Annotated in this window: 41 protein-coding genes and 1 pseudogene (2 of these 42 only partly in view); 27 read left to right on the top strand and 15 right to left on the bottom strand. The window is 64.8% G+C overall.

Annotated features, from left to right (window positions below; genetic code table 11):
- From xdhB to JJB74_RS00765, 3 genes are all read right to left on the bottom strand, one after another.
- Positions 1-1,076: the 5' end (the start) of a xanthine dehydrogenase molybdopterin binding subunit gene (xdhB, locus tag JJB74_RS00775; RefSeq protein ID WP_200589683.1), read on the bottom strand. It extends 1,267 nt beyond the left edge of the window; the window shows 1,076 of its 2,343 coding nt (coding positions 1-1,076); its start codon is at positions 1,074-1,076; its stop codon lies off the left edge, out of view.
- Positions 1,073-2,569, bottom strand: coding sequence for a xanthine dehydrogenase small subunit (gene xdhA, locus JJB74_RS00770; protein WP_200589680.1), 1,497 nt, complete (start codon positions 2,567-2,569; stop codon positions 1,073-1,075). The genes xdhB and xdhA overlap by 4 nt, the downstream gene beginning before the upstream one ends.
- 276 nt (positions 2,570-2,845) lie before the next feature.
- Entirely contained in the window at positions 2,846-3,871 is a 1,026-nt protein-coding gene (locus tag JJB74_RS00765) for a DUF6352 family protein (protein WP_200589677.1), read from the bottom strand.
- 327 nt (positions 3,872-4,198) lie between these two features.
- On the opposite strand from JJB74_RS00765, the gene JJB74_RS00760 reads away from it, so the two are divergent.
- From JJB74_RS00760 to JJB74_RS00735, 6 genes are all read left to right on the top strand, one after another.
- Positions 4,199-5,737, top strand: a complete 1,539-nt coding sequence (locus JJB74_RS00760) for an ABC transporter ATP-binding protein (RefSeq protein ID WP_200589675.1) — start codon at positions 4,199-4,201, stop codon at positions 5,735-5,737.
- Positions 5,730-6,791: an ABC transporter permease gene (locus tag JJB74_RS00755; RefSeq protein ID WP_200589673.1), complete on the top strand. Its 1,062-nt coding sequence runs from the start codon at positions 5,730-5,732 to the stop codon at positions 6,789-6,791. The genes JJB74_RS00760 and JJB74_RS00755 overlap by 8 nt, the downstream gene beginning before the upstream one ends.
- Before the next feature lie 2 nt (positions 6,792-6,793).
- Entirely contained in the window at positions 6,794-7,726 is a 933-nt protein-coding gene (locus JJB74_RS00750; RefSeq protein ID WP_200589671.1) for an ABC transporter permease, read from the top strand.
- Positions 7,727-7,809: 83 nt separating this feature from the next.
- The gene (locus JJB74_RS00745; RefSeq protein ID WP_200589669.1) at positions 7,810-8,961 is read left to right on the top strand and encodes a BMP family ABC transporter substrate-binding protein; all 1,152 of its coding nucleotides are present in this window, start codon (positions 7,810-7,812) and stop codon (positions 8,959-8,961) included.
- Positions 8,962-9,030: 69 nt separating this feature from the next.
- A complete protein-coding gene (locus JJB74_RS00740) occupies positions 9,031-9,534 on the top strand; it encodes a nucleoside deaminase (protein ID WP_200589667.1) in 504 nt (167 codons plus the stop codon).
- A complete protein-coding gene (locus JJB74_RS00735) occupies positions 9,531-10,553 on the top strand; it encodes an aromatic ring-hydroxylating oxygenase subunit alpha (RefSeq protein ID WP_234483443.1) in 1,023 nt (340 codons plus the stop codon). Before JJB74_RS00740 ends, JJB74_RS00735 begins: the two co-directional genes overlap by 4 nt.
- A 27-nt stretch (positions 10,554-10,580) precedes the next feature.
- On the opposite strand, the gene JJB74_RS00730 is transcribed toward JJB74_RS00735, so the two are convergent.
- Together JJB74_RS00730 and JJB74_RS00725 are read right to left on the bottom strand one after the other, a co-directional pair.
- Positions 10,581-10,730 (bottom strand): hypothetical protein, encoded by a 150-nt coding sequence (locus tag JJB74_RS00730; protein WP_200589663.1) that lies wholly within the window; start codon positions 10,728-10,730, stop codon positions 10,581-10,583.
- A gap of 13 nt (positions 10,731-10,743) precedes the next feature.
- Entirely contained in the window at positions 10,744-10,971 is a 228-nt protein-coding gene (locus JJB74_RS00725; RefSeq protein ID WP_200589661.1) for a hypothetical protein, read from the bottom strand.
- A gap of 616 nt (positions 10,972-11,587) precedes the next feature.
- Between JJB74_RS00725 and JJB74_RS00720 the strand changes: the two genes are divergently transcribed.
- Complete coding sequence (locus JJB74_RS00720) at positions 11,588-13,129, top strand: glucan biosynthesis protein G (RefSeq protein ID WP_200589658.1); 1,542 nt, start codon at positions 11,588-11,590, stop codon at positions 13,127-13,129.
- Positions 13,126-15,711, top strand: a complete 2,586-nt coding sequence (gene mdoH, locus JJB74_RS00715) for a glucans biosynthesis glucosyltransferase MdoH (RefSeq protein WP_200589655.1) — start codon at positions 13,126-13,128, stop codon at positions 15,709-15,711. Before JJB74_RS00720 ends, mdoH begins: the two co-directional genes overlap by 4 nt.
- 153 nt (positions 15,712-15,864) lie before the next feature.
- Here the strand turns inward: mdoH and JJB74_RS00710 are convergent, their stop codons facing one another.
- Genes JJB74_RS00710 through JJB74_RS00695 form a run of 4 tightly spaced genes read right to left on the bottom strand, consistent with a single transcriptional unit; the run spans position 15,865 to position 19,869 of the window.
- Complete coding sequence (locus JJB74_RS00710) at positions 15,865-16,914, bottom strand: VWA domain-containing protein (protein ID WP_200590706.1); 1,050 nt, start codon at positions 16,912-16,914, stop codon at positions 15,865-15,867.
- Positions 16,914-17,843: a DUF58 domain-containing protein gene (locus JJB74_RS00705; protein WP_200589653.1), complete on the bottom strand. Its 930-nt coding sequence runs from the start codon at positions 17,841-17,843 to the stop codon at positions 16,914-16,916. Before JJB74_RS00705 ends, JJB74_RS00710 begins: the two co-directional genes overlap by 1 nt.
- Positions 17,818-18,834 carry an AAA family ATPase gene (locus tag JJB74_RS00700; RefSeq protein ID WP_234483441.1) on the bottom strand — a complete coding sequence of 339 codons (1,017 nt, stop codon included), beginning with the start codon at positions 18,832-18,834 and terminating at the stop codon, positions 17,818-17,820. The genes JJB74_RS00705 and JJB74_RS00700 overlap by 26 nt, the downstream gene beginning before the upstream one ends.
- A gap of 33 nt (positions 18,835-18,867) precedes the next feature.
- Positions 18,868-19,869, bottom strand: coding sequence for a S1C family serine protease (locus JJB74_RS00695; protein ID WP_200589651.1), 1,002 nt, complete (start codon positions 19,867-19,869; stop codon positions 18,868-18,870).
- Positions 19,870-20,100: 231 nt separating this feature from the next.
- Between JJB74_RS00695 and JJB74_RS00690 the strand changes: the two genes are divergently transcribed.
- The 7 genes from JJB74_RS00690 (at position 20,101) to JJB74_RS00660 (ending at position 27,680) form a co-directional block, all read left to right on the top strand.
- Positions 20,101-20,487 (top strand): hypothetical protein, encoded by a 387-nt coding sequence (locus JJB74_RS00690; RefSeq protein ID WP_200589649.1) that lies wholly within the window; start codon positions 20,101-20,103, stop codon positions 20,485-20,487.
- A 233-nt stretch (positions 20,488-20,720) separates the two neighbouring features.
- A complete protein-coding gene (locus tag JJB74_RS00685; protein WP_234483439.1) occupies positions 20,721-21,386 on the top strand; it encodes a hypothetical protein in 666 nt (221 codons plus the stop codon).
- A gap of 155 nt (positions 21,387-21,541) precedes the next feature.
- Positions 21,542-22,039 carry a MarR family winged helix-turn-helix transcriptional regulator gene (locus JJB74_RS00680; RefSeq protein ID WP_200589647.1) on the top strand — a complete coding sequence of 166 codons (498 nt, stop codon included), beginning with the start codon at positions 21,542-21,544 and terminating at the stop codon, positions 22,037-22,039.
- Between the two features lie 6 nt (positions 22,040-22,045).
- On the top strand, positions 22,046-23,587 hold the full coding sequence (locus JJB74_RS00675) for an efflux transporter outer membrane subunit (protein ID WP_200589645.1): 1,542 nt from the start codon (positions 22,046-22,048) through the stop codon (positions 23,585-23,587).
- The gene (locus JJB74_RS00670) at positions 23,584-24,837 is read left to right on the top strand and encodes an EmrA/EmrK family multidrug efflux transporter periplasmic adaptor subunit (RefSeq protein ID WP_200589643.1); all 1,254 of its coding nucleotides are present in this window, start codon (positions 23,584-23,586) and stop codon (positions 24,835-24,837) included. Before JJB74_RS00675 ends, JJB74_RS00670 begins: the two co-directional genes overlap by 4 nt.
- Before the next feature lie 2 nt (positions 24,838-24,839).
- A complete protein-coding gene (locus JJB74_RS00665; protein ID WP_200589640.1) occupies positions 24,840-26,399 on the top strand; it encodes a DHA2 family efflux MFS transporter permease subunit in 1,560 nt (519 codons plus the stop codon).
- 57 nt (positions 26,400-26,456) lie between these two features.
- Entirely contained in the window at positions 26,457-27,680 is a 1,224-nt protein-coding gene (locus tag JJB74_RS00660; protein WP_200589637.1) for an acetate and sugar kinases/Hsc70/actin family protein, read from the top strand.
- Between the two features lie 246 nt (positions 27,681-27,926).
- Here the strand turns inward: JJB74_RS00660 and JJB74_RS00655 are convergent, their stop codons facing one another.
- The 3 genes from JJB74_RS00655 to JJB74_RS00645 form a co-directional block, all read right to left on the bottom strand.
- Complete coding sequence (locus tag JJB74_RS00655) at positions 27,927-30,176, bottom strand: arginine/lysine/ornithine decarboxylase (RefSeq protein WP_200589634.1); 2,250 nt, start codon at positions 30,174-30,176, stop codon at positions 27,927-27,929.
- A gap of 251 nt (positions 30,177-30,427) precedes the next feature.
- On the bottom strand, positions 30,428-31,000 hold the full coding sequence (locus JJB74_RS00650; protein WP_200589631.1) for a DUF4337 domain-containing protein: 573 nt from the start codon (positions 30,998-31,000) through the stop codon (positions 30,428-30,430).
- 31 nt (positions 31,001-31,031) lie between these two features.
- Positions 31,032-31,526: a dihydrofolate reductase gene (locus tag JJB74_RS00645; protein ID WP_200589628.1), complete on the bottom strand. Its 495-nt coding sequence runs from the start codon at positions 31,524-31,526 to the stop codon at positions 31,032-31,034.
- A 221-nt stretch (positions 31,527-31,747) separates the two neighbouring features.
- Between JJB74_RS00645 and JJB74_RS00640 the strand changes: the two genes are divergently transcribed.
- From JJB74_RS00640 to JJB74_RS00625, 4 genes are all read left to right on the top strand, one after another.
- Positions 31,748-33,877, top strand: coding sequence for a putative bifunctional diguanylate cyclase/phosphodiesterase (locus JJB74_RS00640; protein ID WP_200589626.1), 2,130 nt, complete (start codon positions 31,748-31,750; stop codon positions 33,875-33,877).
- A gap of 351 nt (positions 33,878-34,228) precedes the next feature.
- The gene (locus JJB74_RS00635) at positions 34,229-34,561 is read left to right on the top strand and encodes a hypothetical protein (RefSeq protein WP_200589623.1); all 333 of its coding nucleotides are present in this window, start codon (positions 34,229-34,231) and stop codon (positions 34,559-34,561) included.
- Between the two features lie 42 nt (positions 34,562-34,603).
- Positions 34,604-35,911 (top strand): oxalate/formate MFS antiporter, encoded by a 1,308-nt coding sequence (gene oxlT, locus JJB74_RS00630; RefSeq protein WP_200589620.1) that lies wholly within the window; start codon positions 34,604-34,606, stop codon positions 35,909-35,911.
- 70 nt (positions 35,912-35,981) lie between these two features.
- Complete coding sequence (locus JJB74_RS00625; RefSeq protein WP_200589617.1) at positions 35,982-36,452, top strand: IS1 family transposase; 471 nt, start codon at positions 35,982-35,984, stop codon at positions 36,450-36,452.
- Positions 36,453-36,662: 210 nt separating this feature from the next.
- Here the strand turns inward: JJB74_RS00625 and JJB74_RS00620 are convergent, their stop codons facing one another.
- Complete coding sequence (locus JJB74_RS00620) at positions 36,663-38,864, bottom strand: YgiQ family radical SAM protein (protein WP_200589614.1); 2,202 nt, start codon at positions 38,862-38,864, stop codon at positions 36,663-36,665.
- Between the two features lie 391 nt (positions 38,865-39,255).
- Entirely contained in the window at positions 39,256-39,588 is a 333-nt protein-coding gene (locus JJB74_RS00615) for a hypothetical protein (RefSeq protein WP_200589611.1), read from the bottom strand.
- On the opposite strand from JJB74_RS00615, the gene JJB74_RS00610 reads away from it, so the two are divergent.
- The 8 genes and pseudogenes from JJB74_RS00610 to JJB74_RS00580 all read left to right on the top strand — a co-directional run bounded on the left by JJB74_RS00610 (position 39,575) and on the right by JJB74_RS00580 (position 55,748).
- Complete coding sequence (locus JJB74_RS00610; RefSeq protein ID WP_200589608.1) at positions 39,575-40,216, top strand: hypothetical protein; 642 nt, start codon at positions 39,575-39,577, stop codon at positions 40,214-40,216. The two genes, JJB74_RS00615 and JJB74_RS00610, sit on opposite strands and share 14 nt — an antisense overlap.
- Positions 40,217-40,442: 226 nt before the next feature.
- On the top strand, positions 40,443-42,458 hold the full coding sequence (locus tag JJB74_RS00605) for an acetoacetate--CoA ligase (protein WP_200589605.1): 2,016 nt from the start codon (positions 40,443-40,445) through the stop codon (positions 42,456-42,458).
- Positions 42,459-43,000: 542 nt separating this feature from the next.
- Positions 43,001-44,545, top strand: coding sequence for a ShlB/FhaC/HecB family hemolysin secretion/activation protein (locus JJB74_RS00600; RefSeq protein ID WP_200589602.1), 1,545 nt, complete (start codon positions 43,001-43,003; stop codon positions 44,543-44,545).
- An 11-nt stretch (positions 44,546-44,556) separates the two neighbouring features.
- Positions 44,557-45,288 (top strand): annotated as a pseudogene (locus JJB74_RS34130) (two-partner secretion domain-containing protein); the annotation flags it as partial.
- A gap of 3,966 nt (positions 45,289-49,254) precedes the next feature.
- The gene (locus tag JJB74_RS34125) at positions 49,255-52,887 is read left to right on the top strand and encodes a caspase family protein (RefSeq protein WP_407672269.1); all 3,633 of its coding nucleotides are present in this window, start codon (positions 49,255-49,257) and stop codon (positions 52,885-52,887) included.
- A gap of 58 nt (positions 52,888-52,945) precedes the next feature.
- On the top strand, positions 52,946-53,692 hold the full coding sequence (locus JJB74_RS00590) for a hypothetical protein (RefSeq protein WP_200589598.1): 747 nt from the start codon (positions 52,946-52,948) through the stop codon (positions 53,690-53,692).
- A gap of 4 nt (positions 53,693-53,696) precedes the next feature.
- Positions 53,697-55,133, top strand: coding sequence for a CHASE2 domain-containing protein (locus tag JJB74_RS00585; protein WP_200589596.1), 1,437 nt, complete (start codon positions 53,697-53,699; stop codon positions 55,131-55,133).
- A gap of 147 nt (positions 55,134-55,280) precedes the next feature.
- Entirely contained in the window at positions 55,281-55,748 is a 468-nt protein-coding gene (locus JJB74_RS00580) for a ComEA family DNA-binding protein (protein WP_325170067.1), read from the top strand.
- A gap of 91 nt (positions 55,749-55,839) precedes the next feature.
- Here the strand turns inward: JJB74_RS00580 and JJB74_RS00575 are convergent, their stop codons facing one another.
- On the bottom strand, positions 55,840-57,671 hold the 3' portion of the coding sequence (locus tag JJB74_RS00575; RefSeq protein ID WP_200589594.1) for an AsmA family protein. It continues 133 nt past the right edge of the window; 1,832 of the gene's 1,965 nt are visible here — the last part of the coding sequence; the start codon falls outside the window, past its right edge; its stop codon occupies positions 55,840-55,842.

Below are 57,671 nucleotides of genomic sequence, written 5' to 3'. Positions count from 1 at the left end.
CCGCGGAAGGCGGTGTTGGACTGGGTATTGGTTTTGCCGCACATGGCGCGGATATCCACGTCCGACAGGTAGTACGCATTGTCGAAGTGGCAGACGGCGCGGGTAGCCACGGGCCCGGACAGATCGGCCGAGTAGCCGGCGCGGCTGACCATCTCGATCTTCGCGCCGAGGATGCGGCCTTCGTCGTCATGGCCGAGTTCGTATTCGTAGTGGAAGCAGTGGCGCTTGCCGGTGACCATCATGTCGTCGTCGCGGTCGGCGCGCAGCTTCACCGGGCGGCCGGTGCGCTTTGCGGCGATCGCCGCGGCCGCGGCCCACAGCGCCGATTGCGATTCCTTGCCGCCGAAGCCGCCGCCCATGCGCCGGCATTCCACCCGCACATGGTGCGAGGACAGTCCAAGCGCATGCGCGACCACGTGCATCATCTCGGACGGATGCTGCGTCGAGCATTGCACCAGCATGCCGTGGTTTTCCTGCGGCACGGCGTAGGAGATCTGGCCTTCCAGGTAGAACTGCTCCTGGCCGCCCACGTACAGTTCACCGCGGATGATGTGCGGCGCGCGCTCCAGCGCCTCTTGCGCGTCGCCGCGCTTGAGCTGCATCGGCGGCAGCACGAAGGATTGCGCCGCCTTTGCCGCCTGCGGCGTGAGGATCGCTGGCAGGTCTTCGTAATCGACCTTCGCCAGGCGCGCGGCACGGCGCGCGGCATCGTGGCTGTCGGCAATCACGATGAACATCGGCTGGCCGATGTATTGCACCAGGCCATCGGCCAGGATCGGATCGTCGTGGATGATCGGCCCGCAATCGTTGACGCCGGGGATGTCGGCCGCGGTCAGCACCGCGACCACGCCGTACGCAGCGCGCACCGCGTCCAGGTCCATGGCGCGCACCCGTGCATGCGCGCGCTGCGACAGGCCAAGCGCGCCGTGCAGCGTGCCGCGCAGCTCGGGCAGGTCGTCGGTATAGGTCGCGCTGCCGCAGACATGGGCGACGGCGGATTCATGCGGATGCTCGCGGCCGACTTCGGCCCAGTCGGCGGGGGTTTCGGCGAGAAAGGATTCGGTCTGCGTGTTCATGCTTGTGTCTCCGCTGGGGTCTGCGTTTGTGCCCAGGCATTGAGCTGCGTCGGGGAAAGCGGCGCATCGGGCCGGGTTTCCATCCAGTAGCGGCGCAGCAGGTTCTTTGCGGTGCGCATGCGGTAGCTGCTCGAGGCGCGCATGTCGGAAAGCGGTGCGTAATCCTGTTCCAGCGCGGCGCAGGCGGCATTGAGCGCGGTCTCGTCCCAGTCTTGTCCGACGAGCGCGGCTTCGGCATGGCTGGCGCGCTTGGGCGTGGCCGCCATGCCGCCGTAGGCGATGCGCGCTGCCTTCACCCGACCATCCTCGATGGTCAGCGCAAAGGCGGCGCAGACCGCGGAAATGTCCTGGTCGAAGCGCTTGGCCAGCTTGTAGGTGCGCAGCGGCGTGTTCTCGCGCGGCAGCGGCAGGCGCACTGCAGCCACGAACTCATCACTGCACAGATCCTTCTTCTGGTAGCCGAGATAGAAATCTTCCAGCGCCAGATCGCGCTCGCCCGCCTCGGAGCGCAGCACGACGCGTGCGCCGGCGGCGATCAGCCACGGCATCGAGTCGCCGATCGGCGAGCCGTTGGCGACATTGCCGCCCAGGGTGCCGGCCTGGCGGATCGGCAGCGATGCAAAACGCTGGCGCAGTTCGGCCAGCTGCGGAAAGCGCGCGCAGATGACGTTGTAGGCGTCTTCGAGCGAAACGCCGGCGCCGATCTCCAGCATGCCGTCCGCGTCGCGCAGCGCGCGCAATTCCTCCACCGCGCCGAGATAAATGATGTGCGGCAGATCGCGCAGCCCCTTGGTCACCCACAGTCCGACATCGGTGGAGCCGGCCAGCAGATAGGCTTGCGGAAACTCGGCGCGCAGCCGCGCCAGTTGCTTGATCGTGCGCGGCGCATCGAAGCGGCGGCCGGCATATTCATAGCTCAGCGGCTCGGCGTTGGCGATGCCGGCCAGTGCGGTCTTCACGGCGTCGCGGTCGAAATGCGCGGCCGGCAATTCGGTCATCCGGCGCGCAGCATCGATGATCGGGCGGTAGCCAGTGCAGCGGCACAGGTTGCCGGACAGCGTGTCGTCGATCTCGCGGCGGCAGGGCGCGCCGCTCTCGCCCGCATCCTCGCGCTTCAGGTACAGCCCCCACAGCGACATCACGAAACCTGGCGTGCAGAAGCCGCATTGCGAGCCGTGGCATTCCACCATCGCCTGCTGCACCGGATGCAGTCCGTCGTCGTCCGCCTGCAGGTCTTCCACGGTGAACAAGGCTTTGCCGTCGAGCGTGGGCGTGAACTGTATGCAGGAATTGACGGCCTTCAGCTGCAGCGCGTCGCCGTGCAGCTCGCCGACGATCACGGTGCAGGCGCCGCAGTCGCCCTCGGCGCAGCCTTCCTTGGTGCCGGTGCAGTGGAGGTCCTCGCGCAGATGCTGCAGCACGGTCTGGGTCGGGGACACATCGTCGACGGTGTGAACAGCGCCACGGTAATGAAAACGGATCGGACGGGACATGGGAGTAGGCGGTGAAGGAATTGCAGAAAGGTTAGCACCGGCCGGCGCCGCAATTATAAGAACGCCGGCATGTGCGATATATGAACATCGTTATCGATGATCGTATCCGTAGGGTGGGCAAAGCCCACGCGTGCACCCGGGTAAACCCGCGCTGCGCCGATCCAGCAGGAAACATGCCAGAGATGCGCGACCAGTGAACGCGGCACAGTGCGCGGCTAAGAGTGTGCCGGCATGGCGAGCGACGCACCGCGTGGGCTCGCGCCCACCCTACGCGCGCTATGCGAGCCGCGCCAGCGGCAGATTCACCAGCAAGTTCTGCGGCTTGATGCGCAACTGCCCGTCTTCATCCATGGCCGCAGCCAGATAAATCGGCCGGCTGGCGACCGAGGGCAGCAGCAGCGATGCATCGGCAACGTCCATCCGGAACAGCGCCAGGATGCGGCGCTGGCGCTCGGCTTCCAGGCTGGCGCCGCGCCACAGATCGTTCAGGATGGCGCTGGCCTGCGCATCCAGTCCGATATGCCAGGCCCAGTTCGGCTCTTCAATCTTCGCCAGCGGCGTTACCGTTACCCCGATATCGAAAAAGCGTGCGATCCACGCTTCCATCAGCCGGCAGAACGCCGCCTGCCCGGCGCTGCCCCAGGAAAAATTCAGCACCAGGTCATGCCGGTCGCTGCGCTGCCAGTAGCGCTGTGCATTGTCCGCTTCCAGCACCTCGAGTTCGACACGGCGCGCGCGGATGCGCGCTTCCGCCAGCAGCCGGCCCAGGTCGCCATAACTGCCGCCGGACTCATGCATCGCCACGGTGGCGGCGTCGGCCAGCAGCACCGCGCCATCCTGCAGCGACGCCTTCTGCGGCCGGAAAAACAGTTCAGCGGCGCGCACCCGTTGCGCATCGTCACAGCCGTCGAGCATGACGCGCAGGATGATTTGCGTGATCTGACGCACGAAGACCGGCGGCACGTCGACCTCGCCGCGAAACAGTTCCAGATAGGCCGCTTCCAGGTTCGCGCTGGCCTGCAGCCGCGCGCGCAGCGCCAGCAGCCAGCCATAGTTTTCGATCGCATCCGCATCGCCGATGGCCGCCAGTTCGGCATCGCTCACCGGCCGCAGCGGGTCGTCCAGCAATGCCGCATGCAGCGCACGCTCGGCTGGTCCGGATTCGGGCACCGGCGCCGCCTCGGGCCGTTGCCACCAGATGCGCATCAGCGCAGCGGAAAACGTCGGGCGCCCGGCGTCGTCGCGGCCGGCGAGAGCAGCGCCGCAATCGGGCCAGAAATCGGGAAAGTGCGTATGGGACAAGGAAAACTCCGCCGGAAAGAGCCCGGAAAATGTCGGTGTGGCAAGAAAGCTGCGCTGGCGCGGCCCGGTAGTGTATCTCGGCAACCGTTGGTCGATATACAATCTGGCGCTTATCGCACACTTATTATGGATATGGTTGAACGGCGGAGTGCGGTATTCGAAACAACAGCGCATCATCACGGTGCATCTGTGCACCAGTGTGCAACTGATTCGATCATCGTCATGGTAATGGCGCCAGAATCGGCTGGCCTGTCTCTTGCTTGATGGAATTGCCAACAACCTGTGGCGTAATTTGGGAACAATCGGCACAGCCGAAAGAAAACATTGATGAATGCGCGTTTAACGCTTGAAGGCATCACCAAGGCGTATCCGGCCGTGGTGGCCAACGACCAGGTCAGCCTGACCGTGCAACCAGGCGAGATCCATGCGGTGCTCGGAGAAAATGGCGCCGGCAAATCGACGCTGATGAAGATCATCTACGGCGCGGTCAAACCCGACGCCGGCACGGTGCGCTGGAACGGCAAGGACATCAGCGTGGCCAGCCCGGCGCAGGCGCGCGCGCTCGGCATTGCAATGGTGTTCCAGCATTTCTCGCTGTTCGACACGCTGACCGTGGTGGAGAACATCGCCCTGGGCCTGCCGCCGGACACCAGGCTCGACAGCCTGGCCGCACGCATCACCGCCACCGCTGCCCAGTACGGCCTCGAACTCGAGCCGCAGCGCCATGTGCATACGCTGTCGGTGGGCGAGAGGCAGCGCGTGGAAATCGTGCGCGCGCTGCTGACCAATCCGCAACTCCTGATCCTGGACGAACCGACCTCGGTGCTCACGCCGCAGGCGGTGGAAAAACTGTTCGAAACCCTGCGCCGATTGGCCGCAGAGGGCTGCAGCATCCTGTACATCAGCCACAAGCTCGACGAGATTCGCGCGCTCTGCCACACCTGCACCGTGATGCGCGGCGGCAAGGTGACCGGCGTGTGCGATCCGCGCCAGGAAACCGCGGCCAGTCTGTCGCGCATGATGATCGGCTCGGAATTGCCGCAGTTGCATCCGCGTCCGCATCAGCCGGGCGCGCCGCGTTTGACGGTATCCGGACTGTCCTTGCCAAAGGCGCATGCCTTCGCCACCGAGCTGACTGATATCGCTTTCGAAGTGCGCGCCGGTGAAATCCTCGGTGTGGCCGGCGTGTCCGGCAACGGCCAGCAGGAATTGCTGGCGGCGCTGTCCGGGGAAGATACCCGTGCGCCGGCAGAGGCGATCAGGATCGATGACCGCCCGGCGGGCCGGCTTAATGCGGCCAAGCGCCGCCTGCTCGGCCTGGGTTTCGTGCCGGAAGAACGGCTCGGCCGCGGCGCGGTGCCGGCGATGTCGCTGGCCGACAATGTGCTGCTGTCGCACCAGGGTCCGGAGACCGTTTCGTCCGGGATGATCCGGCGCGGCGCGATCACGGCCATCGCCGCCGGCATCATCGAACGCTTCCGCGTCAAGGCCGGCGGTCCGCAGGCGGCGGCGCGCAGCCTGTCCGGCGGCAACCTGCAGAAATTCATCGTCGGGCGCGAAGTGCTGCGCAATCCGAAGGTGCTGATCGTCGCCCAGCCGACCTGGGGCGTGGACGTGGGCGCGGCGGCGCAGATCCGCGCCGAATTGCTGGCGCTGCGCGATGCCGGCTGCGCGTTGCTGGTGGTATCGGAAGAGCTGGATGAATTGTTTGAAATTTCGGATCGATTGATGGTGATAGCGAAGGGCAGGGTACGGCCGGCAGTGCCGACGGCGCAGGCAACGGTCGAGCAGATCGGCCTGTGGATGAGCGGCATGGGCGAGGCTCAAACGCCGGCGTCGACCGAATTGGAGCGTGGTCATGCTTAGGCTGCAGCCGCGTTCGGCGCCATCGAAAACCATGTCCTGGGCGTCGCCGCTGGTGGCGGTGCTGTTGACCACGCTGTCGGGCGCCTTGCTGTTCGCCATGCTTGGCAAGAATCCGATCGCAGGCCTCTCGGTGTTTTTCTGGGAGCCGCTGCGCAATCTGCGCGGCTGGACCGAGATCGGCGTCAAATGCACGCCGCTGATCCTGTGCGCGGTCGGTTATGCGATCTGCTATCGCTCGTCGGTGATGTCCATCGGCGCGGAAGGCATGCTGGTGGCCGGCGCGATCGGCGGCGGCGGCGTGGTGCTGGCGCTCGATCATGGCAGCGGCGGCGGCGCGGTGGCGATCGCGATCGCGCTCATCGGCGGCATGCTGGCCGGCATGGTTTGGGCCGGCATCACCGCCTTGCTCAAGGATCGCTTCAACACCAATGAAATCCTGGTGTCGCTGATGCTGGTGTACATCGCGCAATTGCTGCTGTCCTACCTGGTCACCGGGCCATGGAAGGATCCGATGGGCTTCAACTTCCCCCAATCGCGCATGTTCTCGCCGGGCTATCTGCTGCCCATCCTGGTGCCGACGACGCGATTGAACCTCGGTTTCGTGCTGGCGGTAGTCGCTGCCATCGGCGGCTGGATTTTCCTCGCGCGCAGCTTCCCGGGTTTCCGGCTGCAAGTCGGCGGCATGGCGCCGCTGGCCGCGCGCTATGCCGGTTTTTCGCAGCGCGGCGCGCTATGGACGACGCTGCTGATCAGCGGCGCGCTCGCCGGGCTGGCCGGCGCGATCGAAGCAATGGGCCCGGTCGGGCAGCTGATTCCATCGATGTCGCCCGGCTATGGTTTCGCCGCGATCATCGTCGCCTATGTCGGTCGGCTGCATCCGATCGGCATCCTGTTTTCGAGCTTCATCATGGCCTTGTTCTATATCGGCGGCGAACTGGCGCAGTCGCGCCTGGGCCTGCCGAGCGCGATTACCGGCGTGTTCCAGGGCATGCTGCTGTTCTTCCTGCTTGCCGCTGACATCCTGATCGCTTACCGCATCCGCTGGGGGAAATAACGATGGAAACCTTTGCACTGCTGCTGGCCCCGGCGCTGGCGGCAACGATCAACGCCGGCACGCCGCTGATGCTGGCTGCCTTTGGCCTGCTGGTAAACGAGAAGTCTGGTGTGCTGAACCTCGGCGCGGAAGGCATGATGCTGCTGGCCGCGATTGCCGGTTTCGCCACCACGATCGCCACCGGCAGCGTTACGCTCGGTTTTCTCGCGGGAGCCGCGGCGGGCGGCGCGGCGGCGGCCTTCTTCGGCTGGATGGTGCTGTGGCTGAACACCAATCAATATGCGACCGGCCTGGCGCTGTCGATCTTCGGCGCCGGTCTGTCGGCCTTCCTCGGCATTCCGTACACCGGCATGAGCCTGAAGGCATCCAGCGTGGCAATCCCGGGCCTGTCCAAGATTCCGTTCTTCGGGCCGGTGCTGTTCAACCAGCATCCGATGGTCTACATCGCGCTCCTGCTGTGCGCCTTCCTGGCCTGGTTCCTGAACCATAGCCGCACTGGCCTGGTGCTGCGCGCGACCGGCGAATCGCCCGAGTCCGCCCATGCGCTCGGCTACAGCGTGCGCGGCATCCGCATGGCGGCGGTGATCTTCGGCGGCGCCTGCTGCGGCCTGGCCGGTGCCTATCTGGCGCTGGTCTACACGCCCTTGTGGCAGGAAGGCATGACTGCCGGCAAGGGCTGGATCGCTCTGGCGCTGACCACCTTCGCCTGCTGGAAACCGTGGCGCGTGGTCGGCGGCGCCTGGCTGTTCGGCGGCGTCACCATCCTGCAGCTCAACCTGCAGGGCTTGGGCGTGGCGGTGCCGGCGCAGATCATGGCAATGCTGCCGTATGCGGCGACCGTGCTGGTGCTGGTGCTGATCTCGCGCAATCCGGACTGGATACGCCTGAACATTCCGGCGTCGCTGGGCAAGAATTTCAATCCGAATTCCGCTTGAAACCACTCGTTGCTGAATTAGAATTTACTTTCGGTCAACATTACGTTTTTTTGTTCAACCTTTGTTCCATTCTGGGGAAATCCATGCCTGACATGAAGAAGCGCAGCACGCTGAAAGCCGGTCTGCTGGTTGCCGCATCCACGATGATGCTGGTCGCCTGCGGCGAGAAAACTGAAAACAAGACGGCTGCTGCGCCCGCTGCGGCTCCTGCTCCGGCTGCTGCGGCAGCCAGCGGTCCGCTGAAAGTGGCCTACGTCTACGTCGGCCCGGTCGGCGACGCCGGCTGGACCTTCGCGCACGATGCCGCGCGCAAGGCGGTCGAAGCCGACTTCGGCGACAAGATCCAGACCACCTATGTCGAAAAGGTGGCCGAGGGCGCCGACGCCGAACGCGTGTTCCGCGACCTGGCCAGCCAGGGCAACAAGCTGATCTTCGGCACCAGCTTCGGCTACATGGAGCAGATGCTGAAGGTGGCCAAGGATTTCCCGGACGTGAAGTTCGAACACGCCACCGGCTACAAGACCGCGCCTAACCTGGCCGTGTATGAAACCCGCACCTACCAGGGCGCCTACCTGGCCGGCGTGCTGGCCGGCAAGATGACCAAGTCGAACAAGCTCGGCGTGGTGGCTTCCTTCCCGATTCCTGAAGTGATCCGCAACATCAATGCCTTCACCCGCGGCGCGCAATCGGTCAACCCGAACATTTCCACCCGCGCGGTCTGGGTATCGTCCTGGTTCGATCCGGCCAAGGAACGCGATGCCGCAATGACGATGATCGGCCAAGGCGTCGACGTGCTGATCCAGAACACCGACTCCCCGGCCACGCTGCAAGCGGCTGAAGAGAAGGGCGTGTATGCATTCGGCTGGGATTCGGATATGTCCAGCTTCGGTCCCAAGGCGCACTTGGCGTCGGCCGTCATCAACTGGGAGCCGTATTACAAGCAGACCATCCAGTCGGTGCTGAATGGCTCCTGGAAGAACGGCACCACCTGGTGGGGCGTGAAGGAAAACTCGATCGACCTGGTCAACGTCAATCCGGTGGTACCGGATGAGGCGAAGAAGGCGATGCAGGATGCGAAGGCAACCATGGCTTCGGGCAAGGACATCGCGTTCGCTGGACCGATCGTCGATCAGTCCGGCAAGGAAGTCCTGGCTGCCGGCAAGGATCCGGACGAAGGCATGCTCAAGGGCATGAACTTCTACGTGAAGGGCGTGGAAGGCTCGATTCCGAAGTAATCGCAAGTCATGCAGAAACAGGGGCTGTCCGTCGTCGCGGGCGGCCCTTTTCGTATCCGGAGCAAAAACATGAATGCTGAGAACCCCACGCTGTCCGAGCGCGACCGTGCGCTGATGCGCGCCGCGCTGGCGGTGGCCGAGCGGGCCAAGACCGCCGGTCGTCATCCGTTCGGCGCCATCGTCGTCGACGAGCATGGCGCCATCGTCGCCGAAGCCGGCAACAATTCGATGCCGCCCGAAGGCGATCCGACCCAGCATGCCGAACTGCGCGCCGCTGCCGAGGCCGCGCGCAAGCTGCAACCGGCGGCGCTCGCGCGCGCCACGCTCTATACCAGCGCCGAACCCTGTGCGATGTGCGCCGGTGCGATCTACTGGTGCGGCATCGGCCGGGTGGTGTATGCGATGTCGGAAGAAGCGCTGCTCGGCCTGACCGGCAACCATCCGGAAAATCCGACGCTGTCGCTGCCTTGCCGCGACGTGTTCGCGCGCGGCCAGCGCCCGGTCGAAGTCGTCGGACCGTTGCCGGAAATGGAAGCCGAGGCGGCGGCGCCGCATATCGGTTTCTGGAAATGAGCGCGGCCATGGATCCGGTGCTGTGGAACGACTGGCATCCGGTGGCGGCGAGTGCGGCGTTGGCGCCGGGCGCGCTGCTGCCGGTGCGGCTGCTGGAGGAGGAGATGCTTGTCTGGCGGGATGCGTCCGGTGTGGTGCATGCCTGGAACGATCGCTGTCCGCATCGCGGCGCGCGGCTGTCGCTGGGCTGGGTGCAGGAAGACCGGGTGGTATGCGCCTATCACGGCTGGCAATTCGATGCCGCAGGCGCTTGCCGACTGCAGCCGGCGCAGCCGCATGACACGCCGCCAAAGACGGCCTGCGCGCGGCGTTTTGCTGCGCGCGAGGCCTATGGATTGGTCTGGGTCTGCCTGGGCGAGCCGGCGCTGGAATTGCCGCCGTTTCCCGAGCATGCGGATGCGCGCCTGCGCAAGGTGTTGTGCGGGCCGTATCCGGTGCATGCCTGTGGTCCGCGCGTCATCGAAAACTTCCTCGACATGGCGCATTTCCCGTTCATCCACGAAGGCATTCTCGGCGCGCGGGAATTCACCGAGGTGCCGGACTACCGGGTCGATCCTTATGACGATGGCCTGGGTGAGCGCGGCATGACCGGCGTGATCGCCACCGAATGCCATGCCTGGCAGCCGCAAGCCAATCTGCTGGCCGCAGGCGGCTCGATGGTGGAATACACGTATCGGGTAGTGCGTCCGCTCACCGCGATTCTGACCAAACTGCCCGCGCAGCAGGGCGGCCTGGCCGAAGCGATCAGCCTGCATGTGCAGCCGGAGGACGAGGAGCATTGCCGCGCCTGGATTGTGCTGGCGATGAGCAACGACAGTTCGAGCGACGAGGAATCGCGCGCATTCCAGGACCGGATCTTTCTGCAGGATCTGGCGATCCTGGAATCGCAGCGGCCGAAAGCGATTCCGCTCGAGCCAGGTATGGAAGTGCCGCAGCGTGCTGATCGGCTGTCCGCCGCGTATCGGCGCATGCTCAAGGCGCTGGACTTGCGCTATGGCGTCTTGCCGCAGGAGAGATGAACGTAAAGCGGAATCCGGATCGTACCGTCAGAAGGAGCTGCGGTAACTGCGTGCCGCCGTCGGCAAAGGCGGGCGCGACCCGGACTTCTTCATGTTTCGCACCATGGTCAGCCCGGTGCCGAGCGTGGTCAGCGCCAGCAGGGCAGCCAGGCAGACTTCCAGGGTGAGAATGGACATCGAAGCCGACAACTCAGTCGCGGCAGGCAACCGAACGCAGTTCGGCGGCGAGGTTCGGCGACAGCGCTTCGTATTGCCTGGCTGCACGCAGTATCGCGAGCTGGTTGCGCACGGTGCTGCTTTGGCCAGACGACGGCACGGTGACCAGCGCGGCAATCAGTTCACGGAAGGCGCGAAGCACGTTCTGTCCATAGCTCGGGGCAGCGTTGGTGCGCGCGGAAGACATGACAAAACTGGACATGATGGACTCCTGAGATAGTGAGGTTACGAGTTGATTATAGGAACGGGTACAGGCAGTTTCCAATTTCAGTTGACCATACCTTGTATTTGGATCGTGAATATCAGAAACACGCAACAGCCCTTAAACGGACTGTCTGTGCGGTTTTGTACGATGCTTAAATACGTTTATTGCATATCATGCACCGCACCATTGCTTAGTCCGCAATGATCCGGCGCAATCGCTTCCTGCCTTCCATTCATAGTCTGAAATCGCCAGATACGATCGGGAAACCTATTCGGCGCGCAAAACGATGCAACATGGAAACGCCCGGTCATAGGTATGCTTTCCGTGAGGATGGGATCACGGCGCATTACACTTTCTTACATAAAAGCCACGTTTCACCGGACTGGCGACGCTACATAGGAAAAGCAGGCTGCATGCCGCGAAAACGCGATGCCTGCGTGTCGAAAAGCGTGGATCGCTGATTTTTTCTTCCATCAGCATGCATTTGCGGAAGGTCGTAGCGGAGCGCTGGATGCCTCGACAAACGGGGACCATGTTGGCAAAGTAGGGCCCGTTCTTGAAATTCTGCAATTGCCTTTCGCTGTTTCCAGGCGCTTCCCCCACATGGAGTTACATGGCTGAACCGAGCTTGAAGTCACCGCTTTGCCTGCGCCATGCCGCGGCTCTCGCCCTTGCATGCGGCACGCTGTTTGCCGCGCCCGCGGCGCTGGCGCTGAGCTTCAATGACGTCGCGATGCAGGCCAAGACCCTGTCCGCGTCGCCGTACAAGGAGCCACGCACCAACCTGCCGAAATCGCTGCAGGAGCTCTCTTACGACCAGTACCGCGATATCCGCTTCGACATGGACCACGCGCTGTGGCGCGATGCGAAACTGCCTTTCGAAGTGGCCTTCTATCACGAGGGTCGCAACTTCAATCTGCCGGTGCGCATCAATGAAGTGGTCGGCAAATCGGTGCGGCCGGTGCGCTTCGATCCGAAGCTGTTTCATTACGGCGCGAACCGGATCAATCCCAAGGAACTCGCCGGTCTCGATTTCGCCGGCTTCCGCGTGCATTACCCGATCAACACGCCGAAATACAAGGACGAGGTGCTGGTCTTCCTCGGCGCCAGCTATTTCCGCGCGGTCGGCAAGGAACAGCGCTATGGCTTGTCCGCGCGCGGCCTGGCGCTCGATACCGCGCTCAATTCCGGCGAGGAATTCCCCCGCTTCACCGAATTCTGGATCGAACGTCCGCAGCCGAAATCGCGTGAACTGACGATCTATGCTCTGCTCGATTCGCGCCGCATGACCGGCGCCTACCGCTTCGTGCTCAAGCCCGGCAATGACACCGCCATCGATGTCACCGCGCGCCTGTTTCCGCGCGAGCATGTGACCAAGGTCGGCATTGCGCCCTTGACCTCGATGTTCTTCTCCGGCGAAAACCAGCGCGGTGGCGCCGATGACTATCGCCCGGAAGTCCATGATTCGGATGGTCTGTCGATCGAGTCCGGCACCGGCGAATGGATCTGGCGGCCGCTTGTAAATCCTAAGAAGCTGCTGGTGACCTCCTATTCGCTGTCCAATCCTTCCGGCTTTGGTCTGATGCAGCGCGACCGGCAATTCAGCAGCTACGAGGACCTCGAGTCGCGCTTTGAACTGCGACCCAGCGCATGGGTCGAACCGCTGAACAAGTGGGGCGCCGGGCGGGTCGAGCTGGTGCAGATTCCGACGCCCGACGAAACCAATGACAACATCGTCGCCTACTGGGTGCCCGATGCGTCGCCAACGCCCGGCCATCCATACGACCTGGAATACCGGCTCTTGTGGCAGATGAACCGGGAAAAGCGTCCGCCCCTGGCCTGGGTCACGCAAACTCGCCGCGGCCACGGCTACGTCAGGAAAGCCGATGACAGCATTTTCTTCAATGTCGATTTCGAAGGGCCGGCGCTGTCGAAGCTGCCCGACAACATCAAGCCGCAGGCCGTCGTCAGCGTCGACGGCAATGGCAAGCTGCTAGAGACCAATACCATGCGCAACGACGTGACCGGCGGCTGGCGCATGACGGTAAAGATGCAGCGGGCGGACGCCGGCAAGCCGGTCGAGCTGCGCGGTTTCCTGCGCAATGACAACCAGACTCTCTCGGAAACGTGGAGCTACATACTGAGCCCGGAATGAGGCGCGCAGACGCAGCAGCGCTGCGTGTGGCGCGCTATCTCGACCGGCTTGGCCTGTCGCCGCAGGCGCGCGCGGCGATCGAGGCGAAGCTGGCGATCGGCGCGCAGACCACGCCGGCGCAGGCGATGGCCGATCTGCATCGGCTGCTTGCCGAGCTGCAGCCCGATGCGCCCGGCGCCGATGCCGTCGATCCGGCGGCGGCGTCGATTGCGGCGCGCATCGGCTTGTCGCATGCGGCGCCGAGCGTGGAAGAAGATGCCCATGGCCAGGCGCGCCTGTGCGCCGCGCGGCCGCTGCATCGCGCCTCGATGACGCCGCATCCATGGGGACCGCTCAATCCGCTGGTGCGCTGGAGCGAGTCGGTGCTGCGTCGCCAGCGCGAATGGAAGGCGCGCGGCGCGACACGTCAGCGCGAACCCTGGCCCGCCGATGCGCCGCAGGCCGGCGGCAACCATCCGAACGCCTCGCCGCGCCGCCAGCCGGACGGCGGCCTGCGCCGCGGCATCCTGCTGCTCCTGATGCTGGGGCAGACCGCGCTGGCGACCTGGTTCATGGCGCAGGTGTTGCCTTACCAGGGCACGCAGCCGATCGAATGGGTCACGATGGCGTTTTTCGCCGTGCTGTTCTGCTGGGTCTCGGCCGGTTTCTGGACCGCGATGGCCGGCTTCTGGGTGCTGCTGCGCGGCACCGACCGTTACCTGATTTCGCGCAACGCCCATGAAGGCGCGGCGATACCCGAAAACGCGCGTACAGCGATCGTCATGCCGATCTGCAACGAGGATGTGACCGCGGTATTCGCCGGATTGCGCGCGACCTATGAATCGGTGGCGCGCAGCGGCGTGCTGGACCGCTTCGATTTTTTTGTGCTGTCCGACAGTTACCAGAGCGACACCTGTGCCGCCGAGGTCGCCGCCTGGTCGCGGCTGTGCCAGGCCGTGGAGGGCTTCGGCCGCATCTTCTACCGGCGCCGCCATCGCCGGGTCAAGCGCAAGAGCGGCAACATCGACGACTTCTGCCGGCGCTGGGCCAAGGATTACCGCTACATGATCGTGCTCGACGCCGACAGCGTGATGAGCGGCGATTGCCTGGCCACGCTGGTGCGGCTGATGGAAGCCAATCCGAACGCCGGCATCATCCAGACCGCGCCGCGCGCCGCCGGTCGCGACACGCTGTATGCGCGCATCCAGCAATTCTCGACCCGGGTGTATGGCCCGCTGTTCACCGCCGGCCTGCATTTCTGGCAGCTTGGGGAATCGCATTACTGGGGCCACAACGCCATCATCCGGCTCGACCCCTTCGTGCGCCATTGCGCGCTGGCGCCGCTGCCGGGCGAGGGCTCGCTGTCCGGCGAGATCTTGTCGCATGATTTCGTCGAAGCCGCGCTGATGCGTCGCGCCGGCTGGGGCGTGTGGATCGCCTATGACCTCGACGGCAGCTTCGAGGAAATGCCGCCCAACCTGCTGGATGAACTGAAGCGTGATCGTCGCTGGTGCCATGGCAACCTGATGAACTTCAAGCTCTTCGCTGCGCGCGGCATGCACCCGGTGCATCGCGCCGTGTTCGCCACCGGCGTGATGGCCTACCTGTCGGCGCCGCTGTGGTTCCTGTTCCTGGTGCTGTCCACCGGTCTCCTGGCCTACAACACGCTGAAGGAGCCGACGTATTTCGTCGAGCCGCGCCAGCTGTTTCCGATCTGGCCGCAATGGCATCCCGAGCAGGCGCTGGCGCTGTTCGGCGCGACCGCGACGCTGTTGTTCCTGCCGAAGATTCTGAGCGTGCTGTTGATCTGGATACGCGGGGCGAAAGGCTATGGCGGCCGGATGCAGGTAGCGGCGAGCATGCTCATCGAACTGCTGTTCTCGATGCTGCTGGCGCCGGTGCGCATGCTGTTCCATACGCGCTTCGTCAGCGCTGCCTACTTCGGCCTGGAAATGACGTGGAAATCGCCGCCGCGTGAGGACTCGGAAACCGCGTGGAGCGAGGCCGTCAGAAAGCATGGTTCGCACACGGTGCTCGGTTTCGCCTGGGGCGGCACGGTGTACTGGCTCAATCCTTCCTATCTGCCGTGGCTGATGCCCATCGCCGGCGCCCTGGTGCTGTCGATACCGATCTCGGTACTGTCTTCACGGGTATCACTGGGCCGGGCGTTTCGGCGCGCGCAACTGTTCCTGATCCCCGAGGAAGCCGAGCCGCCGCGCGAATTGCGCGAGCAGCGTAGCCACATCGCGGAAGCGCCGTCGCAGCCGGGCTTTGCCGAGGCGGCGGTCGACCCGGTGGTGAATGCGCTGCTGTGCGCCAGCGGGCGGGCGCGCAAGCGTTCGGCCTCGCTGCAGGCGGCGCGCGAGGCGTTGCTGCAGCAGGTCTGGCGCGCCGATCCCGAAAGCCTGACCGAGGCGCAGAAGTGGCCGCTGCTGAATGATCCGCTGCTGCTGTCGCGGCTGCACCTGGCCTTGTGGAGCGAGGAAGAAGTGCATCCGAACTGGCGCGCGATGATGGATAGGCCGGGCCAGGAAGGACATTGGCCTGGCGCGGCCGCAGCGACAGACCCTTTGTCGGATCCGGTAGCGTCGGTGGCCGATTAGCCTGGCGCTTGTGGTGTGTAGAGTGGGTGCGTAGGGTGGGCACAGCCCACGCGTACCTCCGAAGACCGCGTGGGCTGCGCCCACCCTACGGGATCTGACCAGCCTGAAAACATCGTAGTCCGGAAAAATCCGATGTGGCTTCGCTGGCGGTGATCACACGATCCGGTTAAACCACAACATCGACAGCAACGCCGACACGATCGCCAACAGCGCCGCCACGCCGGCAAACAGCGCCGTGATCTCGGTCGATTTCTTTTCCATCACGAAGCGCGAATTCAGCGACTTGTAGATCTCGTTCAAATCCTTCGCGGTGCCGGCGTAGAAGTAGCGGGCGTCGGTGGTCTTCGAGATTTCCTTCAGCGCATCCTCATCCAGCTTCACCCGCATCGACCAGCCTTCCTCGCCGAGGATTTCGCCATTGACCGTGCCCACGCCGACGGTGAACACGCGCACGCCGCGCTCGGCGGCCATGCGCGCCGATTCCAACGGGTCAGGGCCCGTCGTGGTCTGGCCGTCGGTGAGCAGGATGATCACGCCCGACGTATAGGAGCCGGGCTTGACCGGCTTGAACGGCGCCGCCGGCTTGGCTGCCGCCTGCTGGTCCAGCGAGCGCGGGCCATCCTTTTTGACCGCGCGCGGATTTTCCGCCTGCAAGTCGAATTCCACTTCCGGGATCAACGCCTTCAGCGACACCAGGATGCCGCTGCCGACCGCGGTGCCGCGCTGCAATTGAAAGCGGTCGATTGCGGCGATCAGGTCTTCGTGGTTGCGCGTCGGCGGCTGCACCACGGCCGCGGTGCCGGCGAAGGAGACGATGCCGATGCGCGTGGTCGGCGGCTGTTCCTCGATGAAGGTCTTTGCCGCCGCCTGCGCTGCCGCCAGCCGGTTCGGCTGCACATCGTTGGCGCGCATGCTGCCCGAGACATCGATGGCCAGGATCACGGTCTGGTCCAGCGAGGGCAGGGTGATCACCGCTGCCGGACGCGCCACCGCCAGCAGCATCGCCACCATCGCCAGGAAGAACAGCAGCGGCGGCAAATGGCGACGCATGCCGCCGCGCGCGCCCACCGCGCCCTTGACCATGGCCAGGTTCGCGTACTGCAGCGCCATGCGTTTCCTGCGCCGCTGCAGCCACAGATACAACAGCGCCAGCAGCGGCGCGGCCAGCAGCAGCCACAGCATCTCGGGCCACAGGAAAGTCATCATGTCCCCCGGTATCGCGACAGCGGCGCGCCGGCGGCCATGCGGCTGCGCTGGCGGCGCAGGTCGGCAAAGCGCATCACCGCGTCCATCAGGTCGTCGTCGGTCGACAGCTCCAGCACATCGACGCCGGCCTGCGCAAATGACTGGCGCAGCGCTTCTTCGCGACGCAGCGCGGCCTCGGCGAAGCGGCGGCGGAAGGCGCGGTCATGGGTGTCGACCACGAGCTGCTCGCCGCTTTCCGCATCCTGCATCGTCACGATGCCCAGATCCGGCAATTGCTGCTCGAGCGGATCGAACAGCCGCACCGCCAGAGTTTCATGGCGCTCGGCAACCTGGGCCAGCGGCCGCTCCCAGCCGGGCGCGCTGATGAAGTCGGAAATGATGAACACCACCGAGCGGCGCGGTATCGCATGCATCGCCGCTGTCACCAGGTCCGACAGCCGCGTTTCGCCGGGCTTGGGCGCCGGGCGCGTCATCATGCTGTTCAGGATGTGCAGCACATGGCGCCGGCCGCTGCGCGCCGGGATCACGGTGTCGAGCGTGCCGCCGTAGAAGGCCGCGCCGACGCGGTTGCCGTGGCGCGAGAACAGCCGCGCCAGCACGCCCACGAGTTCAGTCGCAACCATGCGCTTTCTGACCGTCTGCGAACCGAAGTCCAGCGACTGCGTGGTGTCGACCAGGAACCAGGCCGCGGTTTCGCGCTCCTCGTTGTAGACGCGCACATGCGGCGTCTGCAGCCGCGCCGTCACATTCCAGTCGATATGGCGCACGTCGTCGCTGTGCTGGTATTCGCGGAGTTCGGCCAGGTCCACACCCTGTCCGCGGAACAGGGTGCGGTAGTCGCCGTGCAGCAAGCCGTCCAGCCTCCGCAGCACCGTCCATTCGAGACGGTGCAGCAGTGCCTCAGGCGCCGCTTTCGACGCGGACATGGGTATCGAGCACCCGGTCGGGCGCAGGCAGGTGTTTCATGAGGCGGGCGATCAGCGCGTCGGCCGAGATGCCATCGGTCAGCGCCTGGTAGGACAGCGACAGCCGGTGCCGCAGCACGTCCGGCGCGATGTCGACCATGTCCTCGGGCACGACGTAGTTGCGGCCGCGCAGGAAGGCCAGCGCCCGCGCGCATTCCACCAGGTTGATCGTCGCGCGCGGGCTGGCGCCACAGGTGAGATAGTCGGCAGTGTCGCGCACGCCGTAGCGTTCCGGGTCGCGCGTGGCTGCCACCAGGCGTACCGCGTACTGGATCAGCGACGGATCGACAAAGCCGTTGCGGCATTCGCGCTGCATTTCGGCCAGGTGCTCGGTCGAGGTCACCGCCGCCACCGACGCCGCCGGGCCGGTGACCCGGTTGGCGATCACGAATTCTTCTTCCTCGCTCGGATAGCCGACCAGCACCTTCATCATGAAGCGGTCGACCTGGGCTTCCGGCAGCGGGTAAGTGCCCTCGGTCTCGATCGGATTCTGGGTGGCCATTACCAGGAAGGGCTGCGGCACCCGGTGGGTTTCGCCGGCGATCGTCACCTGGTATTCCTGCATCACTTCCAGGAGCGCGCTCTGCACCTTGGCCGGCGCACGGTTGATTTCATCGGCCAGCAGCAGGTGGGTGAACACCGGGCCGAAGGAGGTGGAGAAGTCGCCGGTCTTCTGGTTGTAGATACGGGTGCCAATCAGATCGGCCGGCACCAGGTCGGGCGTGAACTGGATGCGCTTGAACGAGCCGCGTATCGTGCGCGCCAGCGTCTTCACCGTGAGCGTCTTGGCCAGCCCCGGCACGCCCTCGACCAGCAGATGCCCCTGCGCCAGGATGGCCACCAGCACCCGTTCCAGGAAATGGTCCTGCCCGACCACCACCTTCTTCACCTCGTACAGGATCTGCTCCATCTGGCGCGACACATCGGTGCCGCCGTTCTGCATCTCGTTCATGGATAGCCTTCAGGTTGGGAATTCGATTCGGATTCAGAACGGCGACATGCCGGCCGCCGAAGCCGCGTTCTCGATCGGCACCGCGAAACCGATGCCGATGAACACGCCCTGGTCGCCCGGGTTCAGGATCGCGGTGACCACGCCGACGACCTCGCCATCCATGTTCACCAGCGGACCGCCGGAATTGCCGGGATTGGCGGCGGCGTCGAACTGGATCAGGTTGGACAGCACTTCCTTGCCTTCCGGCGAGCGGTATTCGCGCTTGAGCCCGGAAATGATGCCCGAGGTCACCGACGGGCCGATACCGAACGGGAAGCCGACCGCAATCACCTTGTCGCCCAGGGACAGGTCGCGGCTGGAGCGCAGCGTGGCGGCGACCAGGTCGTCCGGGATGCTCTGCGCCTGCAGCACTGCGAGATCATGCTCGGGCTGCACCTTCGTCACTTTGGCTTCCGAGACCGAGCCGTCGGCAAAGGTCACCTGCACCTTCTCGGCGCCGGCGACCACGTGCAGATTGGTCAGGATCACACCCTTGTCGACCACCACGATGCCGGTGCCCACGCCGGTCACCACTTCGCCGCGCCGGCCATCGACATGGCCGAGCTGGCGGATGCGTACCACCGAAGGTTCGATAACCGCGTAAGCGCGTTTCTCGGGCGAGGGCAGGGTCTTTTCCTGCATGGTGTGCAGCACCGCCGCGTCGATATCCTTTTGCGTGAGCACGCGCGGCAGCGGCCGGCCGGCATTCCACAGCGACATCAGCAGCAGCGACAGCACGACGCTGGAAAGCACCAGCATCAGGCGCTCATGGCGCCGGATCGCGCCGCGCAGGCGGGCGAAACGCGGTTTGGCTGGCGCGGATGAGGCGGCGGAAGGCTGTGCGGCAGAGGAGTCAGGTGCGGAGGCGGATGACGACGATGCGGCATCCCGAGGCTGGCGTGGCTGAGCGGGTGCGGCGGGATCGGCGCCTGGGCTGGCCGCCGGCGTGGCGCGCCGGTCGCGGCGCGAACTGCTGTAGAGCGGCGTCTTCTTCATCCGATCCGCCTCGGACAATGTGGTTGAAGTGCAAACAGTCTGGCAACGGTATCACTTCCGTCCGGCTTTTGCAGCGCCACCCGGCCGATTTTCTGTTTCGGTTGATTGTTCGCAAAAGCGTCGAATTTGCCGACAGTCGAAGCGATTTTGCGCAATTGCATGGGTATCAATGGTCCGAACCCGCTCCGGCCGGGGCCATCTAACCGATTTTGAACAGGCAAGGAGCCCATCATGGCGGACAGCACACTCGATCCCGACAATTTCACCGCGCAACCCGACCGGTCGCTCGGGCGCGGTCACGGCACCGACGCGCTTGGTCCGAGCGATCTTTCGGACAGCGGTTCCGACACCAGGGGACCGGGTCTGGCGCAAGACATCGGCCTCGGCCTGGACACCGGAACGACCTCGGACCCGGATGCCTCGCTGGCCGGGGGCAGCGACGGCCCCGATCTCGGCGATGCCGATCTCGACAGCGATTCGGATTCCGGTGGGACCGGCGAACGCAAGGAAGCCGGGCGCGATACGGTGCGCCATGCCGGTGGAGATATCGATGTCGACCGCATCGACTCGATCGGCGACGGCACGCCGGGCGACCTGGATGTTGATGCCGGTCGGTGATCGCTTCACTACCGTAGCCGTCGTAGAAAACGCGTACGGCTACGCGTCGCGCAAGCCGACGAAGCCCGCTCCTCGCAGCGGGCTTTTCCTTGCCGTTTTCTGATTTCGAAACGATAAGTTTTTTCCGCAAAACAACAAACAGGCGAAAATGTTAGGTGTTGGTCGGTGATCGGTGAAATAATTCCTCTACGCAATTTTTCCTCGCATCAACCTTATTAACTGACTCCCTGGCAATGAAATACCTGTTTGCGATTGGCGCTGTCGCGGCGATGTGCTGCGCACAAGCGCAGGCGATTGATCTCGCTCCCTCGGTTTCCATCGGTACCACCGGCTTCGGCGCGCATGTGGCCATGCCGCTGACGCAAAAGCTCGATGTGCGCGTCGGCGCCAACCTGTTCGACTACGACTACTCCGGCAAGCGCGGTTCGGTCGATTACAACTTCCAGATCAAGCTGCGCACCGTCGACCTGCTGCTCGACCTGTATCCGCTGCAGAACGGTTTCCGCGTCACCGGCGGCGCGATCTACAACAACAACCACGTCGATGCCATCGGCACGCCCAGCGTCGCCGGCACCTATGTGCTTAACGGCCATACTTACAGCGCCGCCGATGCCGGCAGCATCAACGGTCGCATCGATTTCCGCCGCTTCGCGCCTTATCTCGGCATCGGCTGGGGCAGCCGTCCGAGCGCAAAGGGCTGGAGCGTGAATGCTGATGTCGGCGCGATGTTCCAGGGCGGCGCGCGTGTCTCTGTCGACAACAGCGGCTGCAATTTGCCGGGCACCATGTGCGCTACGCTGCAGTCGGATATCCAGGCCGAAGCCGCTTCGCTGCACGACAAGATCGACAGCTACAACATCTATCCGGTAGTGCGCCTCGGCGCGGTTTACCGCTTCTGATCTGTCACGCGCAACGGCTTTCCGCCGCTGCGCGCCTTCTCTTTCCGTTCTCTGCATCAGGCAATCCGCAGTGCGCGCAGTACATCAAGCGCGTACTGCGGATTTTTGCTATATTCCTGCTTAGTCAGTTACAGGCAGGTCTGATGATAAACAAGATGCAAGAACTTTTTTCCGACGGAAATTACGCGGTCGAGCGCAGCGTCGGCTATCTGCTGGCCCGATCGCGCGCCCGGCTGGCGCGCGCGCTCGATGTCGAACTGGCTGCGCATGGCATCACGCATGCGCAGGGCAGCATCATCCTGATGCTTGCCAGCGGTCGCTTCAGCACCGCCGCCGAGCTGGCGCGCGAGCTGTATGTCGATTCCGCGTCGATGACCCGCATCGTCGACCGCCTGCAGAAGCGCGGCATGCTTCTGCGCATGCCTCGCGTTGGCGACCGGCGGATAATCGATCTCCGTTTGACCGAGGAAGGCCAGCGCCTGGGGCGCCTCCTGCCCGACCTGTATGCGCAGGTGCTGAACCGCAGCTTCCAGAAATTCAGCCCGGAGGAAATCCGGCAGCTGCGCTCGCTGTTGTGCAAGCTGCTCGACGAGGAAGACATCGTCGCCGGCGCCGCCGCATGCGCACGCCTCCAAGAACAACACCATGACTGAAGCTCCATGACATCACTTCCCCTTTCACAAGGCGCCGGCACGCCACGCATCAAGGCCACGATCGCGGCCGTCGGCATGACGCTGCTGCTCAGTTCCTGCGCCAGTTTTCATGGCATAGGCACCGACGCCAAGATCCGCCATAGCGCCGACTACGCCGCCGCGCAAACGTTGCCCGGACAGGGCGGAGAATGGCCGAGCGCAGACTGGGCCGCGCAGATCGGCGGCGCGCCGTTGCAGGCACTGGTCGATGAAGCGCTGGCCGACAATCCGAACCTGCAGGCGGCCGCGGCGCGCGTGGCCGCGGCGCGGGCAGCGGCGGAAAACGCGCGCGCCAGCCTGTACCCCACGGTTGGCGGACAAGCCTCCGCCACCCGCAACCGCTTCAGCGAGCACGGCCTGTATCCACCGCCGTATGGCGGCGGCTGGTACACCGACAGCCTCGTGGGCCTGAACTTCGCGTATGAACTCGACTTCTGGGGCAAGCACGAGGACGAGCTGCAAGCAGCCTTGTCCCAGGGCAGGGCGGCGCAGGCTGAGCAGTACAGCGCGCGCCTGATGCTGGCGGTCTCGATCACGCGCACCTGGCTGCAGCTCGGACGCCAGGCTTCGCAGCTGGAGCTGACCCAGCGCCAGATTGCGCTGCGCGAACGCCTCGGCAAGCTCAATGAACTGCGCTTCAAGGCCGGGCTCGATACCCAGAGCGAAAACGAAGCCACGCGCCAACAGGTGGCCAGCCTGCGCGCCGAAGCCGCGCAATGGCAGGAAGCCATCGCGCTGTCGCGTAACCAGCTTGCCGCGCTTTTGGGCAAAGGCCCGGACCGCGGCCTGTCAATCCCCGTTCCCACGCTGCCGGCCGATGCCGATACCGCGCTGCCAAACGCGCTGCCGCTGGAATTGCTGGGCCGTCGGCCCGACATCGTCGCTTCGCGCTGGCGCGTCGAAGCCGCGAGCAGCGAGATCGCCAGCGCGCGCGCCGACTTTTATCCGAATGTGAATCTCACCGCCTTCGCCGGCCTGTCCTCGCTCGATCCGAGCCGATTGCTGACCATAGCCAGCCGGCAGATCGGCATCGGCCCGGCGCTGAAATTGCCGATCTTCGCGGGCGGCCGCCTGCGCGCGCAATTGAAGGGCCGCGTGGCCGGCTATGAAAATGCGGTTGCGACCTACAACCAGAGCCTGGCCGATGCACTGCGCGACGTTGCCGACGCGGTGCAATCGCTGCGCGCCGCGCAAACCCAGGGCGAGCAGCAGCGCGCCGCGACCCAGGCCGCGGCAAATGCGCTCAAGCTGGCGCGCGACCGGGAACGCGCCGGCACCTCGAACATGCTGCCGGTGCTGGCCAACGAAATGTCGCTGCTGTCGCAGCAGAAGGTCGAACTCGACAACCGCGCCCGCCGCGCCGATCTGCACGTGGCGCTGATCCGCGCGCTCGGCGGCGGCTTCGATGCCGCGGCCGCCGGTATCGCGCCGGACGCGCAGCAGAACGCCGTCGGCCAGCAAAGGCCGCAGGCACAACCGAATAACTCCAACACGAAAAACGCATCATGAACGCAACCGCACCCGCAAGCGCACCGGCCACGCCGCCGAAGAAGAATGGCCGGCGCCGTTCCTTTCTGATCGCCTTCACTTTGATCCTGCTGATCGTCGGCGTCGGCTACGGCATCTACTGGTTCGTCTTCGCCCGCCATTATGAAAACACCGACGACGCTTATGTCTCGGGCAACGTGGTCCAGGTCACGCCGCAGGTCGGCGGCACCGTCATCGCCATCCATGCTGACGATACCGAGCGCGTGCAGGCCGGCCAGCCTTTGATCGAGCTCGATCCGTCCGACGCCAAGGTCGCCTTGAACCAGGCCGAAGCGCAGCTGGCCGGCGCGGTGCGCGAAGTGCGCACCCTGTTCGTCAACAATGGCGCGCTCAATGCCAACATCGCGCTGCGCAGCACGGACCTGGAGCGCGCGCAGCAGGACTTGAAGCGACGCCAGTCGCTGGCCGGCACCGGTGCCGTATCGGCCGAGGAAATCCAGCATGCACGCGATGCGGTCAAGGCCGCCGAAGCGGCGCTGCAGGCCGCGCGCGAACAGCTCGCCTCGAACCAGGCGCTGACCTCGTCGACCTCGGTGTCGCAGCATCCGAACGTGCTGCGCGCGGCCACGCAGGTGCGCGCCGCTTACCTGGCGCTGTCGCGCACCAAGCTGCCGGCGCCCATCACCGGCTATGTCGCGCGGCGCTCGGTGCAGGTCGGCCAGCGCGTCGCGCCCGGCACGCCGCTCCTGTCCATCGTGCCGCTCAATGCCTTGTGGGTCGATGCCAACTTCAAGGAAGTGCAGCTGGCCAAGATGCGCATGGACCAGCCGGTGACGCTGCATTCGGACCTGTACGGCAGCGACGTCACCTTCCACGGCAAGGTCGTCGGTCTGTCGGCCGGCACCGGCGCAGCCTTCGCGCTCCTGCCTACGCAGAACGCCAGCGGCAACTGGATCAAGGTGGTGCAGCGCGTGCCGGTGCGCATCAGCCTGGACCCGAAGGAACTCGAGGCGCATCCGTTGCGCGTGGGCCTGTCGATGGATGTGAAGGTCGACATCGCCAACACCGAAGGCACCTCGCTGTCCGGCACCACCGCCGCGCGCACCGCGCCGGCCTATGAAACCCGCGTGTTCGAAGAAGCCGACCGCGAAGCCGATGCGCTGATCTCGCGCATCATCAACCAGAACGCCGGCAAGGCTGACAACGGCGCCAATGCCGCCAATCCTTCCGGTGCCGCCGGCAATGTCGGCGCCAAGCCGGCGAAAGGCTGACGATGGCTGCATCGCCCCCGCGCGCCGCGCATCCGCCGCTGTCCGGCACGCCACAGGTGCTGGGCACCATCGCGCTGTCGTTGGCGGTGTTCATGAACGTGCTCGACTCTTCGATCGCCAACGTATCGATTCCGGCGATCTCGGGCGACATGGGCGTGTCGCCGCAGCAGGGCACCTGGGTCATCACCTCGTTCGCGGTGTCCAATGCGATCTCGGTGCCGCTCACGGGCTGGCTGACGATGCGCTTCGGCCAGGTCCGGCTGTTCATCGCCTCGATCCTGCTGTTCGTGATCTCGTCCTTCCTGTGCGGCATCGCGCCCAGCATCGAGGTCCTGATCGCGGCAAGGGTGCTGCAGGGCGCGGTGGCCGGGCCGATGATTCCGCTGTCGCAATCGCTGCTGCTGGCGAGTTATCCGCCGGCCAAGAGCGGCATGGCGCTGTCGTTCTGGGGCATGACCACGCTGGTCGCGCCGATCATGGGGCCCTTGCTCGGCGGCTGGATCTCGGACAACTACACCTGGCCGTGGATCTTCTTCATCAATCTGCCGGTCGGCATCCTCGCGGCCTGGGCCACCTGGTCGATCTACAAGGAACGTGAATCGCAGGTGGTGGTACGGCCGATCGACAAGGTCGGACTGGGCCTGCTCGTGGTCTGGGTCGGCTGCCTGCAGCTGATGCTCGACAAGGGCAAGGAACTGGACTGGTTCAACTCGGCGGAAGTCGTGGCGCTGGCCGCGATCGCCTTCGTCGGCTTCGTCTACTTCGTGATCTGGGAATTGACCGACGAGCATCCGGTGGTGGATCTGTCCCTGTTCAAGGGCCGCAATTTCAGCGGCGGCGTCATTGCGATCTCGGTGGCTTATGGCCTGTTCTTCGGCAGCCTGGTGATCCTGCCGCTGTGGCTGCAGACCACGATCGGCTATACCGCCACCGAGGCCGGCAAGGTGATGGCGCCGGTGGGCATCCTGGCCATCATGCTGTCGCCGGTGGTGGGCCGCATCCTGCCGAAGGTGGATGCGCGCATCGTCGCCTCGATGGCCTTCACCATCTTCGCCATCGTGTTCTTCATGCGCTCGGGCTTCACGCCGGACGTGGATACGCGCACGCTGATGATCCCGACCATCATCCAGGGCGCGGCGATGGCAATGTTCTTCATCCCGCTGACCTCGATCATCCTGTCGGGCCAGCCGCCGGAACGGATACCCGCCGCGGCCGGCCTGTCGAATTTCGTGCGCATCATGTTCGGCGGCATGGGCACCTCGATCATCTCGACACTGTGGGAAAACCGCAGCACGCTGCATCATGCGCAACTGGTCGAGCACGCGGTGCCGGGCCAGAACCCGGCATTCGACGCGGCTACGCAGAGCCTGATGGCGCAGGGCTTGCCGCAGCAGGGCAGCTGGGCCGTGATCGAGCGCACGCTGCAGATCCAGGCCAACACCCTGGGCGCGACCGACATCTTCTACATGTCGGCCATCCTGTTCCTGCTGCTGATCGGGCTGGTGTGGATGACCAAGCCATCGAAGTCCAAGGCGCCGGTGGATGCGGGCGGGGCGCACTGAGCGCTGCCCTCGCTTCACGCATGGTGGATTCATGACTGCTGCGTTATGCTCGCGGCCATGAATCCACGCCCACTCCTGAACCACGCCTTCCTTTCCCTGCTGCTATGCCTGGCCGGCTGCGCCGGACTTCAGTCGGCGTCTTCCTACCTCACCGTTATCGACGTCGGCAGCAGCGGCTCGCGCGCGCACCTGTATCGGGTGGCGCGCGACCACGAGCGACCGCGGGTGGAAGACGTCGCCGAATTCACCATCGACAAGCTGCCCGCGCTGGCGAGCTTCGGCGCGCAGCCGGCAGCGGCCGGGCCGCAGGGCATGCAGCCGCTGCTTGCGCGCCTCGGCGACTATCTCGATGCGCATGCGATTGCACGGGACTCAGTGCGCGTCGACGTGCTGGCCACCGCCGGCATGCGCCTGCTGGCCGAAGCCGATCCGCACGCCGAGCGCGCAGTGTATGCCAGCGTGCGCGAGACCATCGCCCGCGACGGCTACGCGCCGGGCCGCGCGGCCACGATCTCCGGCGCCGACGAAGGCCGCTATGCCTGGGTCGATGTGAATTACCTGAATCGCGCCTTCGATACGCCCGGGCCGACGACCGGCATCATCGAGGTCGGCGGTGCATCGGCGCAGGTGGCTTATGCAACGAATAACGAGCATCACGCCGGCGTGGAAACGCTCACCATCGGTGGCATGCGCCATGCGGTGCTGAGCGTGAGCTTTCTCGGGCTGGGGCAGAACGAAGCGCGCCGCGCAATGATCGCGGCATCGGGCACGACGATGAATCCCTGCTATCCGAACAATGACAATGGCGCAGCGCCCGTCGCGTTCGATGCGGATATCGGCAAGCCTGCGGTGACAATTGCCTCCGGCGCCTACAATGCCGCCGACTGCGCCGGCCTGTACCGCCGGGTAATCGCGCCCTTCGATATCGGCGCCAATGCGAAGGCGTCGGACTTTGAGACGGCGCGCTTCATCGGCTTGTCGTCGATCTTTCATGCGCTGAGCGAATGGGACGGCCTGGATCGTCCCGAGACATTGGGCCAGCGCGTTGATGAGTCATGCAGTGGCGAGAACGCCTGGAGCATGAAGGTCGTGCCGCTGCAGAAGGAAACCTCGAAATACGCGCAGAACGCCTGCGCCAACGGCACTTACATCGATGCGCTGCTCTTCGACGGCAAGACAGGACTGGGACTCGATGGCGTGAAACTGCACAGCGTGAAGCGGATCAACGGGATGGCGCCGACGTGGACGCGCGGGTATGCGGTGCTGGAGGCGGGGGGGTGATACCTATTTGCAGCGCATGCTTAGACTTGCGCCGGACTGCGCTCAGAATCGCCTGGTAACGCGAACTATCCTTCAGCGACAAGCCAAAAATGCAGGGGTTCGTAGGGTGGGCGCAGCCCACGCGGGTACCGACGTGTAGCCGAGCGCGTGGGCTGCGCCCACCCTGCACGGGCTTTGCCGCATCATCGACGTGATGTGGAAGAAGTCCCGCCATGCATCGCGCCGCATGACGGGTGACATCCCGATCTACTTCACGCAATCCACAAAATACCCGCGCTTGCCATCCACCTCGCGCGTGACCAGCCCGTGCACATCGGTCTCGAAGCCCGGGAAGCGCTCGTTGAAGTCGCGCGCGAATTTCAGGTAATCGACGATGGTCTTGTTGAAGCGCTCGCCCGGAATCAGCAGCGGAATGCCGGGCGGGTAGGGCGTCAGCAGGATCGAGGTGACGCGGCCTTCGAGTTCATCGATGGGCACGCGCTCGATCTCGCGGTGCGCCATCTTCGCGAACGCATCCGAAGGCTTCATCGCTGGCTGCATGTCCGACAGGTACATCTCGGTGGTCAGGCGCGCCACGTCGTAGAGCTTGTAGAAGTCGTGGATGTTCTGGCAGAGGTCGCGCAGGCCGATACGCTCGTAACGCGGATTGGCCTGCGCGAACTCGGGCAGGATGCGCCACATCGGCTGGTTCTTGTCGTAGTCGTCCTTGAACTGCTGCAGCGCGGTCAACAGCGTGTTCCAGCGGCCCTTGGTGATGCCGATGGTGAACATGATGAAGAACGAGTACAGGCCCGCCTTCTCGACGATGACGCCATGCTCGGCCAGGTACTTGGTGACGATGGAGGCCGGGATGCCGCTCTCGCCGAACTGGCCGTCCAGGGCCAGGCCCGGCGTGACGATGGTGGCCTTGATCGGGTCGAGCATGTTGAAGCCGGGCGCGACATTGCCGAAGCCATGCCAGTCGTCCTCGGCGCGGATCATCCAGTCCTCGCGCGAGCCGATGCCGTTCTCGCCGAACTCGCTCGGGCCCCAGACCTGGAACCACCAGTCCTGGCCCCATTCCTGGTCGACCTTCTTCATCGCGCGGCGGAAGTCCAGCGCTTCCAGGATGCTTTCCTCGACCAGCGCGGTGCCGCCCGGCGGCTCCATCATCGCCGCAGCGACGTCGCAGGATGCAATGATCGCGTACTGCGGCGACGTCGAGGTATGCATCAGATAGGCTTCGTTGAAGGCATCCTGATCCAGCTTCACCTTCTCGGATTCGGACACCAGGATCTGTGAAGCCTGCGACAGGCCCGCCAGCAGCTTGTGCGTGGACTGCGTCGAAAAGATCATCGATTCCTTCGCGCGCGGCCGTTCCTTGCCGATCGCATGCATGTTGCGATAGAACTCGTGGAAGGTCGCATGCGGCAGCCAGGCTTCATCGAAATGCAGCGTGTCGATTTCGCCGTCGAGCATGCTCTTCAGAGTTTCGACGTTGTAGACCACGCCATCGTAGGTCGACTGCGTGATGGTCAGGATGCGCGGCTTCTTGTTCTTCGCTTCGCGCGCGAACGGATTCGCCTCGATCTTCTTCATGATGTTTTCCATCTTGAATTCCTCGAGCGGAATCGGGCCGATGATGCCGAGGTGATTGCGCGTGGGCATCAGGAACACCGGGATCGCGCCGGTCATGATGATCGAGTGCAGGATCGACTTGTGGCAGTTGCGGTCGACCACGACGATGTCGCCGGGTCCCACGGTGGAGTGCCAGACCATCTTGTTCGAGGTCGACGTGCCATTGGTCACGAAGTAGCAGTGGTCGGCATTGAAGATGCGCGCGGCATTGCGCTCGGAAGCGGCCACCGGGCCGGTATGGTCGAGCAGCTGGCCGAGTTCCTCGACCGCATTGCACACGTCGGCGCGTAGCATGTTCTCGCCGAAGAACTGGTGGAACATCTGCCCGATCGGCGACTTCAGGAACGCCACGCCGCCGGAATGGCCGGGGCAGTGCCAGGAATACGAGCCGTCCTGCGCGTAATGCACCAGCGCGCGGAAGAAGGGCGGCGACAGGCCGTCGAGATAGGACTTGGCTTCGCGGATGATGTGGCGCGCCACGAATTCCGGCGTGTCCTCGAACATGTGGATGAAGCCGTGCAGTTCGCGCAGCACATCGTTGGGAATGTGGCGCGAGGTGCGGGTCTCGCCGTACAGGTAGATCGGGATGTCGGCATTCTTGTGCCGGATTTCCTCGACGAAGGCGCGCAGCGACTTCAGCGCCGTGGCGGTTTCTTCATCCGAGCCGCCGCCGAATTCCTCGTCATCGATGGACAGGATGAAGGCCGACGCGCGCGACTGCTGCTGCGCGAACTGCGACAGATCGCCGTAGCTGGTGACGCCGACGACTTCCATGCCTTCCTGTTCGAGGGCATTGGCCAGCGCGCGGATGCCGAGGCCGGAAGTGTTTTCGGAGCGGAAGTCCTCGTCGATGATGACGATGGGGAAACGGAATTTCATGGGTTCTCCAGGAGCGCGTGAGGCTCATGCAGGATGAGGAAGGGCGGGGTGCGTGACGATGGCAAGCGCCCGCGGCTTCTTCGACTCCCTGCAAGCTTGCGGTCGCGCCGGCGCATGGTGCCGGCGCGCGAAAGCGGGATTTTCGCAGATATGGCGCAGGCGCGTGACCGTTTATGCGCATCGCTTGCTCGCAGCGGCATCGCGGCTGCCATCAAGGCAGGCATCGGCTCGATGCTGGCGCGAATCTGCCGTCAGAACAGGTGCAGCCAGGCGCTCGCGCCGAGCAGGATGCCGACCGCGGCCGCGCCATACGAGGCCAGCTGCAGCCAGCGCCGGCGCGTCAGCAGCGTGATTGCCGACAGCGAGATCGCGATCTGCTCGACCGTTCCCGCCAGCGCCCAGCGGTGATGCTCGTGTATCACATGGGCGGCTTTTTCATCGAATTCACGCGATTCGGCTTCAAGCTTTTCGGCATCCTTGCGGATGTCTTCCTTCTCGTTCTTGTAGCGCTGCACCTCGGCGGCATAGCGGTCGCGGTCCGCGCCGGGCAGCGACATCGCCAGCTCGGCCAGATTCTGCTTGTTCGACTTGGCCTGGTAGTAATTCCACTGGTTTGATGCCGCGGTCTTCCTGATCGCGGCATCGTTCTTGAACATCGCGGCATCGTTCTGCGTCGCGCCGCCCATGTAGCCAAAGCCGGCGCCGACCGTTGCCAGAACCGCGGTCAGCACTGCGATGCGGCTCGCGAACGGGTCGTTGCCGTGGGCCGCATGCTCGACCGCGTGGTCGTGCGGGCCATGCACATGAAATCCGCCTTCGGACATTGTTTTATCTCCCTGGTGATTGAATACGGTTTCAGTCCTTGCTGCGCCGGTAATCCACGATCGCGTAGTCGAGTCCGCTGGCAGCCGAGTGATGCGGCTCGCGCGCGGCAGCCTGCCAGACGGCGGCGTCGATCACGGGGAAAAAGGTGTCGCAAGCGAAGCGCGCGTCGATCTCGGTGACGACCATGCGCGAGGCCTGCGGCAAGGCCAGCTGAAAGACTTGCGCGCCGCCGATGACGAAGGCTTCTTCGTCGCCGGCCAGCGCCAGGGCGGCTTCCAGCGATGTCACCGCTTCCACGCCTTCGCGCCGCCATGTCGCGTCGCGGGTGATGACCACATTGCGCCGGTTCGGCAGCGGCCGGCCGATCGAGTCGAAGGTCTTGCGGCCCATGATGATCGTGTGCCCGGAAGTCAGCCGCTTGAAATGCGCGAGGTCTTCGGGCAGATGCCAGGGCAGGCGGTTTTCCACGCCGATGCCGCGTTCTCGGTCCATCGCGACCACCAGGGTGATGCGGGTATTGGCCATCGTTTCCTGCCTTCGACAAAAGGCGCAATCTTAAACCAAAGATCGGTGTGACCGGTGCAATTGTCGGTGTCATCGGCAGCAGTGGCCCTTTGCGCATGGGAACTTCCCGCAAGGATATCGATCGACAGGTTTCCTCTTATGACAACAACACGACCTGATACGCGCCAGTTCCGGTGAAACATTGCGCAAGCGGCCCGGTCGTATGCTTTTGCCCATCTCCCATGGATTCTCTCTTGAAGCGGCTACCCGAGCCGACCTTGCAGCAAGTCGTGCTGCTGGTCGACGACCAGACGGAAAACCTCGACAGTCTGGCCGAAGCGCTGGAAGACGGCGCGCTGACCATCCTCAAGGCGGCCTCGGGCGAAGCCGCGCTTGAATTGCTGATGGAGCACGAGGTTGCGCTGGCACTGGTCGACGTAGTCATGCCCGACATGGATGGCTACGACCTGGTGCAATGGATGCGCGGCAATTCGCGCACCCGCAATGTGCCGGTGCTGCTGCTTACCGCGGGGGAATCGGATCTCGACTCGGTGCGGCGCGGCTATGAGGCCGGCGCCATCGACTATCTGACCAAGCCGGTATCCGCTTCCATCCTGAAGAGCAAGGTCGATGTGCTGCTGGAACTGGACCGCAACAAGCAGCGGCTGCAGCAGGCCTGCGCCCGCATCGACAATACCAAGGCGTATTACGAATCGATGCTCAATGCCGCCGGCGAAGGCATGATCGGCATCGACCGCTGTGGCCGCATCCGTTTCGCCAATCCGGCGGCGCGCACCATGCTCGGCGTGTCCGCCGATGCGTTGAAGAGCGCTGACTACAGCCTGTTTTATCCCGACTCCGGCGTTGCGGAAGCAGCATGGGAAGACACGCCATTCTTTCATACGCTGCGCATGGGCGAGGACAGCCGCTTCGACGAAGCGGTGTTCAAGCGTGCCGATGGCGAGCTGTTCCCGGTGTCGATGTGCGTTTCCGCGCTTGGCGGCAATGGCGAAGGCGTGGTCGTGGTGTTCCAGGACATCTCGGCGCGCAAGGCGCTGGAAGAGCAGGTGCGGCGCTCGGCCGAAACCGACAATCTTACCGGCCTGAATAACCGTTTCGGCTTCAAGACCGCGCTGAAGATGGCGGTGGAGCGCGCGCGCCGGCGCGGCAACAGCATGGCGCTGATGTTCGTCGACCTCGATCATTTCAAGCGCATCAACGACACTCTCGGGCACACGGTCGGCGACCATTTGCTTTCCGAGGTCGCGCAGCGCTTGCGCCTGTGCGTGCGCGGCTATGACGTGGTTGCGCGCACCGGCGGCGATGAATTCGCGGTGGTGCTCGATGAGCTCGACGACTCGGCCAGCGCTGCGCAAGTCGCGCGCAAGATACTCGACGCGCTGCGCCAGCCGATAGAGCTCGACGGCGGCATGCGCATGGTCGTTGGCGCGAGCATCGGCATCGCCTGCTATCCGGAGTGCAGCGATGATATCGATCTGCTGATGCAGGCGGCCGGGGTCGCGGTCTATCAGGCCAAGCGCGACGGCCGCAATCTGTTCCATTTCTATGTGCCCGAGATGAATGCCCGCGCGCGCCAGCGGCTGATGCTCGAGCAGGCGCTGCGCGGTGCGATGGCGGGTGACGAGTTCGCGTTGCACTATCAGCCGCAGGTGGATATCGCCAATGGTCAGGTGGTCGGCTTTGAAGCCTTGCTACGCTGGAATCATGACGATATGGGCCAGGTGGCGCCAAGCACCTTCGTGCCGTTGCTCGAGGAGACCGGCCTCATCATCCCGGCCGGGCAGTGGGTGTTCTCGACCGGCTGCCGGCAGCGCCACGACTGGGATGGCATGCTGCCCGAGCAATGCTCGCTGTCGGTCAACCTGTCGCCGCGCCAGTTCATCGACAAGAACCTGGTGCCGCAGATACGGCAGGTGCTCGAGGCGAATGCGCTGCCGCCTTACCAGCTCGAGATCGAACTGACCGAATCCATGCTCATGGCCGACACCGAGCACACGCGCTCGGTGCTGCGCGCACTCAAGGATCTCGGGCTGAAGGTGTCCGTTGATGACTTCGGCACCGGCTATTCCTCGCTGGCATATCTGAAGCAGTTCGCACTGGATGCGCTGAAGATCGACAAGCAATTCATCGACAGCCTGACCTGCTCGCAAAAGGACGCGGCAATCGCGCGCTCCATCATTCAGCTTGCGCACAACCTCGATCTGCAAGTGGTGGCTGAAGGCGTGGAGACCGCGTCCCAGGTGGAAACATTGCGCCATCTCGGCTGCGACGTGGTGCAGGGCTTTTACTTCGGCAAGCCGGTGCCAGCCTCCGAGGTCATACGATTGCCTCACGAAATGGCGCTGCACTAAGCTCTGACATTCGCAGGCTTGCCTGTTACGGCATCGCTGTGCCTTCCCTGAGTTTTTCCCAAGCTGCTCCATGCGCTTGCGGCAGACTGCAGCCTTGCCGGCATGAGTGCATGCGCTTGCAGCAGACCGTCGCCGCAAATTCTCTTGCTGTACGCGTTTGGTGTTGGCTCTGCCGTTGCGGACTTCGCGCTCGCCCTGAGCATGCCGTAGCAAAATGCTACGTGTCCATGAATCTACCAACACGAAACGCAAGCGTGCACATTACCGCCTTGACAGGCATGTTGTCTGAAAATTGACCCCGGTCAATTACAGGGGTATCCCCCCACTCCTATCTTCCTGCACATGCAGCGAATGCCCTCAATCGACTTTGCTCCCCGTTGGGTCCTTGTCATCTTTTTCCTGAGTCTGTGTGAGGCGATCGGCCTGGCAATTTACTTCCATGCCGATATCACTGACCCGGAAACCGCAAGCATGCAGCCCGCCTATCTGGAGGCTCAAGGCGACGACACCATGATGGCTGTCGGCTCCAATTGCAGCGTGGACAAGCCCGGCGTGGCGAAGGGAAATTGCAGGCAGGAAGCGCATGAAATCATGCAAGCGAGAAAACGCCAAGAACAAGACCGACCCACCCGGCACGTTGAAAGCAGGCATCCGCAACCAGTGCAAACCTCGCATCACGGCTAGCACTCAAGCGGAATCGGATATCAATTCAAGGAGACAGGCATCATGACAGCAGCAACTTCCGCGGCCGGGGCACGTGTGCCCAACCGCTGGCTACAACTCATCATCGGCATCCTGTGCATGGCGCTGGTGGCGAACCTGCAATACGCATGGACGCTCTTCGTCAGCCCCATGGAAGCCAAGAACCACTGGGGCCTTCCGGCCATCCAGTTGGCCTTCTCGATCTTCATCGTGGTTGAAACCTGGCTCGTGCCTATCGAAGGCTGGGCTGTCGACAAGTTTGGCCCGCGTCCGGTGGTGGCATTCGGCGCCATCATGGCCGGTATCGGCTGGGTGATGAACTCCTACGCCGCGAACCTGGAAGTGTTGTATGCAGCCGCCGTGATCTCCGGCATCGGCGCCGGTTGCGTCTACGGCACCTGCGTGGGCAATGCGCTGAAATGGTTTCCGGACAAGCGCGGCCTGGCTGCCGGCCTGACCGCCGCCGGTTTCGGCGCCGGCGCTGCCGTGACCGTGATCCCCATCGGCAACATGATCCAGTCCTCGGGTTATGAGCATGCCTTCCTGTTCTTCGGCATCGCCCAGGGCGCGATCATCTTCATCCTGGCCATGTTCCTGCTGCGTCCGGTGGTTCCGACCGGTGTGAGGCCCGCTGCCAAGGTTGTTGCCACCAAGGCCAACTACACCCCGGGCCAGATGCTCAAGACCCCGGTGTTCTGGCTGACCTATGTGCTGTTCGTCGCCGTTGCCGCAGGCGGCCTGATGGCTACCGCGCAGATCGGCCCGATCGCCAAGGACTACGGCATCGCCAAGATGCCGATCACGATGCTCGGCATGACCCTGCCGCTGCTGACCATGACGCTGTCCATCGACAACCTGTGCAACGGCTTCACCCGTCCGCTGTGCGGCTTCATCTCGGACCGCATCGGTCGCGAGAACGTGATGATGATCGTGTTCGTCGGCGAAGGCCTGTCGATGCTGGGCCTGATGAAGTGGGGCCATGACCCGATGCTGTTCATGACCTTCGCTGCGCTGACCTTCCTGTTCTGGGGCGAAATCTTCTCGATCTTCCCGGCCATCGTTGCCGACACCTTCGGCGTGAAGAATGCCGCTGGCAATGCCGGCACGATGTACACCGCCAAGGGCACGGCCGCGCTGCTGGTGCCGCTGGCCTCGCTGCTGGCCAAGGGTGGCAACTGGGATCGCGTGTTCATCGTCGGCGCGATCATCACGATCGCCGCAGGCATCGCCGCGCGCTTCATCCTGGCGCCGATGCGCCGCCGCCTGATCGAGCATTCGAACGGTCTGGTTGAGAAGGAAGAACGCATGAACGCCAGGGAATACGCGGCATAAGCGAAATCCCTCTGTTCGAGGATGCCTGCGCAAGCCGGCATCCTTTTTTGTTTTGATGGATGGAAAAGTGATGGCAGACGGCGGGAAGGACATGGCGAAGCAGCCTTCCTCCATGGAATCGGCGCAAGCAGTGCAGGGCAGGGAATGTCCGCACTGCAGCAGCAACAGTGTGCAAGGCTGGGGTTCGGCGCACGGTTTGCCGCGCTATCGCTGCAATACGTGCAAGCGCACCTTCAATCCGCTCACGGGCACCAGCCTTGCGCGCCTGCGCAACAAGGACAAGTGGTTCCTGTTCCTGCGCACGCTGACCCAGCAGAAGAGCATCCGCAAGAGCGCCGAGATCTGCGGCATCGACAATTCCACCGCGCTGCGCTGGCGCCAGCGCTTTTCAGCCTGCACTGACGCGGAAAAGCGCTCGATCATGATGGCGCTGGTGGAAAGCTTTCCCGAAACCCTGCAGGGCTGGCAGGAGTCGGCGCTGCAGATGACGCCCGAGTGGGCAGGGGAATTGCTGTTGACCTTGATTTGCTGGCTGGGGTGAGGCGACTTCGAACTCAGCGTAGGTTGGGCTGACGAAGGAAGCCCAACATGCTTGCGGCCCGCAGTGCCCGACGTTGGGCTTGGCAGCCCAACCTACGAAGGTTCAACATGCTCGCGGTCCGCAGGCCTTCGATGTTGGCGCGTAGGTTGGGCTGCAAACCCAACATGCTTGCGGCCCGCGGACGACCGATGTTGGGCTTTGCAGCCCAACCTACGCCCGTCGTCCCTTCCCAGCCGGCTTGCCCGTTGCCGGCTTGCGCTGCACCGCCGCGCCCGGCCTGGGCTTGTTCTGGCCGAAGCGGCGCGCCAACACATCCGGTCCCGGCGTTTCGCGACGGCGTTCGCGCGCCTGCGCACCGGGCGCCGGATCGCCGCGTGGCACCAGGTGCTGCGGACCATTGCCAATCAGATCGGCGCGACCCATGCGCCGCAGGCCTTCGCGCAACAGCTCCCAGTTCTCCGGATCGTGATAACGCAGGAAGGCCTTGTGCAGCTTGCGGACCTTGCCGGCGCGCACCGTCTCCACCACTTCGGACGTGTCGGTGACCTTGTGCAAGGGATTCTTGCGGGTGTGGTACATCGCGGTGGCCAGGGCCATCGGCGTGGGCAGGAAGGTCTGCACCTGGTCCAGGCGGAAATCGTTCTGCTTCAGCCACAGCGCCAGGCTCAGCATGTCTTCATCGGTCGTGCCCGGATGCGCGGCGATGAAGTAGGGGATCAGGTATTGCGCCTTGCCCGCTTCCCGCGAATAGCGCTCGAACATCTCCTTGAATTCGTAATACGCACCCATGCCCGGCTTCATCATCTTCGACAGCGGGCCGGTTTCTGAATGCTCCGGCGCGATCTTCAACAGGCCGCCGACATGGTGGGTCACCAGTTCCTTCACATACTCGGGCGAACGCACCGCGAGGTCGTAGCGCAGGCCCGAGCTGACCAGGATCTTCTTGATGCCGGGAATCGCGCGCGCCTTGCGGTAGAGCTGGATCAGCTTGGAATGGTCGGTGCCGAGATTGCTGCAGATGGTCGGATACACGCAGGACAGCCGACGGCAGGACTCTTCGATGTTCTTGTCCTTGCAGGCCAGGCGATACATGTTGGCGGTCGGGCCGCCCAGGTCGGAGATGGTGCCGGTGAAGCCTTTGGTCTTGTCGCGGATCAGTTCAATCTCGCGCAGGATCGACGGCTCCGAGCGGCTTTGAATGATGCGTCCCTCATGCTCCGTGATGGAGCAGAAGGTGCAGCCGCCGAAACAGCCGCGCATGATGTTGACCGAGAAGCGGATCATTTCCCAGGCCGGGATGCGGGCCTTGCCATAACGCGGATGCGGCGCGCGCGCATAGGGCATGTCGTAGACGAAATCCATCTCGTCCATGGCCAGCGGCAGCGGCGGCGGGTTGAGCCACACATCGCGCTCGCCATGCTGCTGCACCAGCGCGCGCGCATTGCCGGGGTTCGATTCGAGATGGAAGACGCGCGATGCATGCGCATACATCACCGCGTCGTCCTTCACCTGCTCGAACGAAGGCAGGCGCACCACGCTCCTGGCGCGGATTTCCTTCTGCAGCGCGGCGCGTTCCTCACGCGTCATCAGCTTCACCGGCTGCTCGGCGGCGGGTGCTTCATTCGTCTTGCAGGACGCATCATCCTTGGACTTCATTTCATAAGGGTCGGGATGCGGCTCGACGCGCCCCGGCGTATCGACGCGCGTGGAATTGACTTCGCTCCAGTCGGCTTCCGGCTTCCAGCCATGCGGCGCCATGAAGGCGGTGCCGCGCAGATCGCGTATCGAAGCGATGCTTTCGCCCGCGGCCACGCGATGCGTCAGCGCAATCAGCGCGCGCTCGGCATTGCCGAAGATCAGGATGTCGGCCTTGGAATCCGGCAGCACCGAGCGCTTGACCTTGTCGGACCAGTAATCGTAATGCGCGATGCGGCGCAGGCTGGCTTCGATGCTGCCGATCACCACGCCCACGCCCGGATACGCTTCGCGGGCGCGCTGCGCATACACCACCACCGCGCGGTCGGGGCGGCGGTTCGGCTCGCCATTCGGCGTGTACGCGTCCTCGGAGCGGATCTTCCGGTCCGAGGTGTAGCGGTTGATCATCGAGTCCATGTTGCCCGCGGTGATGCCGAAGTAGAGATTCGGCTTGCCCAGCGCGCGGAAGTCGTCGGCGGACTGCCAGTCGGGCTGGGTGATGATGCCCACGCGGAAGCCCTGCGCTTCGAGCAGGCGGCCGACCAAAGCCATGCCGAAGCTCGGATGGTCGATGTAGGCGTCGCCGGTGACCAGGATCACGTCGCAGCTGTCCCAGCCAAGCTTGTCCATCTCCGCGCGCGAGGTCGGCAGGAAGGGCGCCGGCTTGAGGTCGGGACGATGGCGCGGATAGGAACGGATGTTTTTCGGGGCTTCCATGGGAGCGGGGCTGTGTCCTTGAGTGATCACGGGATGATCGGTAATGACAAAAGCGCATGCGGCAGGAACGGCATGCGCAATGAGGCAGGAATCGGGGAAGGCGCAAGTATGCCAGCTTTGGCAAAGCGCTGCTCGGGTTCCGGTGTGCGTGTCGCTTCGTAGGTTGGGCTGGCAAGCCCAACATCGGGCGCCCGCGGGCCGCAAGCATGTTGGGCCTTCGTAGGTTGGGCTGGCAAGCCCAACATCTGGCACCCGCGGACTGCAGGCATGTTGGGCTTTTCAGCCCAACCTACGCATCCGCACATTGCGGCTACGCGGCAAAAAACAAGCGAGCCCGCGGCACACGAAGGTGCGGCGGGCCCGTTGCGCTGACGAGGGCGCAATCAGCGCATCAGTCGCGGCGCATCAGCTTGGCGAGGACATAGCCGGCGGCGGCGGCAATGGCCAGCGCCGTCATCGGCTTCTCGCGCACCCGCACACGGGTGTCGGACACCACCTGGTCCTGCATGTCGCGCCATTGCGAAGCCTTGTCGGACATCATGCTGCCGGCACGGCTGCCCATGTCGGAAAGCTTGTTGACCGCGCTTTGCGCCTGCTGCGTCAGCTGGTCCACCGCCGGACGGGCGGCTGCCGCGGCGCGATCGAGGTTGTCCTTGATTACGCTGCTGGCCTTGTCGACGCCCTGGCTAACGCTTTGACGGGTCTGGTCGATGCGCTGGTCCATCGAAGCGCCGGAGCCGCCGGAAGCGTTCGAACCGGAGGAGCCGGAAGCGCCCGAGCCGGACGAACCGCTGGAGCCGGACGAACCCGTCGAACCGCTGGAGCCGGTGGAGCCGGAGGAGCTTGAAGCGCCGGTGGAACCCGACGAGCCGGAAGCGCCCGTCGAGGAACCGCTGCTGCCGGAGCCGCTGGTGCCCGAAGAACCCGTGCCGGAAGTGGCGCTCGGTGAAGTGGTGGAGCCGCTCGTGCCGGAAGAGCCGGTGGAGCCGGTGGAACCCGTGGATCCGCTGGAACCGGTCGCGCCCTTGGACGCAGTCGAATTCGTGCCCAGCGTGCCGGCGCCGCCCATGGAGCCGCCGGTGGCGGAGCTTGCGGTGGTCGAATTGCCTGTCGAAGAGGCGCTGCCGGTGCTCGGGCTGCCCGCGGTCTTGCCGGATGCGGAGCCGCCAGTCGCCGACCCTGTCGTCGAACCCGTGGAGCCCGTGGTCTTGGCAGCATTGTCACTGTCGTGTTTCGTTGTATCCACCATGATGCTTTCCTTTGCAGAGTCGAAGATTGAACATCCGGCCAGGCGGATGCGGGGTAATAACCGGCAAGCCATCAACGCCTGCCAACGATTATCAACACGATAAGACAATTGCCTTAACGATTCGGTTCGCTGGCGAACACAGCCGTAGCGCTTGCGATGCATTCCGGAAGTGTCACCAGTATCATTTCTGTAGCGATAGGCATTGCGTGCGCTTAAGAGCGCCTTACAAAACGCTCCGGCCCGGGCGCGGCACCGCTGGCATGACCGATTCATAGGGCGCGGGGTTTCGGGTAACCTGTCGAGCACAATCACAACAGGAGACATTCCCGATGCATGCCGAGCCAACCCCGAAACCGCTCTGGATACCGTCCGATACGCGCCTTGCCCAAAGCCACCTGAGCGATTACCTGCAATGGCTGGAGCGCGAAAAGAAGTTTCGCTTCGATGATTACGACGCGCTGTGGCAATGGTCGGTCGCGCATGTCGAGGCGTTCTGGGAATCGATCTGGCAATATTTCGGGCTGCGCTCCTCCACCCCCTATACGCAGGTGCTGGACGCGCACCGCATGCCCGGTGCGCGCTGGTTCGAAGGTGCGCGCCTGAACTTCGCCGAGCAGGCCTTCCGCTTCCATACCGAAGGCGCCGACGCCGAGCGGCCGGCCATCATCGCGCGCTCGGAATTGCGCGGCCGCATCGAATTGTCCTGGCGCGAATTCCGGCGCCAGGTTACGGCCTTGGCCAACAGCCTTCGCGCGCTCGGCATCGGACCGGGCGACCGGGTCGTGGCCTATCTGCCGAACATTCCCGAGACCGCGGTTGCTTTCTATGCCTGCGCCAGCATCGGCGCGATCTGGTCGAGCTGCTCGCCGGACATGGGCCATGCCAGCGTGCTCGACCGCTTCCGCCAGATCGATCCGAAGCTGCTGTTTGCCGTCGACGGCTACCGCTACGGCGGCCGCGACTTCGATCGCACCGACGTGGTCCGCACGATGCGCGAGTCGCTGCCGACTCTTGCGCATACGGTGCTCCTGCCGTATCTGAACACCGACGCAGCGCTCGACGGCGCGCTGCGCTGGGAGGCGCTGTTCACCCATCCGGCCGCGCAGCAGGGCGAGATCCGCTTCGAGCAATTGCCCTTCGATCATCCGCTATGGATTCTGTATTCATCCGGCACCACCGGCATGCCCAAGCCCATCGTGCACGGCCATGGCGGCGCGCTGATCGAAAGCGTGAAGGGCCATGCGCTGCATCTCGACCTCGGTCCGGACGACCGCTTCCTGTGGTTTTCCACCACCGGCTGGATCATGTGGAATTCGCAGGTCACGGGCCTGCTGGTGGGCGCGACCATCTGCATCTACGACGGCAATCCGGGCTATCCGGATCTTTCCACGCTGTGGCGCATCGCCGGCGAAGAAGGGTTGACCTTCTTTGGCGCCGGCTCGGCTTATTTCGCCAACTGCATGAAGGCCGGCATCGAGCCGGCGCAGATCGCCGACCTGTCGGCATTGAAAAGCGTCGGCGCAACCGGATCGCCCCTGTCCATCGAAGGCTACGAATGGATCTACAACCATGTGAAGCGCGACGTGATGCTCGCGGCCATCAGCGGCGGCACCGACATCGCCGCGTCCTTCGTCGGCGCCTGCCCGATCCTGCCGCTGTATGCCGGCGAGATGCAGGCGCGCGGCCTGGGCATCGCGGTGTATGCACTTGATGACGCGGGCAAGCCGCTCGAGGATGCAGTCGGTGAACTGGTGGTAACCGAGCCGATGCCGTCGATGCCGCTGTACTTCTGGAACGACGCCGGCAACCGCCGCTACCTGGAAAGCTATTTCGACACCTATCCCGGCCTGTGGCGGCATGGCGACTGGCTGCGCATCACGCCGCGCGGCGGCGCGATTATCTACGGCCGCTCGGACACCACGATCAACCGCCACGGCATCCGCATGGGCACCGCCGAGATCTACCGCGTGGTGGAAGACTTTCCCGAGGTGGTCGACAGCCTGGTGGTGGACCTCGAGTACCTGGGCAAGCCCTCGTGGATGCCGCTGTTCGTGGTGCTGCGTTCGGGCATGACGCTCGATGAAGATTTGCAGCAGCGTTTGCGCGAGCGCATCCGTTCGGCGCTGTCGGCGCGCCATGTGCCGGATGCGATCTTTCAGGTCGACGCGGTGCCGCGCACGCTGACCGGCAAGAAGATGGAGCTGCCGGTGAAGCGGCTGCTGCTCGGCATGCCGATCGAACAGGTTGCCAACCGTGATGCGATGGCCAATCCCGAGAGCATGGCGTATTTCGTTGAGCTGGCGCGCAGCAGGAATGCGCAGCTTGCGGCTCAGGCCTCGGGCTGAGCATCGATTCCGGGTGTTTGCCTGGGGTAGTAATCCGAAGAGCGTGAATACGCTCAACACTAAAGGAATAGCGGCGCTCGCCGCATTCCTGCCGGAGCTTCAGGCTCCGGCCATTCCTTTCACTCCTGTCGTCATACCCGCCAAGCATCTTCGCACTGCGCTCTGAGCCGCAGTCCATGGTTGCTACGCAACAATCCGCGCCATCAATTTTTGGAAAAGCGTTTTGCGTAATGGAAAATCTGTTGCACTTAATATATTATCTTCTGGTCAACTAATTGTGCGGTTAGCAACATGCCGCCCAAGTTTTTGCACTGGTCTGAAGAGCCGCGAAGCCACCAGTAGCGTGTGCTTGTCCGTGCCTGTCCACGGTAAGCAGCGGTTGATGCACGACATATAAAAATCAAGAACGATCAAGGGATGTGGGACGGGGAACACGATTGGAAACGGCCGAATTTCATTCCGCTATCGCGCGTGCAGCGCGTTTCGCCGCTCGCTCGCGTCATGGACGCTCTCGGGGAATCGCGGTGTTTGCCGCCGCATCCATGGCATTCTGCGCACACGCCGCCGACGCGGATATTCGGTTCCGCGTGAATGAGTATGTCGTCGTCGGCGATGCGCAAATCCCCACGGAAACCCTGCATCGCGCGTTGGATCGCTACACTGGCGCGCAGATTGATTTCGCCACGATCCGGCAAGCCGCAGCCGCGCTGCAGGCGCTTTACGCCGACGCCGGCCATGGCGCGGCCCAGGTCAGCATTCCGGAGCAGGATATTTCGGGTGGCGCCGTGCGCCTTGCGGTGTTCGAGCCGAAATTGGGCCGGGTTTCCATCGTCGGCAATCAGCACTTTGATGAAGCGAATATCCGCGCGTCCCTGCCGGCCTTGAAGGAAGGCATGCCGCCGGATCTGCAGGCCATTGCCACCAGCGCCCGACTGGGCAATGACAATTACGCCAAGCAGACGCAGGTCAGCTTCCGGCAGGGCGAGAACGAACGTCTGCTCGATGCCACGGTGCGCGTGGCCGATTCCGCGCCAGTGCGTCAAGTGGTCACCCTGGACAACACCGGCACCGGGCCGACCGGCACAACCCGCATCGGCTACGCATTCCAGCATGCGAACCTGTTCAATACCGACCATGTCCTGACCGGGCAATACGTCACCTCGCCGACGCATCTGCGCGATGTCACCATCCTCGGCGCGAGCTACCGCGTGCCTTTCTACCGCATCGGCGGCGCGCTCGACTTCAGCGCAAGCTATGCGAACGTGAACTCAGGCGTCGTGCCCACCACGGCGGGCAGCTACGGCATCAGCGGCAGCGGCGAAGTCTACGGATTGCGCTATACCCAGCTTCTGCCGCGCATCGGCGCCTGGGACCAGCGCGCCTCCTTCGGTTATGACTACCGCTACTACCGCAACAACGTGACGCCGCAAGGCGGCCAGGACAGCCTGGTGCCGAACTTCGTCGCGCAGCCGCTGACGCTCGGGTATTCCGGCTTCATGGCCGAGAGCCAGCGCGAATGGCGCGCCAGCGCCAGCCTGTCGCAGAACATTGCCGGCGGCGGCCTGGACAGCAGCGCCGCCTATCAGGCGCCGGGCGGACGGGCCGACGCAAGCGCCAGCTTCCGCGTGCTGCGCTACAGCGGCTTCATGCGCCGCCCTGTCATCAAGGACTGGCTCGTCCAGGCGCAGCTCGATGGCCAGTACAGCGCCGATGCGCTCATCCCTGGCGAGCAGTTCGGCATCGGCGGCGTGGATTCGGTGCGCGGCTTCAACGAGCGCGAAGTCATCAATGACCGCGGCTATCGCGCCAGCGTCGAAGCGCAGACGCCCGACTTCGGCAAATCCTTATCCGCAAACGGCATGCAGGCGCGGGCGCTGGCCTTTTACGACATGGGGCGGGCCCAGCGCAATCATGCGCTGCCGGGTGAACGCCAGCATGTCGCGATATCGAGCGCCGGGCTCGGCCTGCGCCTGACGCTGGCCAATCGCGGGCAATTGCGCATCGACTATGCGCAGGTGCTGCAGGGCGGCGGCGTGCGCGACCAGGGCCAGGGCAAGCTCCACGCCAATCTCACGCTTATTTTTTAGGAGCCGTGATCATGCATCAGCACCGCTCTCGCCGCCGTCAACGACCATTGCGCTGGCATGCCCTTGCCAGCGCCATGGCAACCGCATTCGCCGCGCCTGCCATGGCCAACCCGGTCGGGCCGGTCGTGGTGAGCGGATCGGCGTCCGTGGCCAACAGCGGCAAGACGCTCACGGTGACCAACACGCCCGGCGCCATCCTGAACTGGAACAGTTTCTCGATCGGCGCCGACGAAGCCGTGCGCTTCCAGCAGCAGAACGCCGCTAGCCAGGTGCTGAACCGTGTCACCGGCACCGACCCGAGCAAAATCGCCGGCGTGCTGAGCTCGAACGGCCGCGTCTTCCTGATCAATCCGAACGGCATTGCATTTGCGCCGGGCAGCCAGGTCAACGTAGCCGGCCTGGTCGCGTCGACGCTGAACCTGTCGAACGAAGACTTCCTCGCCGGCAGGCTGCGTTTCCAGGAACAGCCGGGCGCGGGGAAAATCACCAGCCAGGGGACGATACAGACCGTCAACGGCGGCCAGATCTACCTCGTCGCGCCAGCGATAGAAAACACCGGGATCCTGATTGCACCGGACGGCGATGTAATGCTCGCGGCCGGCAAGGCGGTGAACCTGGTCGATGCCGCCAACCCGGAAATCGCCGTGGAGATCAATGCGCCGCAGAATGCCGCATTGAACCTTGGGCAGATCGTCGCGCGCAATGTCTCGATCCTGGCCGGCGCGATCCAGAACACCGGCAGCATCAATGCCGACGCCGCGGTGATCGGCGACGGCGGCAGGATTTTGCTGCGAGCCACGGACAGCGCGCAGATCGCCGGCACGCTCACGGCGCGCGGCGGCGCACAGGGCGGCAATGGCGGCAGCATTGAGACCTCGGCGAAGTCGGTGGACTTCAGCGCGGCGAAGGTCGATGCCTCCGCGCCGCGCGGGCAGGGCGGGCAATGGCTGATCGATCCGACCGATGTGCTGATCGATGCCGCGGCCGCGGGCACGATCGCGAGCACGCTCAATACCGGCACCAGCACCACAGTGGCCACGCCGGACGGCAGCATCACGGTCTCTTCGGCAATCAGCAAGAGCGCGGGCGGCGACGCCGCGCTGACGATGAACGCGGCAACCGGCGTCAGGATCAATGCGGGCATCAGTTCAACGAGCGGCAAGCTCGACCTGAACCTGAACGGCGGCAGCAGCAACACGATCGGCAGCACGGTGAACCTGAATGGCGGCACGCTGAATCTCGGTGCGGCTACGACGCTTACAGGAGGCACGATTGCGAAGGCGACAGTGGCCAGCGGGAATGGCTCGGTACTGACATCGAACTATGGCACGCTGGACGATGTGATCCTGCGGACCAATCTGTGGCTGGCGACTGGCAATTACACCTATGTCATGAATCGCCTGACGCTGGACAATGCTTCCATCATCACCAACGCCAGCAACTACGGCTACCTGCATTTCACTGGCGCCGCGCCGGTGCTGACGACGACGCTGGACCGCGGCATCGGCAGCGGCACCGGCAGCATCGTCAACAGCGGTTCGTATGGCACGGTCGTTTCCACCAGCGCCGGCCTGACGATCGACCCCTCGATTGCGCTGCCCGCGAATGGGTACAACAACTATTCCCTTGGCACGAACGGTGTGTTGAAGACGCCAGTCAATGTGCAGTCGGGCACGACCACCATTACTGGCACGAACTGGCAGACAAGCAGCACCGTGGGAGCAATTGGCGGCACGCTGCAGCTGGACGGCAGCTGGAACAACCCGGCCGGCCGCACCATCAACATCGGCAGCGGCGCAACGCTCAATGCTCTTGGCACCTGGACCAATGCCGGCACGATAGCGGGCGCTGCCGGCAGCACGCTGAATTTGGGCGGCGGCTACCAGCTGAGCTGGACCAACAGCGGCACGATCTCGGCGCGCGGCGCCACGCTGAACCTGGGCGGCAACTTCACCAGCGCGGGCATCGGCAACCTGGACCTGGATACGACCAGCGTGGTACGGGTAAGCGGCACATGGGACAACACAGCAACGACGCTCACATCGCCGTATGACATCAGCGCGGCCGGGCATACCGGCAACTTCACGCTGTATGGCGGCACCATCCGTGGCGGTGTGCTGTCCAGCAGCGCCGGTGCGCCGGTGCAGTCGACTTACGGCACGCTGGACGACGTGATCCTGCAGACCAATCTGTCGCTGACGAGTGGCAATTACACCTACGTCACCAACCGCCTGACGCTGGACAATGCTTCCATTGCTGCCAACGGCAACGGTTACCTTTATTTCAGCGGCGCCGCGCCAGTGCTGACCACAACACTGGACCGTGGCATAGGCAGCGGCACCGGCAGCATCGCCAGCACAGGCTCGAACAGCATCACTGTCGCTGCCAACGGCTATAACGTTGGCCTGACGATCGATCCCTCGATAGCGCTGCCCACGAGCGGGTACAACTACTATTCCCTCGGCATGAACGGCATGCTGAAGACGCCGGTCAATGTGCAGTCGGGCACGACCACCATCACCGGCACGAACTGGCAGACAACCAGCACCGTGGGAGCAATCGGCGGCACGCTGCAGCTGGACGGCAGCTGGAACAACCCGGCCGGCCGCACCATCAATATCGGCGGCGGCGCAACGCTGAATACGTACGGCACTTGGAGCAACGCGGGCACGATTGCCGGGGCCGCCGGCAGCACCTTGAATATCGGCGGCGCCTACCAGCCGAACTGGAGCAACAGCGGCACGATCTCGGCGCGCGGCGCCACGCTGAACCTGGGCGGCAACTTCACCAGCGCAGGCATCGGCAACCTGGACCTGGATACGGCCAGCGTGGCACGGGTAAGCGGCATATGGGACAACACGGCAACGACGCTCACAACACCGTATGACATCAGCGCGCCGGGGCATACCGGCAGCTTCACGCTGTTTGGCGGCACCATCCGTGGCGGTGTGCTGTCCAGCAGTGCCGGCAAGCCGGTGCAATCGATTTACGGCACGCTGGACGACGTGACCCTGCAGACCAATCTGTCGCTGACGAACGGCAATTACACCTACGTCACCAACCGCCTCACCCTGGACAACGCCTCCATCTTCTCTGGCACCAGCAATAACGGTTACCTGTATTTCACTGGCACCGCGCCGGTGCTGACGACGACGCTGGACCGTGGCATCGGCAGCGGTACCGGCAGTTTCGTCAACAGCGGTTTGTATGGCATCAGCATCAATGCGAATACCTACAACGCCGCCCTGACAATCGACCCATCCATAGCGCTGCCGACCACGGGCAGCAACTATTACTATCTCGGCACGAACGGCGTGCTGAAGACGCCGGTCAATGTGCAGTCGGGCGCGACCACCATCAATGGCACGAACTGGCAGACCACGAGCACGCTGGGGGCCACCGGAGGCACGCTGCAGCTGGACGGCGTCTGGAGCAACCCTGCCGGCCGGACCATCGGCATCGGCAGCGGCGCAACGCTCAACGCTTATGGCAACTGGACCAATGCCGGCACAATCGCGGGCGCTGCCGGCAGCACGCTGAACATGGGCGGCAACCAGTACTACAGTTATAACAACTGGAGCAATACCGGCACGATCTCGGCGCGCGGCGCCACGCTGAACCTGGGCGGCAACTTCACCAGCGCCGGCATCGGCAACCTGGACCTGGATACGGCAAGCAAGGTACAGGTGACGGGCACATGGGACAACACAGCAACGACGCTCACAACACCGTATGACATCAGCGCGCCGGGACATACCGGCAGTTTCGCGCTGTACGGCGGCACCATCCGTGGCGGCGTGCTGTCCAGCAGCGCCGGCGCGCCGGTGCAATCGACGTACGGCACGCTCGACGACGTGATCCTGCAGACCAATCTGTCGCTGACGAACGGCAATTACACCTACGTCACGAACCGCCTGACGCTGGACAATGCTGCCATCGTCGTGAATGGTGGCGGTTACCTTTACTTCAACGGCGCCACGCCGGTACTGACGACAACGCTGGACCGTGGCATCGGCAGCGGCACCGGCAGCCTCATCAATAGCGCTTCGAACAGCATCAACGTCAATGCCAATACCTACAACGCCGGCCTGACGATCGATCCATCGATTGCGCTGCCGACCACCGGCAATAACTATTACTACCTCGGCACGAACGGCGTGCTGAAGACGCCGGTCAATGTGCAATCCGGCACGACGTACATCAACGGCACGAATTGGCAGACCACGACTACGCTGGGCGCGACCGGCGGTTCCCTGCAGCTCAGCGGCAGCTGGAGCAACCCGGCCGGTCGGACCATCAGTATCGGCAGCGGCGCCACGCTGAACGCCTATGGCACCTGGACCAATGCCGGCACGATCGCGGGCGCAAGCGGCAGCACGCTGAACATGTCCGGCACATGGAGCAACCCTGGCGCGATTACCGCTGGCGCCAACAGCCTCATCAGCCTGTCCAACCTGCCGGTCAACGATGGCATCCTCGATATCGGCGCCGGCGGCACGATGCGCACCAACAATGCCAACCTGACCAACAGCGCCACCGGCACCATTCGCGGCGCCGGCACGATCGATCTGGGTTCTTCCTATTTGATCCAGTACAGCCCCACTTATCAGGAAACCGACAAGCCTTATACGCTGACGAACTACGGCACCATCGATCCCGGCAGCGGCGCGAACGGTACCGGCACGCTGACACTGCGCGGCAATCTCGTGATGCAGCCGGGCAGCAGGCTGCATGCGGATCTCGGCGGCGCCGCGGCGGGACAGTACGACCGCCTTTCCATCGTCAACGTGTCGACCTGCTATTACTACTGGGGCTGCTCGGTCACCCCGTCCACCGCCACGCTGAACGGCACGCTGGAAATTTCCGAAAAGGGCGCTGCGGTGGCTGGCGGCTTCTTCGCCGACCGCGGCAACACCTTCCCCAACATGCTGACCGTCAACGGCGGCGCGACCGGCCTGTCCGGCAGCTTCGCCGCCAACAGCGTGCAGGGCAGCGCGGCCGGCGATGTCGGCTTCGTCTTCGCGACCAGCGGCGCGCCGGGCATTGCCAATACGTCGTACTCGACCACGCGCTGGGCCACCGACGCTTCCGGGCTGTGGTCCGCGTCTTCGAACTGGACCCGCGGCGTGCCGACGACGGGCAAGGATGCGGTGATCTCGCGCGCGGCGCCCACCGTGGTCACCATCGACAATGCCGTCGCCACGCCGCTTTCCCTGATTGATGACAATGATCTGACGCTGGCAGCCGGTGGCTTCCTAACGCTGCCCACAGGCTTCACCAGCTATGCGCACACGCTGACGCTGTCCGGCGGCACGCTGTCCAATCCTTCCGCGCTCACGCTTGCCGGGCCGCTGGTGCTGCAGTCGGGCAGCATCAATGGCGCCGGCTCGCTGGCTATCGGTTCTGGCGGCAGCATCGTCAAGAGCGGCGCGCTGGATGCCAGCATCAACCAGGCATTCAGCAATGCCGGCGCGGTGCAAATCGATGGCGGCAGCTTGCATCTCGGCGGCGATGGCGTGCATACCGGCAGCTTCACCGTCGCCGCCGGCGCCACGCTGGATTTCGCGGCCAGCACGCAGCAGTTTGCCGATGGCAGCAGCTTCAACGGCGCCGGCAGTTTTGCGCACAGCGGCGGCAACGCGATCCTGGTCGGCGCCGGCAGCGGCCTGAGCGTGAACGCCGGCGCCAGCCTCGATCTGGCGGCGTTTCACTTCTCCGGCAACGGCGCGCTGAGCAACTTCGGCACCGTCAATGACGCGGGCGCGGTGTTCAGCGGCCGGCTGATCAATGCGGGCAGCGCGTATCTGTCGAACGGCGCGACGCTGGCCAACGGCTTCGTCAATGCCGCCGGCGGCGTGATGAATTTCACGGGCGGCAATGTGATCGTCGGCGGCGCGGACGCGGTCATTGCCGGCGGCAGCATCAATCTCGGCAGCGGCGCGACGCTGACCAAGAGCGGCGGCGTGCTGAACTGGGAAGGCGGCAGTTTCACGGGTAAGGGCACGCTGGCCTTTGCCAACGGCGGCATCATCGGCTTTGCCGGAGGCGGCGACCGGGTGCTCGATAACCCGAACCTCGCGTTTTCCTTCACCGACCTGTCCCTGCCCAGCGGCTCGCTGAGCCTCCTCAGCGGCAGCCTGAACTTCTACACCAGCGCCGGCGGCGCCACCACGATCCCCGCCGGCACCACGCTGGCGCTGTACGGCGGCAGCATGAGCAACAACGGTCCGCTGAACATCGCCGGCCGTTTCGGTCTGTACGGCGGCGATCTGTCCGGCGCGGGAGCGATCAACATGACCGGCGGCAGCATCGACATGCCGGCGTCTTCCACCGTAGCCTGGAACGCCAGCGGCGCGCTGACCAATACCGGCACGCTCGATCTGTCGAACCGGACCATCGCCAGCGCGATGACCAATACCGGCACCATCAATTCCACCGGCGGCCTGGTGTTCACCCAGCCATTCACGAATGCCGGCAGCTTCAACGATGTCTCCGGCAGCGTCAGCTTCAATGGCGGCTACACCCAGACCGGTGGCATCACGCGGCTCGGCGCCAGCGTTTCGGCCCCGGCGGACATGGTCGTCGGTGGCAGCGGCTTCGCGCTCAATGGCGGCACGCTGGGCGGATCGGGAACGATCACCGGCAACGTCGCTGTCGGCGCCGGCACGCTGGCGCCGGGCTTTTCGCCGGGCAGCCTGTCCATCGTCGGCAATCTGACGCTGTCTCCGGGCAGCATCACTGCGATCGAACTCGGCGGCACCACGCCGGGCAGCGGTTACGACGTGATCCATGTGTCGGGCAATGCCAGCCTGGCTGGCGCGCTGAACGTGTCGAACTACAACGGCTATGCGCCGGCCGCCGGCAGCAGTTACAGCTTCCTCGACTATGCCTCGGTCTCCGGCGCATTCGGCAGCACGAACCTGCCCGCGGGCATGGCAATGACGCAGTATGCGGCGTATTCCCAGCTTGTCGCGGGCGCCGCGCCGATCGCACCAGCCGCAGGCACCTCGGCCGCACCAGCCGCCGGCGCCCCGGCCACCGGCGCGGCAAGCGCGGGCGCCTCGACTTCCGGCGCCACGGCCGCAGGCACGTTCGCCGCGACGCTGCTGCCGCCGCCGGTGTCGACGCAGCAGATGCAGATCGCCAGCCTCTCGGGCACTGGCGCGGCCAATGTGGCCGACGCCGCCAGCACGCCGCAACCGATCGTGACCGCCGCGCTAGTCACCACGACAGCCACTGCTGCCTCCGGCGCCGGCGCGGTTTCCAGCGACGCAATCCCGGCGGCGGCGTCGAACTATCGCGGCGCGCCCGCATGGCTGCTTGGCAGCGATGGCGTGTCCGCCTTGTTCCCGAACCTGCCGCTGGCCAGTATCGACCGCGTCGAACTCGGCACGCTGCTCGAAGAGCGCCGCGCCTATAAGCGCGATCTGCTCGCGGCCGCCAACAGCCTGCTGGAACAGCATCCGGAAATTGCCGATCTGCCGCTGTGCCGCGAGGAGCAGGAAACCGATACCGGCGCCTGCCTGCTCAGCGACAGCCTGCAGCGCGACGCGCTGGCACGGCGCAGTGCGGTGGCCCAGGCCGCGTCGCGCGCGCATGCGCACCTGCCGGCAATTGCACGCAAGCGAGCGCTGGTGATCGGCCTGAACCATTACGCCGACAAGCGCATTCCGCGCCTGGAAAGCGCGCTGCCCGATGCGCGCGCCATGCGCGATGCGCTCAGCCAGAGGCTCGGCTACGAAGTCACGCTGCTGGAGGATGCGGGCAAGGGCGAGATCATGACCGCGTTCAACCGGCTGGCGCTGGAGATGTCCGCGTCCGACAGCTTCGTGGTGTATTTCGCCGGCCATGGCGACATGGTCGAAAAGACTGGCGAAGGCTACTGGATCCCGGCCGACGCCAGCGCATCCGATCCGCGCGGCTGGATTTCCAATGCCGATGTGTCGCGGCTGCTGGGCCTGGTGAAGGCGCGCCAGGTCGCCATGATTTCCGACAGCTGCTATTCCGGCACCTTCGCGCGCGAAGCCGCGATCGATACCGATGCAAAGCGGGCTCGGGCCAGCGCCGAAACCTATCTGACCAAGCGCGCCGTCACCGTGATGACCTCGGGCTCGGATGAGCCCGTGGCCGACAGCGGCAAGGAAGGGCATTCGGTGTTTGCCTGGAATCTGCTGCGGCAGATCCGCCAGTTGCAGGACTGGGACTCCGGCGCGTCGGTGTATGCAACGCTGCGTCCCGAAGTCGAACGCGAGCTGCCGCAGTCGCCGCTGTATGGCGCCTCGCTGTCGGCGGGCCATCAGGCCGGCGCGGACTTCCTGTTTGAACGGCGGGACAGCGAATAAGGGAAAGAGCCGGGCGCGGCGACGCGCCGTATTCATTCAATGATCAGGAGAAGACGACATGCGGATTTCCTCCACGCTGGCATGCGCGCTGTACGGCTTTCTGGCCTGTGCCAGCTTTTCTGCGCAGGCCGTGTCCTGCATGGTGCTTGGCGAGAGTCAGGCCCGGGTGCAGGCGCTTGAAGGCGAAAAGTCGCCGGTGTTTCTGACCGCATCCTGCGAAAGCCTGCGCCTGATTTCCGGCAAGGCCATGGTCAGCTGGGTCAGCCGCGATGGCAAGCCGCATTTCGCCGCCATCGGCAAGGATGGCGCGGCAACCCTGCCGACGGCCGGTGCGGAAGAGCGGGCGTCGAACGTGGTCTGGGCGGAGCTGAGTTCCAAGCGCGAGGCGGACCGGCCCGCGTTCATGCGCGCGCTCAATGAGAGTCGTCCGGCGCGGGTCTATATCCCGCCCGAAGGACTGGCGCTCGCCGCCAGGGCCGACGCCAACTTCCGCATCCTGGCGCTGCAGGGCGACACGGAGACCCTGGTATTCGAAAAGACGGCTGCGGAGTCCAAGCCCATCCTGCTGACCCGCGAGCGCATTCTTCCGGGAACCAGCTATCTGATCGAATGGCATCACCCGGACAGCGTGGAAAAGATCAAATGGCAAACGGTCGGCGCGGAAGACACGGCGCGTATCGATGAGGAATACCGGCGCATCGACGCCAACATCGAGGACCTCCAGCAGCGCCGGATCATGAAAGACATCCTGTTCGAGCAGCTGCGCCTGCGCGTGAACATGTCTTCCGTGCTGGCGCGCTCCTGAAGCCATGAACCGGGATTCCCTGCGCGGCGTACTGCGCCAGCTCGTCAGCCTGTTCTTTTCCGAAAGCGTCGCGCATGCGCTGCGCGGCTCGGTGCTGGTGGCGATGATGCTGCTGTTCCTCAATTCGACCGGCGCCTGGAAATACTTCGAGAGCACGGTGCGCGCGCATGAGTTCGGGCGCAGCGCCGCCGAAACGCATTCGGTCGATGGTGCCCGGCTGCCGCTGGTGATCCTGGTCGACGATGCCGGCTACGAGCGCTTCTTCGATGGCAAATCCCCGGTGGACCGCGCGCGCATGACGACGCTGCTGCAGACCATCGCGGCGCACACCCGGCCCGATGCGCGCGTTCTGATCGACATCGATCTGTCGCCGGCGCCGGGCCAGGCGCGCGGGCAGGCGCAGCTCGAACGGCTGCTGCGCGGCGCGCCGGGCAAGTGGGTGCTGCCGGCGGTGCGTTCGGCCAATCCGGACGCCGCGGCGCAGAACGCCGCGTGGCGCGCGACGCTGTGCGCGGCCGGCGTGGACTTCGGTTTGCCTTACCTGCCGAATGAATTCGGCTACCCGAAGCTGACCCACCAGTACGCCGGCTCGCTGGCCGACGTGGCGGCTGCGCGCGGCGCCTGCGTGGATCCGCAACAGCCCTTCGCGCAGAAAGCGATGCCGCTGTCGCCGCTGGCGTTGAAGAGCGGCATGGTCATCCCATTTTCCGGCGACCTCGAGGCGCTCGGCGACATGCTCGACATGCTGCGTCCGACCTCGATCGTGCTCGGCGGCGCATGGGGGCAGGCCGATATCTTTGCCTCGCCGTTTGGCGATCGTTTCGGCGCGCAGGTGCATGCCGCGGCCCTGGCCGGCGCGGAAACCGGCCAGCGGCTGGCGCCGCGCTGGATGGAAGTGCTGCTGTCCTGGACCTTCGTTTCGGTACTCTCGACGCTGCTGATCTATGCGACCCGCTTTCTTGCCACGCACACCGGCGAAGGCCATGCCTGGCTGGTCGGGCATGCCTTCTTCGCGCTACGGGTGCAGCCGGTGCTGTTGCTGGCGGTGGTGGTTGCCGCCTTTCTCGGACTGAGCGAGGTGATCGCCATGGTGCAGTCGCGTTCCGGGCTGTGGATCGACGATACGCGGCTGGCTGCCTACCTGATGGTCTGGTTCTTCATCACGATCGATGCCGGCAGGAGGATGCCGCCGGCCTGCAAGAACTGGCGCTCGGTGGTCCACGACTACATCACCTCGCCGCCGCTGGCGGATGTGAAGAGCGTGGCCGAGTCATGGCGTGTGCTGTTCGCGCCGGCGCCCGAGGCTGGCGGACTGTCGATCAGCCGGCGCCGCGCCGCCTTCGAGGGCGCATGCGCGCTGGTCAGCCTGACGATGCAATCGATCCTGCCCGCGGCCTCGCTGATGTTCCTGCTGTATCACTCGCTGCTGCAGGCGCTGTAGGGAAAGTCCGGCGAGCCATTGCAGGCGCTTGCTCCGGATGTTCGAACTGCTGCCGGCACAGCGGCTGCGGCTATCAGTATTAAGATGGCAAGCGCTTCACCTGGCTTAGTGCCTTTTTACTCGTGTAAAAAATTTTAGGAGACGATCGTGCTGAAAAAACTGATTGCGGGAATCGCGGCTTTCCTCATGCTGGCTGGCTTCGCCTTCGCGGATGCCGATGTCAACAAGGCCGACCAGGCCGCACTGGACGGTATCAAGGGCATCGGCCCGGTGATTTCGAAGAGAATCATCGACGAGCGCCAGGCCCACGGCCCCTACAAGGACTGGGCCGACTTCGAGCAGCGTGTAAAGGGCATCGGCGACAAGAAGGCGGCATCGCTGTCGCAGGGCGGCCTTACGGTGAATGGCCAGGCCATGCCGAATGCGCCGGCAAAATCGGCCGCGGCGGCGAGCAAGCCGTCGTCCTCCACCAGCATGTCGGAGGCGGGAAGCACCAAGGCAGGCGCGCGGAATGGCGCATCGACCAAGGGCAGCGGCGTCAACAACCCGTTCACGCCATCCGGCGGCGCCCCGGCCAGCAAGCCCGCTGCGCCAGCCCCGGCACCGGCAAGGTAAAACCGCGCAGTGCGACGGTCGGTTCGGCCGTCGTTGCGCGACTTCATGGACGGGGCGTGATACGCCGGCGCGCGGCGATGCCGGGCGCCACTTACTTGTCCTTCCCCGGCCTGAACACCGCCGCGCAGGCATCGGTTGCCGGATTGGCGGCGTCCCAGGCTGCCGTGGCGATCAGGCTCAGGCCGCCCGTGAGCAGGGCTGCGCCCAGCCGCGCCAATGCTCCCGGCGTCGCCGCCGGGTCGAGCGCAATCGCCGGCTTTTTCAATGGACCGTGGATGCGCACGTCGCTGGTAAGCACCGAGATGCCGATCGCCACGCCGTGGCGCGCGCGCACCCGGCCGCGCAGGTCGACGTCCTGTTGACGCAGGTCGACCGCTCCCGAGGTCAGCAACTGGCTGACATCGCTGCGCGCGCCGACAATGCCGCCGCCGGCGGCGCGACCGTTGGCAAAGCGCAGGCGGCCGGCAAAGCATTCCAGCGTCATCCGCTGCGCAGCCTGTTCGGAGAACAGCGGCAGCATGTCGGTGAGCAGTTTCTCCACTTCGCCGGCGCGCTCGGAGCGAATCACGGTGCGGCCGCCGCGCACATCGATGGCGCCGTCGAGCGTGGCTGCCAGCGCGGTCATGCTGTCGCCGTGGCCTGTCACCTGCGCATCGATCGTCATCGGCCCGCCGCTCAGCGGCAGCTTGCGGCCGCGCTCGCTGAACCAGCGTTCGAGCAGCACATCCCGGGCGGCGAGATCGAGCCGCGCGCGGCGCCGCGTCGGATCGAGCCGCAATGCGCCTGCGGCCGAGCCGCCGAGAAGGTGCATCGTGTAGCGGGAGACATCGATCGCGCCGCCGCCGAGTGCGATGTCCGCGTCGAGCTTCGTCGCGGCGATGCCGGAGAGCAGCTTCGCTTCGCCAACATGCAGCCGGATGCGGCCATCCGCGTCGGCCAGCGTCGACAGCGCCTGCCAGGGCAGGGCCGCGCGCCGGAACAAGGTGGTGCCGGGTGCAGCCGCGGGCGGTTCGCGTCCGGCTTCGCGCGACAGCTGCGCCCAATCCAGGCGTGGTATGGCGATGTCAGCTTCATAGCTTGGCGGCTTTGCGTCCGGATGGATCGTCATGCGCGCGTCGGCTTCCATGGAACCGAAGCGCGCATGCAAATCGCTCAGGTGGATGCCTGATGCCGCGGCTGCCCCGTGGATGCGGGCGCGCAGCGACATGGCAGTTCGGTGGCGCGGCATGTCGAAGAAGGCCAGGAGCTGCTCGGGATGTGGCGCATCGGCTTCGATGGCGGCGTCGATGCTGCCATCGGCAGACAAGGGCAGTTTGCCGGACAGTGCCAGGCGCGCGCCTTCCAGCGTGGCGGCGAGCTTGCAGTCGGTGGCGGCATCGGCAGCGGCATCGGCGGCACGCAGGGCCGAGAGATCGTCGCAGCGGGCGTCGAGCAGCATGTCTACGCCGTGGCGGGCCAGCGTCGCCGTCAGGTGCGGCGCTTTCCATCCGGTGTCGGCGCGCAGTTCGGCCAGCGGCAGCGACAGATCCAGGGCGCTGTGCTCAGCGCTGAGTTTCGCGTTACTCCAGCGCAGTTCGGCCGCTTCCGCACTCAGCGTGTTCAGGTGACGCCAATCGATGCGGCCATGGCCGGGCGCCAACTGCCAATTCGCGCGGCCGTTCGCGTCGCGCTCGAGGTCCAGCCGCAGGCCGCGCACATGCACCGCGGTCGGCGCGACGCGGCCCGACAGCAGCGGCAGGATCGCCAGGCGCACATCCAGGCTGTCGATCTCGGCCATGCGCGGCTGGCGTGCCCAGTCCGGGTTGGACAGCGTCACGCCCTGCGCGCGCAGCGTTGGGGCCGGCAGCAGCGACAGCGACAGCTTGCTGATGTCGAGATCGCGCGACCACTCGCGCCGCGCATGTTCGCGCGCCAGCGCGATCA

Source organism: Noviherbaspirillum pedocola (genome assembly GCF_016632335.1).
Classification (GTDB): domain Bacteria; phylum Pseudomonadota; class Gammaproteobacteria; order Burkholderiales; family Burkholderiaceae_D; genus Noviherbaspirillum_A; species Noviherbaspirillum_A pedocola.
Note: the sequence above shows the minus strand (reverse complement) of the source record. Positions and strands in the feature narration are given on the sequence as shown.

Bases quoted from the DNA above. Each gene is read 5' to 3' on its own strand.
- xdhA (WP_200589680.1), bottom strand. From the start codon at position 2,569: ATGTCCCGTCCGATCCGTTTTCATTACCGTGGCGCTGTTCACACCGTC.
- JJB74_RS00760 (WP_200589675.1), top strand. From the start codon at position 4,199: ATGAATGCGCGTTTAACGCTTGAAGGCATCACCAAGGCGTATCCGGCC.
- JJB74_RS00755 (WP_200589673.1), top strand. From the start codon at position 5,730: ATGCTTAGGCTGCAGCCGCGTTCGGCGCCATCGAAAACCATGTCCTGG.
- JJB74_RS00750 (WP_200589671.1), top strand. From the start codon at position 6,794: ATGGAAACCTTTGCACTGCTGCTGGCCCCGGCGCTGGCGGCAACGATC.
- JJB74_RS00745 (WP_200589669.1), top strand. From the start codon at position 7,810: ATGCCTGACATGAAGAAGCGCAGCACGCTGAAAGCCGGTCTGCTGGTT.
- JJB74_RS00740 (WP_200589667.1), top strand. From the start codon at position 9,031: ATGAATGCTGAGAACCCCACGCTGTCCGAGCGCGACCGTGCGCTGATG.
- JJB74_RS00735 (WP_234483443.1), top strand. From the start codon at position 9,531: ATGAGCGCGGCCATGGATCCGGTGCTGTGGAACGACTGGCATCCGGTG.
- JJB74_RS00730 (WP_200589663.1), bottom strand. From the start codon at position 10,730: ATGTCCATTCTCACCCTGGAAGTCTGCCTGGCTGCCCTGCTGGCGCTG.
- JJB74_RS00725 (WP_200589661.1), bottom strand. From the start codon at position 10,971: ATGTCCAGTTTTGTCATGTCTTCCGCGCGCACCAACGCTGCCCCGAGC.
- JJB74_RS00720 (WP_200589658.1), top strand. From the start codon at position 11,588: ATGGCTGAACCGAGCTTGAAGTCACCGCTTTGCCTGCGCCATGCCGCG.
- mdoH (WP_200589655.1), top strand. From the start codon at position 13,126: ATGAGGCGCGCAGACGCAGCAGCGCTGCGTGTGGCGCGCTATCTCGAC.
- JJB74_RS00710 (WP_200590706.1), bottom strand. From the start codon at position 16,914: ATGACTTTCCTGTGGCCCGAGATGCTGTGGCTGCTGCTGGCCGCGCCG.
- JJB74_RS00705 (WP_200589653.1), bottom strand. From the start codon at position 17,843: ATGTCCGCGTCGAAAGCGGCGCCTGAGGCACTGCTGCACCGTCTCGAA.
- JJB74_RS00700 (WP_234483441.1), bottom strand. From the start codon at position 18,834: ATGAACGAGATGCAGAACGGCGGCACCGATGTGTCGCGCCAGATGGAG.
- JJB74_RS00695 (WP_200589651.1), bottom strand. From the start codon at position 19,869: ATGAAGAAGACGCCGCTCTACAGCAGTTCGCGCCGCGACCGGCGCGCC.
- JJB74_RS00690 (WP_200589649.1), top strand. From the start codon at position 20,101: ATGGCGGACAGCACACTCGATCCCGACAATTTCACCGCGCAACCCGAC.
- JJB74_RS00685 (WP_234483439.1), top strand. From the start codon at position 20,721: ATGAAATACCTGTTTGCGATTGGCGCTGTCGCGGCGATGTGCTGCGCA.
- JJB74_RS00680 (WP_200589647.1), top strand. From the start codon at position 21,542: ATGCAAGAACTTTTTTCCGACGGAAATTACGCGGTCGAGCGCAGCGTC.
- JJB74_RS00675 (WP_200589645.1), top strand. From the start codon at position 22,046: ATGACATCACTTCCCCTTTCACAAGGCGCCGGCACGCCACGCATCAAG.
- JJB74_RS00670 (WP_200589643.1), top strand. From the start codon at position 23,584: ATGAACGCAACCGCACCCGCAAGCGCACCGGCCACGCCGCCGAAGAAG.
- JJB74_RS00665 (WP_200589640.1), top strand. From the start codon at position 24,840: ATGGCTGCATCGCCCCCGCGCGCCGCGCATCCGCCGCTGTCCGGCACG.
- JJB74_RS00660 (WP_200589637.1), top strand. From the start codon at position 26,457: ATGAATCCACGCCCACTCCTGAACCACGCCTTCCTTTCCCTGCTGCTA.
- JJB74_RS00655 (WP_200589634.1), bottom strand. From the start codon at position 30,176: ATGAAATTCCGTTTCCCCATCGTCATCATCGACGAGGACTTCCGCTCC.
- JJB74_RS00650 (WP_200589631.1), bottom strand. From the start codon at position 31,000: ATGTCCGAAGGCGGATTTCATGTGCATGGCCCGCACGACCACGCGGTC.
- JJB74_RS00645 (WP_200589628.1), bottom strand. From the start codon at position 31,526: ATGGCCAATACCCGCATCACCCTGGTGGTCGCGATGGACCGAGAACGC.
- JJB74_RS00640 (WP_200589626.1), top strand. From the start codon at position 31,748: ATGGATTCTCTCTTGAAGCGGCTACCCGAGCCGACCTTGCAGCAAGTC.
- JJB74_RS00635 (WP_200589623.1), top strand. From the start codon at position 34,229: ATGCCCTCAATCGACTTTGCTCCCCGTTGGGTCCTTGTCATCTTTTTC.
- oxlT (WP_200589620.1), top strand. From the start codon at position 34,604: ATGACAGCAGCAACTTCCGCGGCCGGGGCACGTGTGCCCAACCGCTGG.
- JJB74_RS00625 (WP_200589617.1), top strand. From the start codon at position 35,982: ATGGCAGACGGCGGGAAGGACATGGCGAAGCAGCCTTCCTCCATGGAA.
- JJB74_RS00620 (WP_200589614.1), bottom strand. From the start codon at position 38,864: ATGGAAGCCCCGAAAAACATCCGTTCCTATCCGCGCCATCGTCCCGAC.
- JJB74_RS00610 (WP_200589608.1), top strand. From the start codon at position 39,575: ATGCGCTGGTCCATCGAAGCGCCGGAGCCGCCGGAAGCGTTCGAACCG.
- JJB74_RS00615 (WP_200589611.1), bottom strand. From the start codon at position 39,588: ATGGACCAGCGCATCGACCAGACCCGTCAAAGCGTTAGCCAGGGCGTC.
- JJB74_RS00605 (WP_200589605.1), top strand. From the start codon at position 40,443: ATGCATGCCGAGCCAACCCCGAAACCGCTCTGGATACCGTCCGATACG.
- JJB74_RS00600 (WP_200589602.1), top strand. From the start codon at position 43,001: ATGGCATTCTGCGCACACGCCGCCGACGCGGATATTCGGTTCCGCGTG.
- JJB74_RS34125 (WP_407672269.1), top strand. From the start codon at position 49,255: ATGCAGCCGGGCAGCAGGCTGCATGCGGATCTCGGCGGCGCCGCGGCG.
- JJB74_RS00590 (WP_200589598.1), top strand. From the start codon at position 52,946: ATGCGGATTTCCTCCACGCTGGCATGCGCGCTGTACGGCTTTCTGGCC.
- JJB74_RS00585 (WP_200589596.1), top strand. From the start codon at position 53,697: ATGAACCGGGATTCCCTGCGCGGCGTACTGCGCCAGCTCGTCAGCCTG.